The following is a 50599-nucleotide window of genomic DNA, read 5'->3' as shown; positions in this document are numbered from 1 at the left end:
GAATAGAAGTACGAGCGCGTTCTGCTAGTAGAAATACTGGCACTTCAGGTTGACGTGCTTGTAGTGCTGCTAACAAATCAACTTCTTCGTGAGAGTTAACGATTTGCTCTTCAGTTTTTTCAAGAGCTAATACAAGGCTATCGATTTGAGATGCCATGATAACCGCACGTGCATCTTCGTAAGAAGTGGCAGTAACGATTTCGATAGTACGGCTTTCTAATTCAGCGATTAATGATTTAGTTGCACGATCGGCAAAGCTGTTTGGAGTAATGTTTTGGTGCTCAATAACGAGAGCACGCATTTTATTAGTACTATTATTGTTGTTCATAATAACGCCTGAATAGAATGATTGATAGCAGGTGTGTTTTACCACGACATAATTAATATGAAGTAATTAAACGCCTTGCCTAATACTTTTAGAAGGGAATAAATAATACTGCTTATTAATGTTTATATTAATTTTCAGTGTATTTATTATTTATTCCCATTTCATTTCTAGCTGGTTATTAATAAATTTCTTTAGTATCGAATTTATTAAATCTTAATTAGTTTGCTTTAACTTCTGGTTTAGTATCACGTGCTGCGATGAAACCGTAGAAGATGTAACCGAATAGCGTCAAGATGGTACCGCCGAATACTGCTGTCGCACCACAAGCGTATACACCGTAGATGCTGTAGATAACAGCTAATGTACCCACAACAGCGCCTAGGCGGTATTGTTTTGGTGTAACCATGTTTTTGCGAAGTAGCACTTCCAAACCTGTCATAGATAGGATGTAAGGTACCATGTTAATAAATACGGCTAGGTTCAATAGCGCGTTGAACTGACTGATCAAGTTTGGAGAGATAGTCATCACTGCTAGAGTTAACTCAGCAACTAGCATGATAAGCATACCGGCAATTGGTGCACCTGCTTTGTTAGTCTTAGCAAAGATTTTAGGGAATAGACCTTCATCTGCCGCTGCTTTAGATACTTGAGCGTTAGTGAACTGCCAACCTAATAGTGAACCGATACATGCGATAACCGCTGCTAGTGTAACAATGTTACCTACTGTTGGGTTAAACATGTGGCTGAATACTAAGCCAAATGGTGCAGTAGATGCTGCTAGTTCTGCGTTAGGAATAATACCCTGGATAACACCAGTAGACGCAATGTAGATAACAGCAGCGAAACCTGTACCAAATAGTACTGCTAGTGGTACGTTACGCTCTGGATTTTCAACTGCATCAGAGTTAGCACCAGCAGATTCAATACCTAGGAACGCCCATAGAGTCAGTGCGATACCTGAAGATACAGAGTGCATTGTTGTGTCATGGTGTGGGTTCCATGCGCTCATGAATGTTTGTGGATCGAACCACCACCAACCGATAACAGATAGACCAAGTACAGGTAGAATAATACCCCAAACAGTGAATGCTGAGATTTGACCTGTGATCTTAGGACCACCAAAGTTAGCAACCATAGTAATGATAAGAATCGCACATACACCGAAGAAAGTGTGTACTGGCGTATCTAACCAAGGCATGAATGGCTTAATGTAACCAACAGCTGATACGGCAATTGCTACACAACTAATTACTAGACATACATAGTATGTGTAAGAAGAGATAAAGAAAGATGATTTGCCGTGTGCTTCTTCTGCGTAAGCTGACATACCGCCTGAACGTTTACAAAAAGCACCACATTTAGCAAACGTGTAAGCAATACACATTGCACCTAATGCTGTAACCACCCAAGATAACATTGAAATAGCACCAACTTGAGCCAAGCTCGCTGGTAGCATAATAATACCGGAACCCATCATGTTAACTGCAACAAGTACAGTTAAACCGACAAGGCCCATTTTTTTAGTGCCAGTATCTGATGACATATATTCACCTATGATTAGAAGGTAATAACTACTAAATAAGAAAGTAGTTATCGTTATATTTAATAAGACCCAATCCATGGCGAATTCATTAATAACATTAAGGTTATTATTTTATTTTTTAGTAGGGGGAACTAACTAAAAAATAACTCAGATATAAACCTTGGATATTAAGACTTATATATGAGAGTGAATTCGTTGTCCTTTCGATGAAGCGTATAATGCGACTGTTTTGCTTAAAAAAAAACGTTAATTTCGGAATGAAACGTTCCATTTTTAGTGTCAATAATGACAAACAGTATCGTTATTCGTTCAGTAACTATCGTGAATAACGTCAACTCATGAGTTGATGTTGTCAGGAAGGAGGTAAAAATAGCAATGAATAACAATGAGTTGTAAGTCTCGCAGGGTGAGATTTATCATATTAAATAGACTTTAAAAGTGAATAGTTGAAATATATTTATTCACTTTTCGTGCGATTTAATGCCATTTGTATGATGTTTATTTTTTTCTTATTCAGGGTTAATTTTTATTTAATGACAGTAAAAAGTACTTTTTTAGTGAGAAATCGACGTCACTTTGAGAGGTTTAGTAAAAACTTAAATGATACGTTCAGGATTCATTAATAATAAATGGAATATTAATAATATTTTTAATCGTTTTTTGTAATAAAAGACCGTCATTATTTTCAATAATACGCATTGATTTATTATGCCTTTAAATAATTTAGGTGTTGGCGGTGGATTAATGAAGCGTAAATTCGGTTTTACTCTTTTAGAGTTAGTCATCGTTATTGTTAGCTTAGAGAGTTTAGTTGTTGTTGCGATACCCCAACCTCGTAACCATCAATATCAAAGCGATGATTAGTGGGAAAGAAACAGCTTTATTGAGTACCGTTGATGCTATATCGATAGCAAATGATTACCCCACTGCAACGAAGAGGGGTATTGTTCAAGCGCTAGCCTCACCGAATACTTGATATCATTATCGAATGGATATGAAAACACTCACGTTAAGTGATCATTGTTGGAGTGGTTGGGCTGGCAGTATGCTGACAATAATAGATTTTAGATACGCATTATTATGTCATGTACGTTAATTTCGCAGAGGGAGCGGAAGGGGCTGGTCATACTCCTCCCTTTCATTTAGAACGCTATTTTAAGATCTGCTATCAAGCAACCGACAATACAGCTCATAACAATGAGCCTAATTTGTTAAATGCCCGATGATTACAGTCATTGATGATAAATGCTGAAGCAATATCTATTACGATCAAAGAAAAAGGCGCTAAATTAGCGCCTTTTGGGGTGTTTTTTAAGAAGAAATACTTAAGCTGGCGTGACGCGAGAAGTGCCATCGTCAGAGATGTTAATTTGAACGCGCTCACCGGCGTGGAACATGACGTTAGGGTTAACCTGCTGCACGATAGAAACGGTACGACCACTATCTAGCTTTATTGTTAGGTTTACACCATTACGCTTAGTGACTTCGTTACCTGCTTCGTTACCAAGGTAACCGCCTAATAGCGCACCACCAATTGCCGCAATTTGCGAGCCGGTACCACCGCCTACGCCTGAGCCTAAAATCCCACCAATAGCACCGCCAGCAAGTGTACCAATACCATTACCGTTACCATTTAGTGTTACCGCTTGGGTACGAGTTACGGTGCCGTAATATACTTCTTGCATCTGGCGTGCATCATTAACATTGTAAGCATTACCATAAGGATTGGTTGCACAGCCTGCGAGACCTAACGTCGATAAAATCACGGTTAAGACAAGTATCTTTGTTTTCATGTTGTTTCTTCAATAAAAATACAGTGTTTAAATATTGGGTGTAATTTGAGCTTATTCGATAAGAAAAGAAAGCACGAAAACTCATTTTACTAAAACAGTAAATATAAGGTATTGAATCTGTTAATACGTTCTCTTATGTCCACTTTTATCAGCATGAAAAGTGTTAATAAATGCCGAGAAGTATTGGTGTAATTGTGCTGCTTCTGTTGTGAATTGAAGTTGAGTCAGTAGCGCTATCCCTACTTCACAGGTACATAAATTACCGTCTTGCTGATTACGTCGTAAGGCGTAGTTTGATGTCTGTTGTGGCGTTAAAGCTAAACGCGGTAAGTCACTAAGCCAAGGGCTTTTACGTACCATTTTTTTTGCTTCTTGCCAGGTCGCATCAAGAATAATAAACAGGGGGATGGGTTGGTCAGTATCGGCTTGAGGTAGCTCAATAGGGGGATGTTGCTCATCGCTTGGGAAAACCAGATAGGCTTGGTAGTGAGGATCACGCAGTTGCGCGAGCAAGTGTGCTGGCGGCTCGGTACGTTGCCATACCTCAACGCGGCAATGAGGCAAACTGTTTACCAGCAACTTACCTGTGTTGGTATCTTTATTAAGCTCTCGAGGGTGAGTTAATAACACAAAGTGTGCGGGGCACTGAAGGTGTGGCTCAAGGTTGCAAATACAATTGTGCTGAAAGCCACAGCGAGGGCATGACATGGTTATTTCTCCTAACCTCAAATACCCTTGCAGTGTGGCATAAGTCGATGTCTTAAGTCACGACAGTGATAATGGCGTTTAGTCTTGTTTTGTCAGTACTAACCCATTATTGCCGATATGATATTTCTGACCGTTGACGGTTTCTTCTGTTGCGCTGAGCTGCTTCTTACTTGGATCAAAGGTATAAATACGTTCGCTATTGAGCCCATGATGTGAGGTCATCTTTACTTGCAGCTGAGTGTCGCTGATCGCTTGCCAATTCCCGTTTTCTTTTAGACTTGGATCGCCATTGGTGTATTGATATGTGGTTGTTGCAGAGTGATCGCTTTTAAGGCTCAGTAGAGTCGTTAATCCCATTTCTGGCTGACTTTTATACTCACCCACCCAATTACTATTACTGTCATCGCCACCAAAGCTACTTGGTAACCAACTTGCACAGCCAGTTAGCGTAGATGCGGTAAAGATAAGGGCGAGGGGTAACCGTGAAACTGTCATTTTATTCTCTCTATGGTAGGCTCAAATTCATGAGGAAGTTGGCAGTAATGGTAGAACAATATGGCCTATTGGTTATTTAAAACCGAACCAGATACATTTTCTATAGACACCCTAAAATCACAAAAAGTTTCACCTTGGGAAGGCGTCCGTAATTATCAGGCGCGTAATATGTTACGTGACGAGGTGAAATTAGGCGATCAAGTCTTCATTTATCATTCATCGTGTAAAGATGTCGGTGTAGTTGGGATCGCTACGGTGGTGAAAGCCTCGTATCCCGATCACTTCCAGTTTGATCCCGAGTGCCCGTATTTTGATCCGAAATCAGATCCAGAAAATCCACGCTGGTTTATGGTTGATATTGAATACCAACGTCACTTACGGTTAGTTAGCTTAAAGCGTATGAAAGCTAATCCAGCCTTGGCTGAGATGCCATTAGTAAAAAAAGGCAGTCGCTTAAGTGTGATGCCAGTTACTGACGCGCAATGGCAGGAAATTTTAACCATGACAGGGCAGTTCTAAACTGTTTTTCAAGGGGAAAAGAAAAAGGCTGTGTTTAACAGCCTTTCTATAGGGGGATTATGCGTGATTAAGGAGATACTTTTCTAAGTAGTGCGCTACCGCTTCATCAGCACTTGAACCGATAACCTCATTATCTGGCAGTGCTTGTTTCACTTTGTCATGAGAGGTGCCCATGATTAAGCCTTTACCTGCCATTGATAGCATTTCAACATCATTCATCCCATCACCAAAAGCAATACAATCGTCTAATGTCAGCTCGAGCGCTTTGGCGACAGCGGCTAAGGCATCGCCTTTAGAGACACCCGCATCCATTACTTCTAAGCACCAAGGTGTGGAAAATGCGATATTCGCTTTATCTTTAAACTCTTGATTAAAGGCTTGCTCCCACTTCACCATTTTCTCATGGTCAAGATCATCACGGGTGAAGAAAACTTTTAATACGTTATCTGTCGGCGGGTTCTCAACATCAAATAACTGATAGTTAAAGCTATCGTGGAAATCACGCAGTGCTTCATTTTCATGATTGAGTAGCCAATGGTCGCCTTGGTACAAGTGAATGTGTAAATCAGGATCGTGCTTTGCGAGTGCAATAACGCCACGGATCACTTCAGGGCTTAAACTTTGTTGGAACACAAGATTACCGTCGGCATCATGCACACTGGCGCCATTTGATGTGATCATGTAAGCCGGAATACCCAGTTTTTCACGCATTTCAGCGACATCTATATGGTGGCGACCTGTTGCAAATACAAAATGCTTATTGTGTTGATAAAGACGTTGTAAGACATCTTGAGTAAACGGGGCGATCTTATGCTCAGGAGTAAGCAAGGTGCCATCTAGATCTGAAGCAACAATTTTAAACATGTGAACTCTCGATAGTAAAACGGGCGGTAATGGTATGTAGCATGCCAATGAGAGATTAATTCTAGAACAAGTCAAAGAGGAAAAAAGAGGCTAAAGTTGGATAATTAGACTTCCGCTTTTCGTTCGCTTGATAAAAACGAAAGTCTGTTAGTGAAGATTAAGCAAAATGCGCCAAGAGTGCGGTAATCGCTTGGTTACGGAGCGGATCACTTTCAAATAAGATCTCATGGCGAGAACCTTCAATGATCTGAAAATCACAGTGTCCAGAGCCTTGGTTTAGCTGTTGATGAAATTGCTGCTGACAGGCGTTATCAACAATTTTATCTTCACTGCCTTGAAGTAAAAGAACAGGGATAGTGATGGTATTGGCTTGTTGAATCGCTCGACGTGCTGCTTTAATACTTTCCCATACCCAGTGATTACTTGCGCCACCAATGCGTAATTCAGGGCGGACATCATAAAGCTCGCGAAACCATTGGTAACGTGTTTGGCTGTGGGTAAGCAAGTTGCCATTGAACGGTTTTGCATAATAGGGCTTTTGACCAATAGCATAGTGAGGTTGACGACGAAATAATTCGGTGATGCCAATCAAGGCTTCGGCAAAGGGCTTTAAGTGAGGTTTAACATAGATGCCATGCATTGGCGCACTTAGTACGGCGCGATCAAAAAGAGTGGGATAACGAGCAAGTGCTAAACTGGTGATTGCCCCCCCCATCGAATGACCAAGGATGAAGTGCTGTTTATAACCTTGTGGTTTGACGATGTTTTGCATAAAAAGATGCAGGTCTTCAACGTAGTCATCAAAGTTTTCGACATACCCCAATTCATGATCGTCCACTAAGCGTTCTGACACGCCCTGACCACGATGGTCGAAGGAATAAACATGGTAGCCTTGTTTGACTAAATCATAGAACAGCTCTTGGTATTTCCAATAGGTTTCTACTCGTCCATTAACCACGATAATGACTTTATCACTGCACTTTGGGGTTAAACTGACCCATCCTAATTCACATTGTTTAACGCCTGTGAATTTTCCTTCGTGACGTTGTTGCCACATTTCACTTACCGCACTCGTCATTGTGTCTGTGAAATGTTCTTCTTGAGAAAAAGGGAGAAAAGTCGAAGGTTGACAAGTCATTAAAGCGCGTCCGAAATTTATCTGTTTAAAAATCATCACAGCAAATTATGGCGTGGCGATTACTGTGGATTAGTCAAAAATGGCATACTTAGTACAGTATACCTTATTTATCTAAGACAGAATAAGTGTATCCATATTGCTTTATTTGTTCTATTCAGGTTATAAACGCATTTTATAAATGTCATAAAAATTTCATTGAGATCACATGAGTATTGATGTTTGGTTAGCATATTTGCTCGCTGCAGTTATCTTTAGTTTTGCACCTGGCTCTGGGACCGTAAATTCAATCAGTAATGGGATGGTTTATGGCTGGCGTAAGTCATTAGCCTCTATTATCGGCTTGCAGTGTGGTATGGCTGCACACATCATTCTTGTTGGCGTAGGGCTAGGAACGATAGTCGCTGGCTCTGAGTTGGCTTTTACCATTATTAAATGGCTAGGCGCGGTGTATTTAGTGTGGCTCGGGATCCAAAAATGGCGCGAGAAGTCAGCATTAGCCTTAGATGAGCGTGATAGCTCCATATCGGCTACCACATTGTTTAAACGAGCAGTGTTTGTCAATTTAACCAATCCTAAAACGATTGTGTTCTTAGTTGCGTTATTTCCTCAGTTTATCAATCCAGTAGAACCTCAATTACCGCAGTTATTGGTACTTGGTATCACGACATTAGTCGTCGATGGTTGTGTAATGTTATTTTATGTACTGTTAGCGTCACGCTTTACCCGCTATATCCGTTCAACAACGGTGATGTCTCGTTTAAACCGTTTATTCGGATCTATGTTTATCGGATGTGGTGCTTTACTTGCTTTGGCTCGCGCGTAAATTTTGATGATAGATAAAGGAAAGGTTTGATGTATTCCTATGTTGCTCGTCAGCCAATTTTTAATCGTAAGCAACAAACGATTGGCTATGAATTATTATTTCGTGACGGAGAAAGTAATGCTTTTCCGAATATCGATGCGAGTGAAGCGACATGTCGCTTAGTTATGGAAAATTACATGGCGATTGGTGACAACCGCTCATACAAAGGTCAGCGAAATTTTATTAATTTTCCTGAGCATTGTTTGATTGAATTGATGCCATTATTACTGCCTAAAGATAAAGTTATTATTGAAATTCTTGAAAGTTGTCGTCCAAGTGATGAGCTTTTACAGGCAGTTAAACATCTCCACCAAAAAGGCTATCTCTTTGCGCTTGATGATTTTGATTGTCATCCTGAATGGCAGCGTTTCCTGCCGTATATATCCGTCATTAAGTTAGATTTACTGGCGCTAGGTCTCGATCAAGCCTGCCAATATGTCAAAGATAACCAGCACCTAAAAGCCAAGTTTTTAGCGGAAAAAGTCGAAACCTATGATGACTATTCGCAAGCATTAGCTGCGGGATTTCATTTATTCCAAGGTTATTTTTTCAGTAAACCTGAAATGCTAAAAAGCCGTAAAGTGGCACCATCAGAGCTTACAACGGTACAGCTACTGCATGAAATCTCCCATGATCCGGTCGATTTTTCGCGTATCGAAACCATTATTAGCAGTGATGTCTCTCTGTCCTATTTATTACTCCGTTACGTCAATACTGTGACCAAGCGCTTACGCTCACCGATCAGCTCATTTCGCCAAGCTTTAGTGTATTTAGGTGAAGATAACTTACGCTTATTTATTGGTGTGGTGGCGACCGCGCATGCTGCGCTTGATAAGCCGAAAGAGCTTTATGCTTTATCGTTATTACGCGCCAAAATGTGTGAGTTACTGGTGACAAAAGGCGGCATTGTGCTGCGCTCAGAACAAGCTTTTTTAGCTGGGATGTTCTCGTTATTGGATGCCTTGCTTGATAATTCATTAGAGAGCTTACTGGATATGATCCAGCTTCAACCTGAAATTAAATCCGCACTTTTACAACGTAATGGGCGATTGGGCTTAGTGTTGGATGTGGTTGATGCGTTTAGTACTGCAGATTGGACACGGGTACAGATTTGTTGTCAGGTGCTGGGGATAAAAGAAAAAGTGGTGCATGAAAGTTATTTAGCTGCGGTTGAGTGGGCAGATAAATGTACCGCAGTGAATTTAAAACGATGAAAAAATGGGGGCTATGTAGTCTCGCCCCCGAATGGGAATCATAATATTGCAGTTGGAGAGCCGAAGCGGGCCGCGCCGTTGATACAGCACATATAATATGGCCCAACTAAATTCATATCTGCTTGTTTATCTATTTTCTATTGGCGGTATGCATTTAACATCCATAGCAGTTTTTCTTGTTCACGGATGTAATCACCCATCAATGCTGCCGTACCTTCATCACCCGCATCACCTGCTTGCGCTAAAATTTGACGTTCTAAACGTAGCAAGACACTAAAACCATTTACTAAGCCTTCAACACAGTCTTTACCTTGTGTTGCATTGCGATGTTCTTTGATATCACTCACGGTGAGGTAACTGCTGAAGCTATGATCTGGCGTATGACCAAGGGTTAAAATCCGCTCTGCAAGTTCATCGATTTTTAGCTGAAGATCGGTGTAGATCTCTTCAAACTTCACATGAAGTTCAAAAAACTCTTGTCCTTTAATGTTCCAGTGATAGCCACGGGTATTCATGTATAACACTTGGTAATCAGCTAATAATTTATTGAGGTCTGTAGCCAGAGCTTGCGCTTTTTGGGTATTGAGACCGATTAAATTCATTTCGCTAGTCATGCTACTTTCCTCACTTATTCGATAAATTAGCTAAAAGGTGCTGACCTCTCAGAAGATGTATTCATTATAGGGCGAACCTCATGATAGATATAACTGTTAGGTTCTATTGTACCAATAGGTTTTAGCTATCTTTATTGGCTAGATAAGCGAAAGCCACCCGATGTGATTCGGTAAACATCGAGTGGCTTTCTAAAGAGAGTGATGACTATTTACGCTGAGATTAGATCACCGTGGCAGTTTTCACCATAGCAAGGGGTGATAGGAAAAACTTAACCTTTTTCTGCCTGTGTTGCGGTCACGCTTTGGCTCAGTACCTTAATACACTCAGAAAGGGCCGGGTTTAAGGTTTTACTGGCGGGATAGCACAGCCCTAAACGGCGGAACATCCGTGGTCCTTCTAACGGTACTGCCACCAATTGATTGGCACTTTCCAGTACCCCTGTAGGGAGAAACGAAATGCCAAGCCCAGCTTGAACCAAGTGCATGACTTGAGTTTTATGCTCAGCTTTTGCAACGAGATTAACGGATAGGCCATCACAGGCGAGTAAGCTGATGGTTTGCTGATGAGCTTCGCAAGGTGGGCACTCAATAAAATCATGCTGATGTAATTGTTCAGGCGAGACCGACGGTAAGTTTGCCAACGGGTGATCAGGCAACATGCAAAGCACGTAATCTTCATCCCATAGCGGCAAAAAGATCTCATCTTCTGCTTTGAACATATCAAGAGTTAAGCGCGCATCGGCAGGTTTTTCGTGATCAACCAGTTCGAGCGATAAATTGGCAATGTTGTGGTGTAAAGTTGCAAAGACTTTCGCCAGTTGGCTTTGGCTTAAATCAGGAAAATTTGCCAAGGTCAGTGGTAATCGCTCGGTGCGTTGCTGGAACAGTTGCGGTAGGGTATTTACATCATTAAGCAAACGGATCGCTAACGGATATAAGTAGTGAGCTTCATCGGTGACATCAACCCCTTTTTTATGACGTAAAAACAGTACAGTATTCAGCTCTTGCTCTAGTTGCTTAATACCGTTAGAGATCGACGGTTGAGAAACAAAGCAGCGCTCTGCGGCAAGGGTGATGTTTTTTTCTTCATAAACTGCAATGAAAAAGCGTAGTAGTCGTAAATCCATCGTAAGTTACCTGCATATGATGCTAAGTGAGCAGATTATCATAGGAATCGAATAAGCGGGAAAACAGGCACAAAAAAGCCGGACATGGTGCCCGGCTAAAGGAGGATTACAGGTTAACCTGCGATGTTGTAGTAAGTATTCGCACCTGGGCCGACTGGGATACCCAGTACGAACACCCAAACATAGAACATGATGCTCCAGCCAATCACGAATACAATCGAATAAGGCAGCATGGTTGCTATTAGCGTACCTAAACCAAGGTTCTTCTGGTAACGAGTGGCTACTGCTAGGATCATACCGAAGTAGCTCATCATAGGGGTGATGATGTTGGTAACAGAATCACCGATACGGTATGCCGCTTGAATGGTTTCAGGCGCATAACCTACCAGCATTAACATTGGAATAAAGATAGGTGCGGTTACCGCCCACTGCGCTGATGCCGAACCAATCATGAGGTTGATAAAACCACACATTAGGATGAAGGCGAAGAACAGCGCTGGGCCTGTTAGACCAATAGACTGTAGGAAATCTGCACCACCAACCGCGAACACTTGACCGAAGTTAGTCCACTTAAAGAACGCCACGAATTGAGCTGCGAAGAACACCAGTACAATGTACATACCCATTGATGACATTGACACAGACATCGCGTTGATCACATCACGGTCGTTCTTCATTGTACCTACTACTTTACCGTAGACAAAACCCGGGATGGCGAAGAACACGAAGATAAATGCCACGATACCTTTAAGGAACGGAGAGCCTGCCACTAAACCTGTTTGTGGGTTACGTAAAATACCGTCAGCAGGCACAATTGTCAGTGCGAGTAGTGCTGCAACAGCTAGCGCTGCAAGACCCGCGGCTTTCAAACCTCTCTTCTCAAGCGCAGTCAGTTTGCCCATTTTATCTTGGCTTAAATCATCACTGGCTTCAGAGGCATCGTATTTGCCTAGTTTCGGCTCAACGATTTTCTCTGTAACGAATGCACCCATGATGGTGATAGCAAAGGTTGAAGCAAACATGAAGTACCAGTTCACTTCTGGGCCAACAGTGTAATTAGGATCGATCATTTGTGCTGCAGTCTGGGTAATACCCGATAGCAGGGGATCAACCGTACCTAGTAGTAAGTTCGCACTGTAGCCACCAGATACACCAGCAAAAGCGGCTGCAAGACCTGCTAATGGGTGACGACCTAGCGAGTGGAATAGCATTGCCGCAAGTGGAATAAGTACCACGTAGCCAAGCTCTGAGGCGGTGTTAGAGATAATACCGGCAAATACCACAACCAGAGTTACCATGCGACGAGATGCGCCCATCACTAAACCACGCATCGCCGAAGAAAGTAGGCCTGAGTGTTCAGCAATCGCGACACCTAACATGGCAACCAGTACGGTACCTAGTGGTGCAAAGCCAGTGAAGTTTTTCACCAGGTTTGCCACGATAAGTTGCAAGCCTTCAGCATTTAATAGGCTGACCACGTGGATCATGCCGTCTGCAGCACGACCTGGTGCGCCTTCTGGTCGAGGATCGGCAACAGAAACACCGAAATAGCCTGCGATGCCAGAGGCAACTAAAATCGCGACACAGAAGATAGCGAAGAGTGTGATTGGGTGAGGTAATAAGTTACCTAACCATTCGACGGTATCAAGAAAACGGGTAAAAAGTGTTTTCTTAGGATGTGGTTGTTGTTGTGAAGCTGATGAATGCATCACTACCTCCAATATAGTTTTAATCCCATCAATGGGTACTGCTTTTGTGAATGAGATGTTATCTCGCAAAATGTTGTAAAATCAATGTTAAATTGTTTCTAATTGTAAACAGGTAATGAATAAGACTTTAAAACTTGTCTTTGGGTAGAATTTTAAACTGCTTTTACTGTTGTATTTCTTGTTGCATAAAAAGTTTCAGTTAGATAAGAAAAGCGAATAAAAAAATCTCTTATCCATAATTTTTTTTGATGATAAACCTAAGAAATTGATATTTTTCACTTCTCTCAATCCGACCTATAGTGAATGCATCAACAACATGTCGGCCTGTTGAATATTTTTCGAATTACCAGAGTAGGAAAGTCTTATGTCTAAATCTTTAGTTGTTATTACGGGTGCAAGTTCGGGTATTGGTGAAGCAACAGCGCGTCAATTGTCTGCAGAAGGTTATCCATTATTATTACTTGCGCGTCGTGTAGATCGTATGGAAGCAATGAACCTACCTAATACACTATGTCGAGCAGTCGATGTGACTGATGCGCAAGCCATCCAAGCGGCCGTTACTGAAGCGGAAGAAAAGTTTGGTCCTGTTGATTGTTTAATTAACAATGCTGGCATGATGTTACTTGGTTTAGCTGATGAACAAGATCCAGCAGAATGGCAGACGATGTTTAATGTTAATGTGATGGGTATGCTAAACGGTATTCACGTTGTATTGGCGGGCATGAAAGCACGTAAACACGGTACAGTGATCAACATTAGCTCTATTGCAGGACGTAAAACCTTCCCTAATCATGCGGCGTATTGCGGAACTAAATTTGCGGTTCACGCGATCACTGAAAATATCCGTGAAGAAGTCGCTGACGATAATGTTCGCTTTATTACCATTGCACCAGGTGCAGTTGAAACAGAATTATTGAGCCATACCAGTAGTGACGCGATTAAAGCAGGCTATGAAGAGTGGAAAGAAGGTATGGGTGGGGTGATTGCACCACAAGATATTGCGAATGCGATTAGCTACGCTTACAACCAACCGCAGAATTTATGTATTCGTGAAATTGTGCTTGCTGCAACGCGCCAACAACCATAATGCGTTGGTGTTGAAGGAAGGAATGTCAGCGTGTCGTGAGTAATGTGAATAAAGACGCGCTTATTCAATACATGTTATTGATCCCCTGTTATATTTAAAGAGATGTTATTGGTATCAGTGATATTAATAACATCTCTTTTTTGTAGCAGAGGGATAGGTGATGAGAGAAAAGGTTGGGTATTTTGATCTTCTGCGGGTGGTTGCGGCCATTGCGGTAGTCGTGATCCATGTTTTAGGGCCGTATCGAGAACAATTAGGGCAAATACCTAACTGGGAATGGATCACCGCGATTACTTTTAACAGTTTTAGTCGTTGGGCTGTACCTGTATTCATTATGATCACAGGGGCATTAATGCTCAGTGATGAACGCCCATTTGAAGGGCGCTATTATTTCAAGCGTCGTGTCGGTAAAGTGTTGATCCCATTTGTTGTTTGGTCTGCTTTCTACGCTTTCTTCTCGGCGTTTTCTGCCTCAGGTACAGACTTTTCGACCAGTTGGAAGCTACTGACAGACATGCCTTTTCATGAAACTTACTACCACCTAGGTTTCTTTTACTACTTTATTCCTTTGTATGTCATAGTCCCTTTTTATCAATGGGCGGTACAACGTATGGAGCCTGGACAAGTAAAAGGGGTGGTGATGGTATGGCTGGTGATCACAGGATCGTATTTGTATCACATTGATGGCCTATGGAGTGAAACTTACCTGCTATACAGTGGCTATTTAGTCTTAGGCTACTGTCTGTACAAATATCATTGGCCTGCGATGAAGTGGCTTATTCCTTTAGCAATTGTGGCCTTGTTGGTGACAGATTATATGGTGGTGAGCCATAGTTTAGTGGCTGGCGAATATAAAATTGGTCGCTGGTTATCATACAAAACCCTGAATACAGCAATAGCGGCCGCAGGTGTCTTTGTTTTGTGTCGTTACATGTTTGATAAATTTAGTGAGAGTGCGCGTTCTCGATTAGCAATGCTGAGCCGCTATAGTTTAGGCGTGTATTTGCTCCATCCTATTTTCTTGTGGCCATTGCGAAATTATGATTGGTATTTTGCGAACCCTCTGATTGCTATCCCTGTTTGGACAGTGATAGCGGGGGGGCTAGCGTTAGGAGCTAGTTGGTTATTAAGCCGTAGTCCGAAAACTGCTTGGTTAGTACCATAAAATAAAAAAGCCTGACAACGTCAGGCTTTTTTATTGCGTCCTATTGGCGGTTTAAATAGCGTTAATCACGCTGTAAGGCAAAGTGAATAAACTGCTGTCCACGATAGGTCATAGTGCCTTTATCTCCTGGGTTTAAAGCATGGTAATAGTGGATGCCCACCATAAATTCACGCTTTGGTCCTCCTGATATCGGCTCAACATAAATCCAATATTCTTCATCTTCTTCGCCCGCTTGAGCACCGATGATTTTATTGCTCTGTTTATCGAGGATCATTACGTCGAGTTTTTTCTCTGGCGCGCCAAGCCCCAGCGTATGTCGACGATAGCTAAAAATAAAATAGCCAAATGAGAAGATAAATAGAATGCAAATTGCCACGATGATCCCTGTTGGCATAACACTAACTCCTTGAACGATGAAAGACAGTTTCATGGCTATTATTCACAATCAGTGAAATATCACTAATCAATGGATAGAAAAGCGTGATCTATACGTGACAAAATGAAGCAAATTTTATGTTAGTTATATTGCATATTGGCACTTTAGTTGTAAGGTAAAGATATAGCATCAACAAGGAGTGGGCTCATGATTGATATTGAGCAAGTGATTGATCGTTCTCGCCGTATTGAAGATTTATTACGTCAGCATTATCACGCGAAAGGTTCTGAGCTTCAGCAATTAATTATCAGTTGTGAAGATCGCCTACCACATGATGTGCTAATTAAGCTGGATAAGATTGCTGAATTAAATAAACACTTCACTTCATCAGATACATTAGTTGATTCGAGTGATGAATTTATCAAGTTATGTAATTGGTGTGAAAAAGAGCTAGCCCCGCGAAGTAGTCGCTTGGTATGGGGAGTGGCTATTACATTATTGTGTGGCTTTACACTTGCGGCAATATGGTTTTATAGCGTGAATTGGCATCATATTAAGTTGTAAGCGTTAAATATTAGATTTTCTTATTTAGCCCGGTGCAGTAATGCGTCGGGTTTTCTTTTATTTAAAGATCAAAAATTGTAGGAATTTAATACGAATATTAACATTTTGTGACGTAGATAAAAAAATGGCGCCAATAGGCGCTATTTTTTGAAATTGATAATTCTTTTAGTAAAGAACGGGCAATGTCATTAGGCCTACAACAACTGCAATCATCATAAGTCCTTGTTTTTGTGAAGGCGTCATTATTCTTTCATCCTTTTTTAGTGGTTATTTTTTTCTTGACAAAAAGAATAACATTTTTTTAGCTGGTTTGGCAATTGAGGTTGGTGAAAAACTTAGATAAAAACATTTTAAAATCAAGATAAAGCTTTTAAATGGCAGAAAAAGAGAAGTTTATTGTTTTTTTACTATGGTGTTTTTTATGTTTTCTGTTTTGTTTTTATTTTATCTTTTTGATTTTATTGTTTTTATTGGTTTTTCGATGTGAGTGCGAATTGCTTAGTTATCAAAATAAGTGTTTATGTTATCTAGTCTTTTGTACTTTTATTTATTCTAACTTTTCTGTGGTGATGTTTGTTTTTTTATAACTAAATCAGTCGTTTTTTGTGTTTTTATTACCAAAACGCCTATTTGAATTGTGTTTTTATTTTTTTGGTGGTTTATTCACCAAGGTGATATGCGTAAAAAGTTACAGTGATAGCATGATTTTTTTTCTTATCTTAATGTTCTTATTGGTTTTTTTTAATTTGGTTTATAGTGTTCTTGAGGCTGCGATGTTTTTGGTGGATATAAAGTGGTAAAAAATTAATAAAATAGCTTTTTACGAGAGATAAACGGTTGCTTTTACAATCTATCAAAGGTGCATTGAGGGCTGTTATGAGGTGGTTGTACACCATTTCTGATTATTGAGATGGCAAACACCATGATATTTGCTCACCTTTACAAAGAGTGTATTTAACAGCGTAGTGAATGTCTGATTATGTGGTTATGTATTATATTTTTAGCGGTATTGCACATTACTGCTGCTTATCGAGGACCACGCTGGCTTTACTATGTCAGTAAACCGTTAACGGTTATGTTGATGGTAATACTATGTGTATGGAGCGGTGCCCCTAGTTTTTATTACTGGGCAATTGTTATAGGGCTTTGCTTTTCAATCATTGGTGATATTTACTTAATGTTGCCAGCAGATCGGTTTCTTGCTGGCCTGATGAGCTTTTTTCTTGCTCATATTGCTTTTACCGTCGCATTTGCCAGTCAATGGCAAGGAACAATAAGCTGGTGGCTACTTGCGCTTTGTCTTGCCATAGGTATTGTCGTTTTTTTACTGTTGTTACCCTCTCTAGCACCACTACAAACGCCAGTTGCTTTCTATATACTCATTATTATGGCGATGACCTTTGCTGCTGGGCAGTATTGGTTGTTGTCCCATAGCCAAGCCGCACTATTTACCATCGTTGGCGCTATTTTATTTGTGCTATCAGATCTTACCTTGGCTGTTAATCGTTTTAAGGGTGAGTTCAGTGCCGCAACGGCGATCATTATGTCGACGTACTTTATTGCCCAAGGTTTATTTGTTGGCTCGGTACTCGTTTTATAGCCTGTCATTTGAGGAGTTATCTATGTCAGAGCAATGGCAGTGTATCTATAGCGCTTGTAATAGCTTGGAAGCGCACAGCGTGAAAGGGTTATTAGAAAGTGAGGGAGTGAATGCACGGTTAACGGGTGAGGCGTTAGGTGCTGCGATGGGAGAGCTTCCAGCGAATGTTGTTGAAGTGAAAGTATGGGTTGAGCAATGGCAATGGCAACGCGCACAAGGGATTGTCAGTGATTATAAACGCACTGATTACCATGATTGGCATTGTTCGCAGTGCGGTGAAGTGAATCAAGGGCAATTTGAATTGTGTTGGAATTGCCAATGCGACCGCGATCAAGAGCCTTAATTGAGGTGAAAAGTAAGTATCAAATCAACGTGCAAATGATAAGAAAACCCAACCGTCTTTAACCCCATTCTTTAATGCGTATCCCTTCTTGATAGATGGTTATTCCGAATTATCTTTTTGCTGTCTAATTTCCTCGTCTTACCTATTCCGCTATTAAGTACTTCACGATACTCTCTTTGATTGTTACCTATCAGTAATAATCTTTTGTACTTTTATCGTATTGTTGTTTTTAGTGTAATTATTAATAATACACCCATCGAAACGCACAAGGCGTTCACAAACATAAAGACACAAGGTTTTATTACTCATGAAAACAGTTATTAAAGCAACTATCGCAGCCGCTATTATCGCTATGTCTTACAACGCTTCAGCTAAAGATGGTGCGTTCACAGGTAATGTTCAATTTCAAAAAGCAGCGGCTAGCACTATGAATGCGGCGCACTACCAAAAACAAGGTACTGCAGAGCGTTCACACTCAGGTGTGGTATTCACACAATCAGCATCACAACTTACTTTTGCTGAAAAGCTACTGTCTGCTGCTGATAAATAAGCCGCTGAGCGCTGTAAACAATACGCCCATTTCTATTATTACCCACACGTAATAGTAATTTACTTTTAACTCTATTGTTTATATTTCAGTAAATGAGAAGATGTCGGCATCGACACCAACAACAACCATAACGATTCGGTGCCGGTAACACTCACTTTGCTATTCACACTCTGTAAAAAATTCCGGCTTATGGCACATGCGATAAGCCAGCATAAATTTCTTAATATTATCGGAGCTTTATTATGAGCAATGTATTCTACATGCCACCTGTAACACTAATGGGTCCTAACGCTATTCAATCTTTAGGTGCTGAACTTGCGTCAAAAGAGCTGAAAAAAGCCCTAATCGTGACAGACAGTGTATTAGTTGAAGTGGGTTTAGTGAGCAAACTAACTGACGAGCTTACTGCGCACGGCCTTGATTACACTATTTACGATGGTGTGCAACCTAACCCAACTGAGAAAAACATTGAAGATGGCCTAGCGTTACTTGCAAGCAGCCATTCTGATTTTGTGATTTCATTCGGTGGTGGTTCATCACACGATACTGCTAAAGGTATCGCACTTGTGGCAGCGAACGGTGGTCATATTCGTGATTACTCGAAAGGTGTACACCTTTCTAAAAAGCCACAACTTCCATTGGTAACCGTGAACACAACTGCTGGTACCGCTTCGGAAATGACCGTATTTGCAATCATCACTAACCAGGAAGATGAAACCAAATATCCTGTGGTTGATAAGCACTTCACGCCAATTATTGCAGTAAACGATTCAGAGCTAATGGTCGCAATGCCTAAGTTCCTAACTGCTGCAACCGGTATGGATGCATTAACACACGCCGTTGAAGCCTATGTTTCAACAGCTGCAACACCCATCACTGATGCATCTGCCATTAAAGCGATTGAACTGATTGTAAATAACCTAGAAACCGCAGTGAATGACGGCCAAAACCGCGAAGCACGTGATGCAATGCAGTACGGCGAGTACCTTGCTGGGATGGCATTTTCAAATGCATCTTTAGGTTACGTTCACTCAATGGCGCACCAATTAGGTGGTGTTTACGACCTGGCTCACGGCCTATGTAACGCGATTCTATTGGCAGAAGTTTCACGCTTTAACGCCAAACAAGTACCAGAGCGTTTTGTTGATATCGCCAAAGCAATGGGTATCGACACAGCAGCAATGACCCAAGAGCAAGCAGTAAATGCAGCCCTTGAAGCGATTGATGCACTCTCTGAAAAAGTGGGTACTAAGCAACGCCTAGCTGATTTAGGTGTAACTGAAGACAAGCTAGCGTTCATGGCGCAAAACGCCCTAAACGATGCATGTTCTTTAACGAACCCACGCCAAGCGAGCCTAGAAGAAATCGTAGCGATCTTTAAAGCACGCATGTAATTACCCTGATTATCGGTAATGAGGTGATGCAACAAAAAAAGCGAACCCTATGGTTCGCTTTTTTATTATCTTTAACTTGGTTACATCATATGCTTACGGCGGATATCAAGTAGGGCGAAGATACCAAAAATTAAAATGGACCATTTTTCCCAACCGGACATGTTAATTTTGTCGCCAAATGCACCAATAAATATCAGCATTTGTAAGCCATGCATCATAAACAAGAACGCTGTCATGATATATAACGCCATAGCAGCAACGCCAGGGAATGGGTGAACGATATTAATCAGTAGTACCAGCCAAACAAAGGCAATGGCAAGTTTTGCGATAAGTATTAGCGCCTTCATGGTTCCTCTCTTGCAAATAAGCGGTAGCAAACCTGTCCTGCCGTTTTTTCACGGTGTAGGTGCCAATGGCTTGGCGTTATCAGGTTGCCCAATTCCTTTTCTGCTTCAATATAAATCATTGCATGGGGAGCAAGCCAGCCGTTGTTTTCTAATGCGGCGATTACGTCTTGAATAAGATCTTTTCTAAATGGGGGATCAATAAAGACTAAATCATGTGCACGTCCTTGTTGTGACAAAAACGTTAAGCTGTCACCATTAACCACAGTGGCATTTTTTGCCCCAACGGTTTTTAAGTTTTGCTCTAATTGATTCGCGGCTTTTTTGTCGAGTTCAAGCATCGTTACGCTTTCAGCACCACGAGAAAGAGCTTCAAAACTTAAACCGCCGCTACCAGCGAACAGATCAAGGCATTTAGATTGATAAATGTCTTGCGCTAACCAGTTGAAAAGTGTTTCTTTTACACGGTCAGTGGTCGGACGTAGTCCTTCGACATCATGAACGGGTAATTTGCGTCCACGCCATTGTCCGCTAATGATGCGAACGAACCCGCCAGGACGATTATTTTGTGGTTTGCGAGTTGTTTGTTGTCTACGCTGCGTCATAGATTTTTTTGACCGTTAAGAAAATGATAGTATACACCTGTTTTTAGGCTGCAAATTGTACCAATCAAGCGCTAGGATTCGCCAATGGCAGAAAAAAAGAAACGCGGTTTATTTTCATGGCTCGGATTTGGCTCTGAAGATAACGATGCTCAAAAGGAACAAACTACTGAACAATCAGTAGTGGATGGGGCTATTGATAGCCCTGAATCAACACATTCCTCTGACGAGGCGAAGACGAAAGTTGAGCATAATAATGATGTTCAAACTGACGAAAGCGCTGCGGCAGAGCAAGAAAAGATTGCTAAGACCGATGATGTCGAATTGGCAAAGACGTTGCAAGTAGATGACACTGAAAAAAGCAGTGTTATTGAAGAAACTGTAACGACAGAGCCTGAAGCTTCAAATGTTCTTGAGCCTTCTAATGCAATAGATAATGCTGAGATTGTCGAATCTATCACTTCAACAAGCGTTGAAACAGGTGAAACTGAATCAGCGACGGAAGAAGAGATAGCAAAACCCGTTGAACAAGAAAAACCAAAATCGGAAGGCTTCTTTGCCCGCTTAATGCGTGGTTTAAAGAAAACTAAAACCAACTTTGGTGCGGGTTTCTTTGGCTTATTTAGCGGTAAGAAAATCGATGATGAACTGTTTGAAGAGCTGGAAGAGCAGCTACTCATTGCAGATGTCGGCATGGATACCACGCTGAAAATTATCGAAAATCTGACCGATAAAGCATCAAAAAAGGAACTTAAAGACGGTGAAGCCCTCTATGGTTTACTAAAAGATGAACTCGCTGGCATGTTAGCTAAAGTCGAACAACCTTTGGTTATCGATACTAGCAAAAAGCCTTATGTCATCTTAATGGTCGGCGTAAATGGGGTGGGTAAAACGACCACTATCGGCAAGTTAGCGAAGCAATTCCAAGCGGAAGGTAAATCTGTGATGTTAGCAGCAGGTGATACATTCCGTGCTGCTGCCGTTGAACAGCTGCAAGTTTGGGGTGAACGAAACCACGTTCCTGTTGTTGCCCAGCATACGGGGGCTGATAGCGCATCAGTGATCTTTGATGCCATTGAATCGGCAAAAGCAAAAAATGTTGATGTGGTTATTGCTGATACTGCTGGCCGTTTGCAAAACAAAGGCAACTTAATGGAAGAGCTGCGTAAGATTGTACGTGTAATGAAAAAGGTGGACGTTGATGCCCCTCATGAAATTATGCTAACTGTCGATGCGGGCACCGGTCAAAATGCCATTAGCCAAGCTAAATTGTTCAGTGATGTTGCTCCTGTATCAGGAATTACGATCACTAAATTAGATGGTACAGCGAAAGGTGGTGTGATCTTTGCGGTGGCAGATCAGTTTAATATTCCGATTCGATACATAGGTGTCGGTGAAGGTATTGACGATCTCCGTCCATTTGCTGCAGAAGAATTTATTGAAGCATTATTTAGTGATGAGGAATAAAGTGTGATTCGATTTCAGCAGGTAAGTAAAGCTTATCGTGGCGGTAGGCAAGCCCTACAGAAAGTAGATTTTCATCTACGTCCAGCAGACATGGCTTTTTTAACTGGTCACTCTGGTGCAGGTAAAAGTACCCTGCTGAAATTAATTTGTGCTTTAGAACGACCAAGTGATGGCCAGATCTGGTTTAACGGTCATGACATCACGCGATTGCCAAATAAGCAGATCCCTTTTCTGCGCCGAAATATCGGTATTATTTTCCAAGATCATAAATTGTTAATGGATCGCAGTGTGTACGACAACGTCGCGTTACCACTGCGAGTGGAACAAGTCTCGGAAAATGAGATTAAGCGTCGTGTTTGTGCGGCACTTGATAAAGTTGGATTATTGGATAAAGCAAAATGTTTGCCGATCCAATTATCTGGCGGTGAACAACAGCGTGTGGGTATTGCCCGCGCTGTTGTTAACAAACCTATGTTACTGCTAGCTGATGAGCCTACCGGCAACCTAGATGCGGATTTATCACAACAAGTACTACGCTTGTTTGAAGAATTTAATCGTGTTGGAGTCAGCGTTTTAATGGCAACCCACGATACATCATTATTAGCGAGTCGAAATTATCGTCGCTTTGATTTACAAAAAGGAAATCTAAGGGAGCTTACTCATGGCGCGTAAATCTACGGGCTTTTTTGCGATCCATCGTCAGCAAGGAAGTGCCGCATTAAAGGATATGTTTCGTCGCCCACTAGGTAACTTTTTAACCTTAGCTGTACTCGCATTTGCGTTAACGCTACCGTGCACCTTCTACCTAATGGCTAAAAATATCACGGTAGTGGCAGATTCTTGGCAAAACCCTAGCCAAATTACGTTGTATTTGAATAACGATGTCAGTGACAGTGACGGTCAAGCTTTTGCTGATACTGTTAAAACTTGGCCTGAAGCAGAAAGTGTTCAATATATTTCAGCGGCCAAAGGATTAGAAGAATTCCGTCAACACGGTGGCTTTGAAAAAGCACTCAGTTTGTTTGATAGTAAAGATAATCCATTGCCAGCGGTGGTGATTGTTAAGCCTGCACCTGATTGGCAGGGCGATGTGCAAGCCCGTGCGCTAGCCGATAAATTAGGTAAAGAGCCACAAGTTAATGAAGTGCGTTTAGATAGTGATTGGTTACAACGTTTAGCTGCTATTCAAGATCTTGCTATAACGTTAGCGGCATTGATGTCAGGCTTAATGCTCTTTGCCGTGTTTTTAATTGTTGGCAATACATTACGTTTACAAGTGTTGAGCCATAAAGATGAAATCCAAGTGATGAAAATGGTGGGGGCAACTGACAGTTATATTTTGCGCCCTTATCTCTATGTTGGTGCTTGGTATGGTTTGATTGCGGCCGTGATTGCTTGGATCTTAGTGGCGATTGTGACATTACTGCTTGATGAAGCTGTGGCGAAACTTGCTAACCTCTATGGAAGCAATTTTAGAATGATAGGATTGAGCTGGGATGAAAGCTTAATTATGGTTATGCTTGCTACGTTTTTAGGCTTGTTGGCAGCACGACTTTCTGCTGGTCGACATCTAAAAGAGATCGAGCCTGTGTAACGTATTGTTTCTCAGCCCTGACATCATTTTATTTATTATTGATGCCTGTAATTCATATTCATTTGTACTTGAGCTTGCAATTGAACTATGTTTACAGGCATTATTGCATGTTCACGTAACGTTCGTTGTCGTTTATTTATCGTTACGATAGAACAAAAATAGCACAAACATACGAGGTCTTTGAATGTCACAAGAGATGTCTGCGATGGCTCTGGTATCAACGGAAAGTTTAGATAGTTATATCCAAACTGTTAATCGTTATCCAATGCTTACGCCTGAGCGTGAGAAAGAGTTAGCTGAACGTCTGCATTACGATGATGATATTAATTCTGCGAAAGCTTTAGTAATGTCGCATCTGCGCTTCGTTGTTCATATTGCTCGTGGTTACTCTGGTTATGGCCTACCAATTGCCGATCTTATTCAAGAGGGCAATATTGGTTTAATGAAGGCGGTGAAACGATTTAATCCCGAAGTTGGGGTACGACTCGTGTCGTTTGCTGTGCATTGGATTAAAGCAGAGATCCACGAATATGTACTGCGTAATTGGCGAATTGTGAAAGTTGCAACGACCAAGGCACAACGTAAATTATTCTTTAACCTACGTAAGTCGAAAAAGCGCTTGGGTTGGTTTAATAATGATGAAGTCAATATGGTCGCAGAGCAGCTTGGGGTTGAGCCTTCCGATGTACGTGAAATGGAATCACGCCTCGCAGCGCAAGATCCTACGTTTGAAATGCAAAATGACGATGATGAGCGTGATACCACACCGGTTGCTCCAGCTTACTATTTAGAAGATAAAAGCTCTGATGTCGCATTAACCTATGAAGAAAACAACTGGGAAAATCATGCTAACAATCGATTATCTCAGGCGTTAGCGAGCCTTGATGAACGTAGTCAGCATATCGTACGTTCACGTTGGTTAGATGATGAAAAATCAACATTGCAAGATTTAGCCGATAATTACGGTGTTTCTGCCGAGCGTATTCGCCAGTTAGAAAAAAATGCGATGAAAAAGTTAAAAGATGCAGTGGGCGATTTTTATTGATCCTTTGCCTCGTGAAGATGAGAAGCCGACCTAAGTGTCGGCTTTTTTGTGCCTGAGGATCCGTAATGACGCTGAGAAACAGAGTGATCTAACTTAGTTGATGGAGCAGAGTATCGTCTTGAATTTAATGAGATATACATCACAATTGTGGGTGTGATTGTGTACTAAATAGCATGTTATCCACAGCTTATGATCGGATCCTAACTATATGTAGTGGATCCTTTGTTTTTAAAACACATTATCAACGCAATTCACAGTTTTTTCCACAGGCGATTACTTTGTGTTCATGTTGTGGTTATGATCATCGACAAGCCCTTGTCTTCATTTGAAACTTCATTAGCCAAGAAGATACTTAGGTGTGGATAAACCCTGATTTTGGCATGGAATATATCCCTAAAAGCTGAGGTATACTGTGCTTAATAATGAGATATCGCAGTAAAACGTCAGGATCATGTGAAAAGGATCTTGTCTGGGTTTGGCGGATCATATTATTTAGCATATGTAGATCACGATGCGATGATAAAAATAACAAGTCAGGTAAAGGAAAATCATGGAACAGTTTCAACATATCTCAGTCGAGCAGGCTTATCAGTTATTACAACAAACGGATAGCCAGGCAGTTTTAGTCGATATTCGCGATCCTCAGTCATTTGCCCTAGCGCACCCAGAGCAAGCGTTTCATTTAACCAATGACACCATGGTTAGTTGGATGGATCAGGTGGACTTTGAGCAGCCGGTGATTGTGATGTGCTACCACGGTATCAGTAGTCAAGGCGCTGCACAGTATTTGATCAATCAAGGTTATGAAAATGTGTATAGCTTAGATGGTGGCTTTGAAGGTTGGCGTCGTGCGGCATTACCTGTGATTGAAGCATAAAGGCTTTACAGTGGTATCGAGCGCGCGATAATGATAGATCTTAAGTCAGATTCTATTTTTGAACAGAAAGGTCATCATTATGTATCGCTTAGCGGGATTTTATAACCCACGACAGGCACAAGCTTTTATCGATTATATGGCCTATCGAGGTATCGAAATATCGATGGCGCCAGAGCCTGAAGGTAAATTTGCATTATGGTTGGCAGATGAGCAATACCTCGTTGAAGCAGAAGCTGAGCTTAATGCATTTTTACTCGATCCAAATAATAACAAATATCAAGCGGCATCTTGGCAAGTCGCTGAAAGCCGAACCGCAAAGTTTAACTACAGTAATCCAAGTTTGATCAACATGGTTAAAGCTCAAGCTGGGCCTTTTACCTTATTGGTCATGGTCGCATCATTGGTGATTTATGGCTTATGGTTACTCGGGTTTGAACAGATCTTATTTGAATGGCTACATTTCCCGTTTATGAATGGCGATCAATGGGAGTTATGGCGTTATTTCTCTCATGCGTTACTGCATTTTTCTCCTCTTCATGTAATTTTTAACTGCCTATGGTGGTGGTTACTGGGCGGGCAAATTGAACGTCATAGTGGTTCTGCTAAATTAGTGCAGATTTTTTTACTGTCCTCATTAGTTTCAGGTTTTGGTCAGTTCTGGCTTGATGGGCCTAATTTTGGTGGTTTATCTGGTGTGGTATATGCGCTATTGGGCTACATCTGGTGGATGGGATGGCTGGCACCACAACGAGGTTTAGTGATTGCCCGCTCTTACGTTGTGTTTATGTTGGTATGGCTAGTGATCGGATTTGCAGAGCCGATGGGAATGTCGATTGCCAATATGGCGCACTTATTTGGCTTAATTTCAGGCTGTGTGATTGCGTTATTTGACGCTAAAGTGAATCCACTAAAGCAAGCTAAATAATTAAGAGAAAATATCGTTAAAGGGGCAGTTTGCTTTAACGATATTTCACCGCTTTTTCTTTTATTGATAAAGAAACTTAGTAAAGAGCAGTTCAGCAACGGGCTGTTGGCGCGTTTCTGCTAGCAGGAGTCGATTGACTTGATCTTGGCAAGCTCGGCGGATCTCTTCACGGCCAGCAAGCGATTTGATTTTTGCTTCTGGTTGTTTACTCACAATATCAATAATGGCATCACGGATAAGCGGGGTGTGGTGCTCAATATTGGTGAGGTTGGTTTGATTGTTTATCATCAAATCCACTTGGAGACGAATATAACCCAGCCGTTTACCTTGGGTAACATAGTTGGTTGTGATGTCAGGCTCTAACGTGTAGTAAGTGATTTGAGGGGGAGCTGCCACATCTTCATTAGATGCTATCGCCACTGGGCTTTGAAGCATGCTGACAAGCGTTAGCGCTGCCACAAAAACAGATAATTTTATCATTATACTTATGTTGTCCACTTAGTTTGTGAGAAACAGGTGTAATCTTTGCACGGTAACGATATTCGTACTGGTTACAGCTTGCTACAATAGCAGATCATTATGGTAATAAATTAACTGAATACAACCAAGTGTTATCGATCACGAGTTTGTTGATTAAGTAGTGAGAAAATGTCGGAATTCAAGCAGTTATATAGTCCGTTACTTGAAGGTGCTGTATGGTATCCAGCCTCTGAATGGGCATTAGAAGGAGGTTCCGTTGGTTCTTGGTTACTCGAGTCTGACTCTTTATCGCGCCGTTTAGCCGCGCATTGTCGTGTTTTTTCAGTCACAGTATTAGCACAAAACGTAATAAAAAATAGTGAGTTATCACTATCAGAACGTGCGTTATTAGGACACAGCGATTGCCTTGAACGCATTGTTATGCTCAATGGTGATCAACAGCCTTGGGTCTATGCTCGAACACTAATGCCGACCACTATATTATGTGGGGACGAAAGTGATTTAGCCGAATTAGGCGCAAATCCTTTAGGGTATCGTATTTTTAATGGCAACAATTCCCGTCGTGATGCTCTGGAAGTGGCAAGAATAGGCATGCCAGAACAATCGATTTGGGCTCGTCGTTCAAGATTATGGATTAATGAAAAAGCTATGCTGGTGGCAGAGTTGTTTTTACCTCGCTCACCTGTGTATGCAAGGAATAACAAATGTTAGAAATGACTAAGGCGAGAGCGTTTTGGCAATTAGCGCGTTTTGATCGTCCCATTGGTAGCTTATTATTATTATGGCCAACCTTGTGGGCACTTTTTCTTGCCGCAGATGGCATGCCAAATATCAATGTATTAATTGTTTTTGTCTTAGGTGTCATATTCATGCGTGCAGCAGGATGCGTGATTAATGACTTTGCTGATCGTAATTTTGATGGCCATGTTAAACGTACTAAAGATCGTCCAATGCCGTCGGGTAAGGTGTCTGAGCGCGAAGCGTTAGGCTTATTTTTCTTGTTAGTGCTGGTGTCGTTTTTACTGGTTTTAACCATGAATAGCTTAACTATTATGTTATCTGTGGTGGGAGTACTATTAGCGGCATGTTATCCGTTTATGAAGCGTTATACTCATTTACCTCAGTTGGTTTTAGGCGTTGCATTTGGCTGGTCTATTCCAATGGCATATGCAGCACAAGCAGGTGATTTATCGCTGAGTGCATGGTTATTATTTACTGCTAATATTTTGTGGACGATTGCGTATGACACCCAATATGCGATGGTAGATCGGGATGATGATTTAAAGGTTGGGATTAAGTCGACTGCCATCCTATTTGGACGTTTTGATAAGTTAATTATTGGCTTACTTCAGCTTGCCACGTTGAGCTTATTGATTGCTGTCGGTATGGTGCTGCAATTAGACCAAGTGTATTACTGGTCATTGTTACTAGCGTCAGGCTTATTTGTTTATCAACAGATGTTGCTTAAAGAGCGCCTACGTGAAAGCTGTTTTCGTGCGTTTTTAAATAATAACTACTTCGGCATGATTGTCTGTGTCGGTATTGTATTAAGTGTCTGCTTCTAGAAACATGATTTAACGCTGTATTTCGTGAGTTTAATTGTTGAGTGTTAAAGATATAAAAAAAGCGCCGTTATGGCGCTTTTTTTCGTTACGTATCTTTATTCTTGTTTGTCTTTAGCGTCATCTAAGTGCATCACCGCTTGGATGGTGAGGTTCACTTCCGGTGAGACTAACGCGGTGAGTAGATTCGCTAAGTTTTCTACTGGACGTGCTACCGCGTGGCACTCGTCATTGAGATAACCTTCGCTACGCAATGTTTTCACCAAAATACTAAATACACCTTTATCGAAAAACTCTGGTGCATTGATCCCGTGTAAACGACTTAGACGTTGAGCAAGCACTTGGCTGTGATGCTCTAAATCATTTTTCGCCATTTCAGGCTCTGCACGGAGTAAAGTTAGTGCAATCGCATAACGTTGTAATGTTTCAGATATCGTGCGAGCCAGTAGCTGAAGAGGGCCAATACGGGCATTATTGATAGAAATGTTAATCCCATCGTTAAGTAATAGACGTTGGCGTACAAGCTCATCAATGATCTTATCAATTTCAGTATTTAGCTGCTCATTATCAAAACGTAAGAACAATTCCGCTTTTAAGAATGGATACAGTAATTCAACTTGTTCATGAATTTCATCATTGGTTAAGCTTTGCTGCTGTACCACAATATGCGCAATCAACGACGGTAATGCGAATAAGTGAATGATGTTATTACGGTAGTAAGTCATCAAGATCGATTGTTGACGATCAAGCGAAATAATATCGCCTAAGGTGTCATGCTCAACCACGAACTTATCCATTGCAACCGCATGCTCAATCATTTGCTCAGCATTTTCTTTTGGCGTTGTACACTGGCTTGAATATGGCGTATTACGCAATAGTTCAAGGTAGCATTCAATTTGCTGCTCTAGTACTTCACGGCTTAATGCGCGTTGTCGTGATGCTAGTAATGCAAGGGCGCATAACGTCATTGCATTGGTTGCTGCAGCGTCGTTAATATGTGTCATCATCTTAACGGCTAAATCGTTCACGACAGGCGTTAACCAGCTTGGTTTTTGCGGCTCGATTGGGTTAATGTCTTTGTGCCACTCAGGTACATTGTCATTTAAATATTGGTTAAGCGGAATAGGCTCACCAAAGTTGACATAACCTTCGCCTAAATTACGCAACTTACGTAATGTTCGGATAACTTGGCCGACATTTTCTTTCTCTTTACGCTTACCTTGTAGCTCTTTTGCGTAAGTGCCCACTTCCATTACATGCTCATAGCCGATGTACACTGGTACTAATGTAACGGGACGGTTTAAACCACGCAGCATGGCTTGAATAGTCATTGAAAGCATGCCGGTTTTCGCTGGTAATAAGCGACCAGTACGCGAACGACCACCTTCACTGAAGTATTCAACTGAATACCCTTTAGTAAATAACTCAGATAAGTATTCACGGAATACTGTTGAGTACAGACGATCACCACGGAAACTTCGGCGAATAAAGAATGCACCACCACGACGGAAAATAGGACCGGCAGGGAAGAAGTTTAAGTTAATACCAGCGGCAATGTGTGGCGGTACTAAGCCTTCGTTATAAAGCACGTAAGAAAGCAATAAGTAATCCATGTGACTTCGGTGACAGGGCACATAGACTATTTCATGACCATCTTGTGCTAAACGGCGCACACGTTGGGCATTTTTGATATTCAAACCTTGGTAAAGTTTGGTCCATAGCCAGCGTAGGAAACGCTCACCGTTCTTGATCAGTGGGTAAGAGAAATCTGCCGCAATTTCTTCCATCATACCGATGGCTTCTTTACGTACTTTTTCAACCGGTACTTGGCGGCTGATCGCTTCTTCTTGTACCACTTTATCGATGGCTTTAGAGGCAAGTAGACGTTTAAACAACAGCTGACGATCAGGCAGGCGTGGGCCAGATGTCGCAATTTGCTGGCGTGAAAAATGGATTTTTGCCACGCGAGCTAATTTTTGTGCAATCGCATCATCGGTACCATGATGATCGGCCATATAACGCAGCGATACTGGCGTACTTAAACGCACTAAACAGTCACGGCCATGCGTTAAAATTGCCCAGAATTTTGCTGGACCATTTAACGGACGTAAGGTTGCTTTGCGTTGGGATTCTTTACCCGGTGCTCGTCCCCATAAAATAGAAGCGGGCACTAACTGAATGTTTAATGCTGGATCTTGTTTGTGTTGCTCAAGTAACTCGGTAAAGAGTTCAATCGAATCTTGAGGTAGAGCATTATTAGTGCCGAATACACTCGGGCCTTCAGCAACAAAGACAAAACGTGGAAAGCTACGGCCATTAATTTCTAACTTAGTTAATGGATCAGGTAGCCCTAATGCTTTAGCGCTGCTACGCAGTGTTAATAAATCAGTATTAGAGCAATACGGTAAAATGTAGGCGATTGGCCGCTCTAAATCTAACTCTAAATCAGCAACAGGATCAGATGGAATGGTTGCTGGTTTAACTAATAAAGAAAGCGGCAACTTTAATAATTGTTGATAAAATTTTTGCCAACGTGACATATTTATAACGAGCCTCAGAATCTTAATGCGCCGCAAGGATAGCAGAAAATGATTGATTTCATGCAGCTAAAATACAGTTGATAGCGGTTAAATTATCATTTTTTATGGTCTTTTATTGTTTCTTTTTGACCGATGAGTGGTTTAAAAAACAATCTGGCATGACCAGTGAGTTAAATCTAATTGATTCTACTGAAATTATTATCTTTGCGAGACGGCTGTCATTATTTTAGTACCTAAGCTCTGATAGGTTTGATTAACTGATCAAATTGGTGTTTTCGTAAACAATTGCCTTTTAATGTGGCTTAACACTGGATATACTCACAGTGAACTGTATAAAAAGACAGGTGACTCATGAAGCCGTTGACATTACGCCAACAAGAAGTCTTTGATTTAATCAAAGCAAAAATAGACGAAACAGGTATGCCACCGACACGTGCTGAAATTGCACGTGAATTAGGTTTTCGCTCTGCGAATGCGGCAGAAGAACATTTAAAAGCATTAGCACGTAAAGAAGTGTTGGAAATTATTCCAGGCGCATCGCGTGGTATTCGCTTACTTGTCAATCAAGAAGAGCCAGAAGAGCAGGGACTACCACTGATTGGTCGTGTCGCTGCTGGCGAACCGATTTTAGCGCAAGAACATGTTGAAGCGCATTATGAAGTCGATCCTATGTTATTTAAACCTCGTGCCGATTTTTTACTACGTGTAAATGGGATGAGTATGAAAAATATCGGGATTATGGATGGCGACTTGTTAGCTGTACATAAAACCCAAGATGTTCATAACGGTCAAGTTGTGGTTGCACGTGTTGATGACGATGTAACGGTTAAGCGTCTTGATAAGCAGGGAGCCAAAGTATTACTCCATGCTGAAAACGAAGAGTTTTCACCCATTGAAGTTGATCTTGAGCATCAAAGTTTAACCATTGAAGGCATTGCTGTTGGCGTGATCCGAAACGCTGATTGGATGTGATGGTTACTGAACGACGGATTGAGTGAAGCCAAAAAAGCGCAGTTAAAGCTGCGCTTTTTTATTGTCTTAAGAAAATGACGAGTAAGCTTTGCAAATCTAACTGATAATTATTATCATCCTTAATTCATAAGGAGATAATGATGACGAAAATAAAGCGCTACACCATTCCCTCTGACTTACTTCAACCGCTTTGGTATCGCAGCCGAGAAAGCTTAGCCGATGATGGTCTTATTTATGATCCGGTGGCTGCCGTAGCGTGTCGTCAATGTTATCTCGAACCTGATTGTGTCGGGCAACAAGTTCCTCAGCGTCAACTTTTACATGCCACTTTAACTTTGCAGTGCGATAAACAAGTGAAAGACTTCTTAACTCGCTATCCTTATGGGCAGGTTGTTAATCTTGGTGCAGGGCTTGATACCCGCTTTTACCGCGTAGATAACGGACGTTGTCGTTGGTTTGAGTTAGATACTGATGAAAATTTACTTTGGCGAGAGAAACTATTTCATCGCAGTGATCGTTATATGCTGAAAACGGGTTCAGTTACTGATCTCAGTTGGTTAAAGCGTCTACCGAAAAGTGCTCAAACACCGATACTTTTAATTTGCGATCAAGCACTATTAGCCTGTAATTCAGCGCAATTAGCGACATTTATCCAGCGTATGGGGTGTAGTTTTAGCCGCATGGAAATGTGTATCGTGGTTGCGGGCGATCTATGCCATGTCCCTATTGCGAAAAAAATGGGCTGCGGTGAGTATCATCATGGCTATCGTGATCCTGCGCAACAAATGATTAATTGGTTACCGTGGGCTGAGTTGATTGATTGTTTTAGCCCATTTGATAATCCCTGTCCGAGATGGCGAACATGGCAACGTTGGATTGCTAAAATGCCCAGTATGAAATATCGCTTAACGCCTGTTGTTGTTCATTTGAAATTATAGCGAGGTATGAATATTACTATCGTTAATCTAAATAACGATTCTCGTACTTGTTGTAACTTATTGATATTGTGATACATGATAGCGAGTAGTTTATTTGTATCTATATATCAAAGTGTTATCTACTTTTTTGTTAGTTATTTTATATCCATGATTCTTTGCGTATTCTGCGATTCCTGCCTACGTTAAATATATCGAGACATTTTTATGTGTTGGTATGTGCTGCTCAATAAATGCTTTAAATAATAAAAAATAAATAATGCCGATTTGATAGCTCAGCTGCATCGTTAGTCATAGAAGCATTCTGCCACATAAAATTCGTTCAATTGCATATTTGAATGACAGGGGAGGTCAGAGCGATGGTTCGTTCATTGATCGCAGGAATAGCGAGTGTACTTTTCTCAATGCCGCTGATGGCTGACACCATGCAGCTTAATATGACACCGGGTGTAACGGCGGTAAGTCAGAATGTATACAGTCTTCATATGACCATTCTCTACATTTGTATCGCGATTGGTGTGGCGGTATTCGGAGTTATGTTTTGGGCTATCTTTCACCACCGCAAGTCAAAAGGCGCAAAGCCTGCTTCATTCCATGAAAGTACTAAAGTAGAAATTATTTGGACGCTGATCCCGTTCATTATCTTAATAGGCATGGCTATTCCTGCAACTAAAACATTGATTGCAATGGAAGACACCTCAAAATCGGATGTAACTATCCTTGTGACAGGCTCGCAATGGAAGTGGCATTACAACTATTTCAACCAAGATGTTGAATATTACTCCCACCTTGCTACAAGTGCTGAACAAATCAGTAATCAACGGCAAAAGCGTGACAACTATTTATTAGAAGTTGATTACCCCTTAGTTCTTCCTGTCGGGCAAAAAGTACGCTTTTTGATCACCTCACAAGATGTGATCCACTCATGGTGGGTGCCCGCTTTTGCGGTGAAAAAAGATGCTAATCCTGGCTTTATTAATGAAGCGTGGACACAAATTGATAAGCCCGGTATTTACCGAGGTCAATGTGCCGAATTATGCGGTAAAGATCATGGCTTTATGCCGATTGTGGTGATAGCCAAACCACAAGCAGAATACGATGATTGGCTACAGAAAACCAAGATCACGCAACGTAAAGCGCGTGAAGAAGAGCAGCGTTTGTTGGACATGCAAATGTCATTAGATGAGCTTATGACGCTGGGTGAAAAGACCTATACCGCGCGTTGTGCCATGTGTCATCAAGCTAATGGGCAAGGTATTCCAGGAGCATTTCCAGCACTGGCTGGTGAAGGGGTTTCAGTTGATCCTAAACGTAAGTTAGAGCACATCAGCGTTGTTGTTCACGGTAAGGCAGGTACCGCGATGCAAGCGTTTGGTCCACAACTGAGTTTGAAAGAATTAGCCGCTGTTATTACCTATGAGCGTAATGCGTGGGGGAATAATACTGGAGAGTCTGTGCAAGCAGCGGAAGTACAAGCGATTAAAAACGGTCAGCAACTATAAAGGAGAGTAAGCATGACGGATATGATGCGCCAAGAAGCTGAAATTGATACTGCTGGCTGTACTGACACAGAACACGACCATCATTCGCATCCTGCGAAAGGGCTAAAGCGTTGGTTATTTACCACCAATCATAAAGATATCGGCACCCTATATTTGCTGTTTAGTTTAACCATGTTTTTTGTTGGCGGCGCAATGGCGATGGTTATTCGGGCTGAATTATTTCAACCGGGCTTACAGTTAGTGGAGCCCAACTTTTTTAATCAGATGACCACAGTTCATGGTTTGATTATGGTGTTTGGCGCCGTGATGCCCGCTTTTACGGGATTAGCGAACTGGATGATCCCAATGATGATTGGGGCACCAGATATGGCTTTGCCAAGGATGAATAACTGGAGCTTTTGGATCCTGCCTTTTGCATTTAGCTTGTTGTTAGCCTCTCTTTTTATGGAAGGGGGCGGGCCTAATTTTGGTTGGACATTCTATGCGCCACTTTCAACAACATATAGCCCACCGAGTACGGGATTGTTTGTGTTTGCCATTCATATAATGGGAATTAGCTCAATCATGGGAGCGATTAACGTTGTCGTGACCATCGTGAATATGCGCGCACCAGGCATGACGTATATGAAAATGCCACTCTTTGTTTGGACATGGTTGATCACCGCATTTTTACTTATCGCGGTTATGCCTGTTTTAGCAGGCGCAGTGACCATGGTATTAACCGATAAATATTTTGGTACGAGCTTTTTTGATGCGGCGGGTGGTGGTGATCCGGTGATGTTCCAGCATATTTTCTGGTTCTTTGGTCACCCTGAAGTTTATATTATGATTTTGCCGAGTTTCGGTATTATTTCTGCCATTATCCCTGCTTTTTCGCGCAAGAAACTCTTTGGTTATAGCTCTATGGTGTACGCCACGGCATCCATTGCTGGGTTAAGCTTTATCGTCTGGGCACACCACATGTTCACCACGGGGATGCCTGTCGCAGCAGAGCTATTTTTCATGTATTGCACCATGTTGATTTCAGTCCCTACGGGGGTGAAAGTCTTTAACTGGGTGGCAACGATGTGGCGAGGATCATTAACTTTTGAAGTGCCAATGTTGTTTGCTATTGCGTTTATTGTGCTCTTTACCATTGGCGGTTTTTCTGGATTGATGCTCGCTATTACGCCTGCTGATTTTCAATATCATGATACCTATTTTGTAGTTGCCCATTTCCATTATGTGTTAGTCACTGGCGCTATCTTTTCGATCATGGCTGCTGCCTATTATTGGTTACCAAAGTGGACGGGACACATGTTTGATGAGCGTTTGGCGCAATGGCACTTCTGGTGTTCGCTGATCTCGGTCAACATCTTATTTTTCCCAATGCATTTTTTAGGATTGGCGGGTATGCCACGTCGTATTCCTGACTATGCCCTGCAATTTGCAGATATTAATGCCGTGGTCAGTATTGGTGGTTTCTTGTTTGGGGTCTCTCAATTGATATTTATCGCGGTCTTGGTGAAATGTATTCGAGGGGGAGAAAAAGCACCTGCCAAACCATGGGAAGGTGCTGAAGGGTTGGAGTGGACAGTCGCATCACCTGCGCCATATCACACCTTTTCAACACCGCCCAAGATTGATCCTTAGGAGGCGTGATGGATGAGCCGAAAAAACAGCGATCATTGTGGGGGTTAATTGCCGCAGCAGTTGGGATGTTTGGCTTTGCTTTTGCGTTGGTTCCCCTTTATGACGTGTTTTGCGATATCACGGGGATCAATGGAAAAACAGCTACAACACCCACAGAAACCAGTGATCGAGTGGATACCAGCCGAGAAGTGACGGTTGAATTTGTTGCCTACATTAATCCAGGTGTGAGGTGGCAATTTACGCCTCAGGTAAAGCAAATCACGGTGCATCCTGGTGAAACAAAAATCATTAAATACGATGCGAAAAACTTAAATAAAGTCGCCACTATCGGACAAGCTGTGCCCTCGGTAACACCGGGCGTAGCGGCGAAGTATTTCAATAAAATCGAATGTTTTTGTTTTAATCATCAGCCTTTAGAGGGTGGTGAAAATGCAGAATTGCCGTTGGTGTTCTATATCGACCCTGACTTGCCGAAAGAGATAGAAACACTGACTTTAGCTTACACCCTATTCAACGTTGCAACGGACAAGGATAACCCTGTGATTGAGCAACACAGTGAGGTGGATAATGTCAAAGCCCTATAGTGAAACCGATAACTTACCGCCAACAACGAAATATTATGTCCCCGATGAAAGTGCATGGCCCATAGTGGGGGCAATTGCTTTATTTCTTATAGCGTTAGGTGCTGGCGCGACTGTCGGAGATCTGTTTGGCGGTCAAGGTCCTTGGATCTTATTGGTAGGTGTGGGGCTAATTTTATTAATGCTAGTGGGTTGGTTCCGTGATGTGATCCGAGAATCTATGGCGGGGCTTTATAGTGCGCAGATGGATCGCTCGTTTCGTCAGGGAATGAGCTGGTTTATTTTCTCAGAAGTGATGTTCTTCGCTGCTTTCTTTGGCGCGCTATTTTATGCCCGAATGATTGCTGTGCCATGGCTGGGTGGTGCAAGTAATAATGTCATGACCAATGCGGTGTTGTGGCCGGACTTTGTCGCCATGTGGCCATTGGAAAAAACGCCAGATGGCACCGAAACCCAAGCGATGGGGCCAATAGGTTTGCCGCTTTATAACACCATTTTATTACTGACATCATCGGTGACATTACATTTTGCTCATACTGCATTAGAGCAAAATAATCGTCCTCGATTGAAGTTGCTACTGTTGCTTACAGTATTACTAGGCGCGGTGTTTGTGTACTTACAAGGTGTTGAATATGTCCATGCTTATGAAGACATGAACCTACGATTAGATGCAGGGATTTATGGTAATACCTTCTTTATGTTAACTGGGTTTCATGGCGTTCATGTCACGCTTGGTGCGATTATCTTGTTTATTGTGTGGTGTCGAATTTTAAAAGGGCACTTTACGCCTGAACATCATTTTGCATTTCAAGCAGGCGCTTGGTATTGGCACTTTGTTGATGTGGTGTGGTTAGGTTTATTTCTGTTTGTTTATATTCTTTAGTGTTTATTTTGAAGATACAAGATTAATACGGGCGAGGGTTGGGGGTGATAACCCCAGTTAATAAAGCAATCACAATCAGGCTAAAAACAACGACAGATAAGCCAATACGCCAGCCTAAGTAATGCGACATTGGGCGTGATGATTGACCTTTTAACATGATTGGGAGGGCTTTAAAAAGATTGACGATGATCACCAGTAATAAGCCGATAAGCAGTATTTTTATCAACATCGAAAGCCTCTGATTGAATAGGGGTGATAACACATTAAGCGCTTATTTAAGGATAGCTGTTTTCAACCAATAGGGATGGAGGAAACATCGATGCGAAAAGTTGCTTTTGTTATTTTTACTTTCATCGTGGTGTGTATGTTAGGGCGATTAGGCTTTTGGCAATTAAGCCGAGCAGCTGAAAAGCTTCAATTACAGCAGCGAGTCGAAGAAACGATTCAGACCGAACCTATCTCTGATATTACGCAATTACCCAGTACGCCCGTTTGGCATAATGTGGCGCTTACTGGCGTGTTTGATAATCAGCATCCGATCTTACTTGATAACCAACTAAATAATGGTCAAGCAGGCTACCATTTTTATCTCCCTTTCCTTAGCCAAGGTCAATGGATATTGGTCAATCTGGGCTGGATTGCCGCGCCTCCTTATCGTGAGTTATATCCCGTGTTACCACAATTTAGTGGCGAAAAAGTCATTACCGGTCTAATTGCACCAACCACCTCATTATTACAACTCAAACCAGAATCATCTGCCGTGAGTTGGCCGTTACGGGTACAAAATATTGAACCGGCATGGCTGTCACAACAATTAAATCGCGCTCTACCGCAATGGGTGGTTCAAATTGCAGCTACGAATCCTCTCGCGCTTAAACAAAATTGGACCCCTATCGTGATGAAAGCAGATAAGCATTATGGCTACGCCACGCAGTGGTTTGTTTTAGCCTTTGCGGTATTAGGGATGGCTGGGTGGTGGCTATATAAGAGGGAATAAGGAATGAAAAAATATCAGGTTTTAATGTTATTAGGTGTGATGTTTTTACTGCCTATCATCCTAGCGAAATTAATCTTAACCCAACAGTGGTATAGCGGTGGTGTCACCAATAAAGGTCAATTATTAACTCCACCGTTGACGGCAAATTGGCTTGCGTCTGGAAAGTGGCAACTTATTTATTGGTTGCCTCAACAATGTGATAGCCGTTGTGAAGGTGCATTATTTCACTTAAAGCAAATGCCTCTTGCTGTTGGGGCTTATCAAGATCGGGTGAGAAGTGTTTTGCTGCTCGCCCCCGTTGAACCAACAACCGTCGTTCCCGTTGATGTTGAAAATCTGCAACGCTATCGCAGCAACACAGCAGAATATGAGCAATTTGCGCCATCTCAATATGGACTCAATGCAGTATACCTAGCCGATCCTCATGGCAATGTGATGATGGCCTATCCGCTAGAGGCTGAACCACAGGCCATTTTAGCACAAGGTAAAGACATCTTACGTGATTTAAAAAGGCTGCTAAAAGTATCAAAAATTGGCTAAATGTCATAAATAGTGGGGTTGATTATGCATAAAACGCAAAAAGATAAACCGTTCTACTTTTTAGTCACCGCTGCCTTTTTTCTCTCTTTGATTGTGGTTGGGATGGGGGCTTATACGCGGTTAACGGATGCGGGTTTAGGGTGTCCCGATTGGCCTGGCTGTTATGGGTTCATGTCAGTACCGCAAACGGAATCACAATTACAAGCAGCACAAACGATTTACCCTGACTCGCCCGTTGAACCAGTAAAAGCATGGAATGAAATGGTACATCGCTATATTGCAGGCTCGCTAGGTCTTTTGGTGGTAATGATTGCTGTTATGGCATGGAGCCGAAGTGGACGGCCTAAATTGTTACCCAGTTTGTTATTGGGTGTGGTTTCTTTTCAAGCGTTACTTGGAATGTGGACGGTTACCATGCAACTTATGCCTGTTGTGGTGATGGCGCATTTGTTAGGCGGTTTTACTATTGTATCGTTATTGTGGCTACTACGTTTGCGGATTCAACCTAACCCCCTTTTCTATCAAGAGGGTTTTAAACCCCATTTATCATTATCACATCGATATTTAACGGTACTCAAAAGCGCAGCAATTGCAGCTTTAGTTGTTGTGATAAGCCAAATTGCATTAGGAGGCTGGACAGCGGCTAATTATGCCGCTGTTGTATGCACACAATTACCGATATGCGAAGGGGATTGGCAGGGAATATTTGATCCTCGCGCGTTTGAATTGATTCAACCTCAACACAGTAGCTATGAATATGGCGTTTTAGATTATGCCCAAAGGGTCTCTATTCATGTTACTCATCGTATTGGTGCAATTATCACAGCGGTTTTGGTGTTGGTGTTGGCTGGGTTGCTGTGGCTTAAACCGCCCTTACGTCGCTATAGCATTGCGATGATAGGGGGATTAGCGATACAAATAATATTAGGCATTACCAATGTGCTTGCTAACTTGCCGTTACTGATTGCCGTTGCGCACAATGTAGTTGGATTAATCTTACTACTTACCGTTGTCACCACCTGTTATCGCCTGATATGCAATTGCCGCTCCCCATTAGAGGTAGAGTCTTTTGCATCGGAGAGCGCTACGCATGGATAAATCACAACGGCTTCATTCCAGTCGAGTTCGTTCGCCAGCGATAGCGGTTTGGCGTGATTACCTTACGATGACGAAACCAAAAGTCGTCGCCATGTTATTACTGACCGCATTAGTGGGCATTTATTGGCTTTATTTGTAGTACTTCTTACCTATCATTGGTGACTACCTTGGTATGGTTAGTCTCTCCGATGAACGACAGATCTTATACGCTTTAATCAATAAGACTTTTGTCGCCATAATCAACTGGTTAAACTGCTCTGCTATATAACAAAAATTATCGCGGCAGAGGTAGTACGTGCTAGCAGCATTAAAAGACAAATCATTACATTATCAGGTGTTTGCATTAGCCCTGCCAATGGTACTTTCAAACATTACAGTACCGTTACTCGGGCTGGTGGATGCTGCTGTGATCGGACACCTTGATAAGTCGTGGTATCTCGGTGGCGTCGCGGTTGGCGGTACCATGATCAACGTTACATTCTGGTTGTTGGGTTTCTTACGCATGGCAACCACAGGGATTACGGCGCAAGCTTTTGGCCGAGAAGATAAACATGGGCAAGCGGCTATTTTTGTTCAAGGTATCGCGTTGGCATGGTTACTCGCGTTTATTCTTATTGCCTTACACCAACCTGTCAGCAGTGCTATTTTCCATTTCAGTGATGCTAGTAATGAAGTGAAAGTTTACGCAGAGCAATACTTTTCAATCCGTATTTGGGGAGCGCCTGCCGCTTTAGCAAACTTTGTCATCATGGGCTGGTTACTTGGGGCGCAAAATGCCAAGTTGCCAATGTGGCTTTTGATCATCACTAACCTTGTTAATATTCTTTTGGATGTTCTGTTTGTATTAGGCTTTGGCTGGAAAGTTCAAGGTGCTGCTTCTGCGTCGGTACTAGCTGATTATAGTGGTATGTTATTAGGGTTATGGTTTGTTTCTCGTCAATGGTTAGCGTTAGGTTTGCCGCCGTTAAAAGAAAAAATTATGGCTGCGCGACATGGTATGGGGCGACTACTTAAATTAAACCGAGATATCTTTTTACGGAGCTTGTGCTTACAAGCGACGTTTACCTTTATGACTTTCCAAGGTGCAACACTAGGCGATAATGTAGTCGCGGCAAACGCTGTGTTAATGAGCTTTTTAATGTTGGTGTCTTATGCCATGGACGGTTTTGCTTATGCGATGGAAGCATTAGTAGGAAAAGCCGTTGGTGCGAACAATCGTGATCAGTTAGGACGTTATTTAATTAACACTACATTTTGGAGTTTTATAATATCTGTTGCGCTTACATTGGCATTTTCTTTAGGTGGTGAGCGCATAGTAAGTTTGATCTCCGATCTTCCCGCGGTTCAAGCTGAAGCTGATATTTATTTGCCTTGGCTTGCTGCAGTACCATTAGTCGCTATGTGGTGTTTTTTACTGGATGGCGTCTTTGTTGGCGCGACGCAAGGGCGAGTTATGCGCAACAGTATGTTTGTTGCAACCAGTGGCTTTTTTGCCATTTGGTGGTTAATGGATAGCTATGGCAACCATGCATTATGGGCGGCGATGTTAGGTTTTATGGCATTACGTGGTGTGACATTAGCGGTTATTTTCGGTTACCAGTGGAAAAAAAATATTTTCTTATCTCCTGCATTAAAACAGTAAGTTAGATTTAAAATATACATTTTGTATTAATTTTGAGCAAAAAAAGCTATCAAACCTGATGTTCTTTTGGTTAAAATGCGAGCACTTTTTAGCCGGGTGTTGGATATGAAAAAGAATATTCTTGCTTATTTCTTACTGACTATTGCATTGGTGTTTAGCGTAAATAGCTTTGCTACTACCCATAAAAAAATGCATGTGACAGCGACAGCGTATAATTCTGTTAGGGCGCAGACAAGCTCACACCCTAACATTGCTGCATGGGGAGATAGGTTAAAACCAGGGATGAAAGTAATTGCCGTTTCACGGGATTTGTTGAAAAAAGGATTAAAACGAGGTGTAAAGGTTAAAATATCAGGTTTGCCCGGTGAATATGTTGTGCTGGATAAAATGAATCCCCGTTGGCGTAATAAGATTGATATTTACATGGGGAAAGACATTCGTGCCGCAAAACGCTGGGGACGAAAGAGAGTCACTCTCACCGTATTATAACGAGCATCTTGGTTTCAAAACGAAAAAGCCGCATCTTATATGCGGCTTTTTGATTTTCCGTTCATACTAAAAATTAGTAGTATGAATGCTCACCACGTGCGTGATCGGTAATATCACGAACGCCAGTTAGCTCACCTTCAAACTGTGCGAGTAGCTCTTTTTCGATGCCTTCTTTCAGTGTGACATCAACCATTGAACAACCATTACAGCCACCACCGAACTGTAAGATAGCAACGCCATCTTCAGTGATTTCTGATAAAGAAACGTGACCACCATGACCGGCAAGTTGTGGGTTAACTTGGGTTTGGATAACGTAATCAACACGCTCCATCAATGGTGCATCATCAGACACTTTACGCACTTTTGCATTCGGTGCTTTAAGTGTAAGTTGTGAGCCCATTTTGTCAGTAACAAAATCAATTTCAGCATCTTCTAAAAATGGCAGGCTTAGCTCATCAAGAAAAGCAGAAAATAGCTCTAGTTTGATTTCGGTGTCGCTTGCTTCAACCGCTTCAGGTGGGCAGTAGGATACACCACACTCAGCACTTTGAGTGCCTGGGTTAACAACAAAAACACGGATATTAGTACCCTCAGGCTGCTGGGCAAGAAGCTTGCCGAAGTGCTGCTGAGCGCTTTCAGTAATAGTGATCATTGACACGACGTAATACCTGACCTATTTAGTGAGTTTTCTCTATTCTACTCTTAGAGAGACGTTCTATCATCCCTAATATTAGCATTTTTAATTTCACCACGTTTTACATCATAATGCGCGACTTTTTTGTTATAAGTGATGACTATACGGGTTTTTCGGTATGACAAATCGTAATTATATCAACGCGCTTTACGCCTTGCTGGTGGAGTCTTTTGGTTAATAATGCCACGGTTGTTCCAGTTGTAACGACATCATCAACCAAGGCCACATGCTGCGGAAGCGCACAGTCTTTAATAGCAAAGGCATTGGCTAAATTAGTTTTACGTTGTTTTTTTGTCAGGGATTTTTGTGCTTGAGTATGGCGAGTCCTCACCAATACATTGTGATCAACTTGGGTACTAAGTTCACGAGCTAAGGCTAACGCTAAGTAATGACTTTGGTTAAATCCTCGTTGCCAATAACGCCAGCGGTGCAACGGAACAGGAAGCAATAAAGGGGCGGGGTCGGTAATTTGTTTTGCTAATTGTTTGGCTAATGGTTTTGCAAGCCAGAACTTTTTCCCAAATTTAAATTGGCTAACTAATTGCTGTAGAGGCGGTTGGTACTCACCTAAACGATACAATCGTTGCCAAGGTGGCGGAGTCGTCAAACACTGCCCACAATATTGTTCAGCGTTTAAAGTCGTTGTACCACATCGTTGGCAGTAAGGCGGGGATGGAAATTGAGAAAGACAATAATGACACCAATAATCATCATTGGGTTCGAGTGGTAACTGACATAAGCTACAGTGGCGAAATAATAGTTTACGGCAGGTGTGAGATAGCCAAGCCGTTGTGTTTTTTGGCATCATAAACAAAACCTCAAAAAACCGAATAAGGAAGTGTAATGGCGGTAATGCTTGATTGGCACAGTAAAGGTCAAGGCTCGGATCTGGTTCTCATTCATGGCTGGGGAATGAATGGTGCGGTATGGCAAGATGTGATCCCAGCCCTCGCTGAGCATTTTACTGTGCATTGGTGTGATTTACCGGGTTACGGTTATAGCGGTGATGTTACTGCGGAGTCCTTGGTCGAGATCACGCAAGCGGTATTAGCGCGCGCCCCTCAGAAAGCAGCGTGGTTAGGCTGGTCACTGGGTGGTCTAGTGGCAACGCAAGCGGCATTACTTGCACCTGAGCGTGTAACACAATTAATGACTTTAGCCAGTTCGCCAAGTTTTATGGCGCGAGAAAAATGGCGAGGGATCAAACCGGATGTACTCAGGAATTTTCAATCACAGCTCGCCTCTGATTTTAACTTAACGGTAGAGCGATTCTTAGCGTTACAAGCGATGGGCAGCCCGACAGCCCGACAGGATATAAAGAATTTAAAGCAAGCCGTACTTGAACGGCCGACGCCACAACCCTCAGCCTTGGCGCTGGGGTTAATGTTACTTGAAACCGTTGATCAGCGAGCAGAACTGTCATTGCTCACTCAACCTTGGCTACGAATGTATGGCCGCTTAGATGGCTTGGTACCCGTTAAAACAGAAGCCGCGATTAGCAAGCTCTGCCCACAGTCATTGAGTTATGTTTTTCAGTCTGCATCTCATGCACCGTTTATTTCACATCCTGATGAATTTATCGCTGCAGTGCGGCAGTTTATTGCTGAAGATGCTGTTGTATCTTAAAAATTACCGTTATGATTAAATAGTAACCACTTGGGTTTGTTTACTTTGCACATGGTGAATTTGTTTTCGGTATGAATATTTCTCCTCTACAAGCTGGTGGTGTGCCATTAGCCACAACGGTCAATCCGCCAACCGATCAAGTTGCGCGAGATAACCGAGTGCGAGAAAAAATTGTCCCGTTAACTGCAAGTAGTGCGGCGGCAGATGAAAAGCCAATAACCAGTGAAGAGAAACAGCTAAAAAAACCAAGTTGGGATCCGAGTGAACATCCGGATTATGATAAGCAAGATGATGAAATTTTAAAAGGTTATCAAGAGGATATTGCCCGTCTTGTTGATCTGCTATCTGCCAGTAATTATCTTGAGAAAGACAGTGCACTGGGTTACAGCATGCACATTAAATTACCGCGAGAATTACTTGAGCAATTAGATAAAATTAATCAAAACGAGCGGACTAAAGGGGTGGTGGCATTTAAGTATGCACAAGCCAGTGTGCCAAACCCGCCAACAGAATATCTACAAGTGATTTGATTTCTAGTAGATAAAAGAAAGCCAGACATCTCGTCTGGCTTTTTGTTTAACCTAATAAGACGTTAGCTTATTTTTTCTTGGCATTAGCAAAGGCTGCTGCAAACGCACCACCCATTGCGGCATTACCGTTATCACGTTGACGAGGTTGACTTCGTGCAGGACGTGCTGAATTATCGCGAGGTTGACGAGTCGGCTTCTCTTGTCCTGGCTCATCAGACAGACGCATCGACATACCAATACGCTTACGCTGTAAATCCACTTCCATCACTTTCACTTTGACGATATCACCGGCTTTTACCACTTCGCGCGGATCTGAAACGAACTTATCAGACAGGGCGGAGATATGGACTAAACCATCTTGGTGTACGCCGACATCAACAAAAGCACCGAAGTTAGTCACGTTAGTGATCACGCCTTCTAATACCATGCCAGGGATCAGATCTTTTACTTCATTAACGCCTTCGGCAAAGGTGGCTGTTTTAAACTCAGGACGAGGATCTCGACCAGGTTTATCCAGCTCGCTAATGATGTCGGTTACCGTTGGTAAGCCGAAATCAGCATCGGTGTAATCAGCGGCTTTTAAGCTACGTAGGAAATCGGTGTTACCTATGATCGCATCAACCGGTTTATTATTAGCAGCCGAAATAGCTTTAACTACCGCATAAGATTCTGGGTGAACTGCAGAGCTATCAAGTGGGTTTTTACCGTTCATTATCCGTAAGAATCCAGCGCACTGCTCAAAGGCTTTTGGCCCTAAACGGCCGACTTTTTTCAGGGCTGTACGCGCATCAAAGCGACCATTTTCATCACGGTAGTTCACGATGTTTTGTGCGATGGTGGCGTTCAAACCTGCCACGCGTGTCAGTAGTGCAGCAGATGCAGTATTGACATCCACACCCACGGCGTTTACACAGTCTTCTACGACAGCATCGAGGCGTTTCGCTAACATGTTTTGGCTAACATCGTGTTGGTATTGACCTACACCGATAGATTTCGGATCAATTTTTACTAACTCTGCTAATGGGTCTTGCAGGCGACGACCAATAGACACCGCGCCACGGATAGAAACATCTAGGTTTGGGAATTCATTTGCAGCAAGCTCTGATGCAGAGTATACCGATGCACCGGCTTCACTCACCATTACGCTTTGTACTTTTAGATTATTATCTTTAAGTAGTTTGGCAACAAACGCATCTGTTTCACGTGAAGCAGTACCATTACCAATCGCAATTAAGTTAACGTTATGCTTGTTGATTAAGGCTAAAACAACTTTGCTTGATTCTGCAATTTTGTTGTGGGGTTGGTGCGGGTAGATGGTGGCAGTATCGAGTAACTTGCCGGTTTCATCAACCACTGCAATCTTACTCCCTGTTCGTAAACCAGGATCGAGTGCTAGTGTGACGCGAGGACCGGCAGGGGCAGCCATTAGCAAATCTTTCAGGTTGTCGGCGAACACTTGCATCGCGCCATCTTCGGCTTTTTCACGCAGTGCGCTCATCAGTTCGGTTTCCATGTGCATTAAAATCTTAATGCGCCATGCCCAACTTATCACTTGCTTACGCCATGCATCAGCTGGTGCCGAGCCCAGTTTTACGCCGTAGTGATCGGCAATAATCACTTCACAGTAAGAGCCTCGCACGCCTTCATCTTGGTTGGGATCAGCATTCAATGCTAATTGTAGGAAGCCTTCATTACGCCCACGAAATAGCGCGAGTGCGCGGTGAGATGGAATGGTTTTTAATGGCTCGTTATATTCAAAGTAATCTTTAAATTTCGCACCATCGTGCTCTTTGCCATCGACAAGACGTGAAGTCAGTTCTGCTTGACCGTTTAACTGGCGACGGATTTTATCAAGCAAGGTTGCATCTTCAGCAAAGCGCTCCATTAAGATTGCGCGAGCGCCATCCAGTACTGCTTTGGTATCAGCAAAGCCTTGCTCTGGATTCAAAAATTGTTCAGCTGCTTGCTCAGGAGTGTTGTCTGGTTGGCTCCAAAGCAGATCAGCTAAAGGCTCAATACCGGCTTCAATGGCAATTTGACCTTTAGTGCGGCGCTTAGGCTTGTAAGGCAAGTAAAGATCTTCAAGACGGGTCTTACTGTCTGCTGTCTTGATTTCAGCCTCTAGCGCAGGGGTCAATTTACCTTGCTCAGTAATCGATTTTAAAATGACCTGACGACGATCATCGAGCTCACGTAAGTAGCCTAAACGTGATTCTAAATTACGAAGTTGGGTATCATCCAAGCCGCCAGTGACTTCTTTACGGTAACGGGCAATAAAAGGCACGGTGTTACCATCATCGAGCAGTGTGACTGCTGCATTGATTTGTTCATTTCGAACATTCAGTTCGCTGGCAATCAGCTGATTGATAGAGTTGCTCATCCGTAGGTATCTCTTGTTTATCGTTAAGCTTACATTCTACGTCTCCCGATGAGAGTGGCAAGTTTACCGATGTTAAGAGTGTGTCAGTGAGCAGAAAAAAGATCGGAAAAGAAGCCGTGTACATAACGAACGGCTTCTATCGTATGCAGTAATGATGATTTAATTACTCAATGTCGGTGTCGTAGCGAATTTCATTGATAAACCATTCTTTCTTGCCAAGCGGAGTGGTAACGACAATATCATCATCGACTTCTTTGCTGAGTAGTGCCCGCGCCATGGGAGAATCAATTGAGATATAGTCGTTTCTGCCATAAATTTCGTCAGGACCAACGATGCGAAAGGTCTTTGTTTCTCCCGCTTCATTTTCAATTTCCACCCAAGCACCAAAGAAGACTTTGCCATCTTGTTGCGGGGAGTAATCAATCACCTTTAATACATCTAAGCGTTTACGTAGAAAGCGGACGCGACGGTCAATTTCACGCAAGCGTTTTTTATTGTATTGGTAGTCGGCATTTTCAGATCTATCACCCAGACTGGCAGCCCAAGTGACTTTCTTGGTCACTTCAGGGCGATCTTCACGCCATAGGAAATCAAGTTCTTTTTTTAATTTATTGTAACCTTCACGCGTCACCAGGTTGGTTCTCATAGCTATCCTTATAACATGACGTGAACGAGGAATGGGGCGATGATCTAACGCTTAGACGGATGGGTCAATAAGCGCAATAATAAATTGTCGCGGTAAGTTTCAAATTATGTAGAAATTAAAGATGAGATATAACAGAGAGCAGGTGTCTTTTCACTAAGATAAAACAGAGTGCAACCCTAGTTTTCACTTCATTTTAGCTTTTTTATAATTACTTAATTGACTCAGGCGCTTATCTGGCGCATAAAACGAATATACATACTCTGTTACATATTTGCCTGAAAAAAACGCAGGAAATTCTGAGTCTGTTTAGTGAGCTGACGTACACTACGGCAAAAGCTCAAGACCTCGACCGCTGAAGGTGGATTATGCAAGAAAATTACAAAATTCTGGTTGTTGATGATGACATGCGCTTACGCGCGCTATTAGAACGTTATTTATCTGAGCAAGGATTTCAGGTTCGAAGTGTGGCAAATGGCGAGCAAATGGATCGTCTATTAGCCCGCGAAACGTTTCATCTAATGGTGTTAGATTTAATGCTACCAGGTGAAGATGGCTTATCAATTTGTCGTCGCTTACGTAATGCCAATAACATGTTACCTATTTTGATGCTAACAGCAAAAGGTGATGAGGTTGATCGCATTGTTGGTCTTGAAGTGGGCGCTGATGATTATCTGCCTAAACCGTTTAACCCACGAGAGCTGTTAGCGCGTATTCGTGCGGTACTACGTCGTCAAACAATTGAAGCACCGGGCGCACCTAGTGTTGATAGTAAGATGATTGAATTTGGCGAATTCCGTTTAAACTTAGGTACCCGTGAAATGTTCCGTGGCGATGTTCCTATGCCATTAACGTCTGGTGAGTTTGCGGTATTAAAAGCATTGGTTACTAATGCCCGTGAGCCGATGTCACGTGATAAGTTGATGAATATGGCGCGTGGTCGTGAGTATTCTGCAATGGAGCGTTCTATCGACGTACAAATCTCACGTTTACGTCGTATGGTTGAAGAAGATCCAAGCCGTCCACGTTATATCCAAACAGTGTGGGGTTTAGGTTACGTCTTCGTTCCTGATGGTCGCGAGGCGTAAGCCATGCGTTTATCGCCAAAAAGCACATTTGGTCGAACGTTAATCCTATTAGCTGGCTTGCTTATCGCAAGCCAGATTTTTTCGTATCTGACCATAGTTAATTACGCCTTATTACCCAGTATTCAGCAATTCAACCGCATTTTATCTTATGAAGTAAAATTGATGCTTAACGATGAATTGGTGATGCCGGATGATCAATGTGTACACCTTGACCGTCCTCTTCGTCGTAAACTATTAGAAGAGTTAGGTCTCACCTTAGTCGCGCCTGGTAGTGAAGCGGCCAAACCTTTCCATGATGCGATGCATATCGGTTATCTCAGTGAGCAGATGACCAAAGATCTTGGTTCGCCAACCGATGTGCGTTTATTGCTCGGTGCTGACAGTTATGTGCTGTGGCTAAAAACCGATGCGATGCCAAATTTCTTAATGCGGGTCCCGTTATCCGAGCTGCAAGAAGAAGACTTTGCGCCGCTATTTCGCTATAGCCTGATCATTGCCTTTCTTGTGATTGCTGGCGGCTGGTTATTCATTCGGATCCAAAACCGTCCATTAATGGAATTGGAACAGGCTGCACTTATGGTGGGACGTGGTGAAACGCCGCCACAACTTCCTGAGCAAGGTGCCTCTGAAATTCGCTCAGTCACCAAAGCCTTCAATCAGATGTCACAGGGCATTAAACAGCTAGAAGACGATCGCGCACTGTTAATGGCAGGCGTCAGCCACGACTTACGTACACCATTAACCCGTATTCGTCTGGCTACAGAAATGATGTCACCTGAAGATAGTTATTTAGCGGAATCGATGATCACTGATACCGAAGAGTGTAACGCGATCATTAGTCAGTTTATGGATTATCTAAAATCGACCAAGAAGCAGGAAGAAGAAGATATCGACCTGAATACCTTGTTGATTGATGTTGCGCATACTGAAGGCAGTTA

Annotated in this window: 54 protein-coding genes and 1 pseudogene (1 of these 55 running past the window's edge); 35 read left to right on the top strand and 20 right to left on the bottom strand. The window is 42.3% G+C overall.

From position 1 onward, the window contains the following. Window positions 1-328: Orn/Lys/Arg decarboxylase N-terminal domain-containing protein (locus tag C9J41_RS13495; RefSeq protein ID WP_304589912.1), on the bottom strand; the 328-nt coding region annotated here is incomplete at its 3' end. Between the two features lie 217 nt (window positions 329-545). Next, window positions 546-1871 carry a putrescine-ornithine antiporter gene (potE, locus tag C9J41_RS13490; RefSeq protein WP_107260558.1) on the bottom strand — a complete coding sequence of 442 codons (1326 nt, stop codon included), beginning with the start codon at window positions 1869-1871 and terminating at the stop codon, window positions 546-548. Between the two features lie 708 nt (window positions 1872-2579). Here potE and C9J41_RS21745 point away from each other — a divergent pair. Then, window positions 2580-2735, top strand: coding sequence for a prepilin-type N-terminal cleavage/methylation domain-containing protein (locus C9J41_RS21745; RefSeq protein WP_146144321.1), 156 nt, complete (start codon window positions 2580-2582; stop codon window positions 2733-2735). Between the two features lie 461 nt (window positions 2736-3196). Here the strand turns inward: C9J41_RS21745 and C9J41_RS13480 are convergent, their stop codons facing one another. From C9J41_RS13480 to C9J41_RS13470, 3 genes are all read right to left on the bottom strand, one after another. After that, the gene (locus C9J41_RS13480; RefSeq protein ID WP_107208681.1) at window positions 3197-3664 is read right to left on the bottom strand and encodes a glycine zipper 2TM domain-containing protein; all 468 of its coding nucleotides are present in this window, start codon (window positions 3662-3664) and stop codon (window positions 3197-3199) included. A gap of 120 nt (window positions 3665-3784) precedes the next feature. Next, window positions 3785-4372, bottom strand: coding sequence for a tRNA-uridine aminocarboxypropyltransferase (locus C9J41_RS13475; protein ID WP_107208680.1), 588 nt, complete (start codon window positions 4370-4372; stop codon window positions 3785-3787). Between the two features lie 78 nt (window positions 4373-4450). Beyond that, the gene (locus tag C9J41_RS13470; RefSeq protein WP_107208679.1) at window positions 4451-4867 is read right to left on the bottom strand and encodes a hypothetical protein; all 417 of its coding nucleotides are present in this window, start codon (window positions 4865-4867) and stop codon (window positions 4451-4453) included. A 60-nt stretch (window positions 4868-4927) separates the two neighbouring features. Between C9J41_RS13470 and C9J41_RS13465 the strand changes: the two genes are divergently transcribed. Continuing rightward, window positions 4928-5386 carry an EVE domain-containing protein gene (locus C9J41_RS13465; protein ID WP_107208678.1) on the top strand — a complete coding sequence of 153 codons (459 nt, stop codon included), beginning with the start codon at window positions 4928-4930 and terminating at the stop codon, window positions 5384-5386. Window positions 5387-5443: 57 nt separating this feature from the next. Here the strand turns inward: C9J41_RS13465 and C9J41_RS13460 are convergent, their stop codons facing one another. Next, on the bottom strand, window positions 5444-6250 hold the full coding sequence (locus tag C9J41_RS13460) for a Cof-type HAD-IIB family hydrolase (protein ID WP_107208677.1): 807 nt from the start codon (window positions 6248-6250) through the stop codon (window positions 5444-5446). Between the two features lie 157 nt (window positions 6251-6407). After that, window positions 6408-7328, bottom strand: coding sequence for an alpha/beta fold hydrolase (locus tag C9J41_RS13455; protein ID WP_107290860.1), 921 nt, complete (start codon window positions 7326-7328; stop codon window positions 6408-6410). 265 nt (window positions 7329-7593) lie between these two features. On the opposite strand from C9J41_RS13455, the gene rhtB reads away from it, so the two are divergent. Next, window positions 7594-8211, top strand: coding sequence for a homoserine/homoserine lactone efflux protein (gene rhtB, locus C9J41_RS13450; protein WP_107247029.1), 618 nt, complete (start codon window positions 7594-7596; stop codon window positions 8209-8211). Between the two features lie 29 nt (window positions 8212-8240). Next, the gene (locus tag C9J41_RS13445; RefSeq protein ID WP_107208675.1) at window positions 8241-9464 is read left to right on the top strand and encodes an EAL and HDOD domain-containing protein; all 1224 of its coding nucleotides are present in this window, start codon (window positions 8241-8243) and stop codon (window positions 9462-9464) included. Window positions 9465-9601: 137 nt separating this feature from the next. On the opposite strand, the gene C9J41_RS13440 is transcribed toward C9J41_RS13445, so the two are convergent. The 3 genes from C9J41_RS13440 to C9J41_RS13430 form a co-directional block, all read right to left on the bottom strand. Next, a complete protein-coding gene (locus tag C9J41_RS13440) occupies window positions 9602-10078 on the bottom strand; it encodes a Dps family protein (RefSeq protein ID WP_107208674.1) in 477 nt (158 codons plus the stop codon). Between the two features lie 269 nt (window positions 10079-10347). Then, window positions 10348-11205: a LysR family transcriptional regulator gene (locus C9J41_RS13435; RefSeq protein ID WP_107208673.1), complete on the bottom strand. Its 858-nt coding sequence runs from the start codon at window positions 11203-11205 to the stop codon at window positions 10348-10350. A 113-nt stretch (window positions 11206-11318) separates the two neighbouring features. Then, window positions 11319-12914 carry an AbgT family transporter gene (locus C9J41_RS13430; protein WP_107208672.1) on the bottom strand — a complete coding sequence of 532 codons (1596 nt, stop codon included), beginning with the start codon at window positions 12912-12914 and terminating at the stop codon, window positions 11319-11321. Window positions 12915-13278: 364 nt separating this feature from the next. Between C9J41_RS13430 and C9J41_RS13425 the strand changes: the two genes are divergently transcribed. Both C9J41_RS13425 and C9J41_RS13420 read left to right on the top strand, forming a co-directional pair. Next, window positions 13279-14001, top strand: a complete 723-nt coding sequence (locus C9J41_RS13425; protein WP_107208671.1) for an SDR family oxidoreductase — start codon at window positions 13279-13281, stop codon at window positions 13999-14001. A gap of 160 nt (window positions 14002-14161) precedes the next feature. After that, entirely contained in the window at window positions 14162-15166 is a 1005-nt protein-coding gene (locus C9J41_RS13420) for an acyltransferase (protein ID WP_107208670.1), read from the top strand. Window positions 15167-15227: 61 nt separating this feature from the next. Here the strand turns inward: C9J41_RS13420 and C9J41_RS13415 are convergent, their stop codons facing one another. Then, entirely contained in the window at window positions 15228-15560 is a 333-nt protein-coding gene (locus tag C9J41_RS13415; RefSeq protein WP_005372057.1) for a DUF2500 domain-containing protein, read from the bottom strand. Window positions 15561-15749: 189 nt separating this feature from the next. Here C9J41_RS13415 and C9J41_RS13410 point away from each other — a divergent pair, with 189 nt between their 5' ends. The 5 genes from C9J41_RS13410 to C9J41_RS13385 all read left to right on the top strand — a co-directional run bounded on the left by C9J41_RS13410 (window position 15750) and on the right by C9J41_RS13385 (window position 19993). Continuing rightward, complete coding sequence (locus tag C9J41_RS13410; RefSeq protein WP_107208669.1) at window positions 15750-16106, top strand: DUF4145 domain-containing protein; 357 nt, start codon at window positions 15750-15752, stop codon at window positions 16104-16106. A gap of 979 nt (window positions 16107-17085) precedes the next feature. Then, complete coding sequence (locus C9J41_RS13400; RefSeq protein WP_107247033.1) at window positions 17086-17706, top strand: lysoplasmalogenase; 621 nt, start codon at window positions 17086-17088, stop codon at window positions 17704-17706. Between the two features lie 22 nt (window positions 17707-17728). Then, a complete protein-coding gene (locus C9J41_RS13395; RefSeq protein ID WP_005372049.1) occupies window positions 17729-18049 on the top strand; it encodes a DUF2007 domain-containing protein in 321 nt (106 codons plus the stop codon). A 307-nt stretch (window positions 18050-18356) separates the two neighbouring features. Next, complete coding sequence (locus C9J41_RS13390; RefSeq protein WP_045085049.1) at window positions 18357-18599, top strand: hypothetical protein; 243 nt, start codon at window positions 18357-18359, stop codon at window positions 18597-18599. Between the two features lie 242 nt (window positions 18600-18841). After that, complete coding sequence (locus C9J41_RS13385) at window positions 18842-19993, top strand: iron-containing alcohol dehydrogenase (RefSeq protein ID WP_107294688.1); 1152 nt, start codon at window positions 18842-18844, stop codon at window positions 19991-19993. An 80-nt stretch (window positions 19994-20073) separates the two neighbouring features. Here the strand turns inward: C9J41_RS13385 and C9J41_RS13380 are convergent, their stop codons facing one another. Together C9J41_RS13380 and rsmD are read right to left on the bottom strand one after the other, a co-directional pair. After that, the gene (locus C9J41_RS13380; protein ID WP_005372036.1) at window positions 20074-20340 is read right to left on the bottom strand and encodes a DUF1145 domain-containing protein; all 267 of its coding nucleotides are present in this window, start codon (window positions 20338-20340) and stop codon (window positions 20074-20076) included. Beyond that, on the bottom strand, window positions 20337-20942 hold the full coding sequence (rsmD, locus tag C9J41_RS13375) for a 16S rRNA (guanine(966)-N(2))-methyltransferase RsmD (RefSeq protein WP_005372034.1): 606 nt from the start codon (window positions 20940-20942) through the stop codon (window positions 20337-20339). The genes C9J41_RS13380 and rsmD overlap by 4 nt, the downstream gene beginning before the upstream one ends. Before the next feature lie 84 nt (window positions 20943-21026). On the opposite strand from rsmD, the gene ftsY reads away from it, so the two are divergent. The 6 genes from ftsY to glpG all read left to right on the top strand — a co-directional run bounded on the left by ftsY (window position 21027) and on the right by glpG (window position 26847). Next, window positions 21027-22406, top strand: coding sequence for a signal recognition particle-docking protein FtsY (ftsY, locus tag C9J41_RS13370; protein WP_107208666.1), 1380 nt, complete (start codon window positions 21027-21029; stop codon window positions 22404-22406). Window positions 22407-22409: 3 nt separating this feature from the next. Next, window positions 22410-23078, top strand: a complete 669-nt coding sequence (gene ftsE / locus C9J41_RS13365) for a cell division ATP-binding protein FtsE (RefSeq protein ID WP_006647648.1) — start codon at window positions 22410-22412, stop codon at window positions 23076-23078. Continuing rightward, window positions 23068-24000 (top strand): permease-like cell division protein FtsX, encoded by a 933-nt coding sequence (ftsX, locus tag C9J41_RS13360; protein WP_107208665.1) that lies wholly within the window; start codon window positions 23068-23070, stop codon window positions 23998-24000. The genes ftsE and ftsX overlap by 11 nt, the downstream gene beginning before the upstream one ends. 184 nt (window positions 24001-24184) lie before the next feature. Then, window positions 24185-25045: an RNA polymerase sigma factor RpoH gene (gene rpoH, locus C9J41_RS13355; RefSeq protein ID WP_105061179.1), complete on the top strand. Its 861-nt coding sequence runs from the start codon at window positions 24185-24187 to the stop codon at window positions 25043-25045. A 550-nt stretch (window positions 25046-25595) separates the two neighbouring features. Continuing rightward, window positions 25596-25922 carry a thiosulfate sulfurtransferase GlpE gene (gene glpE, locus C9J41_RS13350; RefSeq protein WP_105061178.1) on the top strand — a complete coding sequence of 109 codons (327 nt, stop codon included), beginning with the start codon at window positions 25596-25598 and terminating at the stop codon, window positions 25920-25922. A gap of 79 nt (window positions 25923-26001) precedes the next feature. Then, entirely contained in the window at window positions 26002-26847 is an 846-nt protein-coding gene (gene glpG, locus C9J41_RS13345) for a rhomboid family intramembrane serine protease GlpG (RefSeq protein WP_107208664.1), read from the top strand. 60 nt (window positions 26848-26907) lie between these two features. On the opposite strand, the gene C9J41_RS13340 is transcribed toward glpG, so the two are convergent. Next, the gene (locus tag C9J41_RS13340; protein WP_107208663.1) at window positions 26908-27327 is read right to left on the bottom strand and encodes a flagellar basal body-associated protein FliL; all 420 of its coding nucleotides are present in this window, start codon (window positions 27325-27327) and stop codon (window positions 26908-26910) included. A 168-nt stretch (window positions 27328-27495) separates the two neighbouring features. On the opposite strand from C9J41_RS13340, the gene C9J41_RS13335 reads away from it, so the two are divergent. Then, window positions 27496-28038 (top strand): chorismate lyase, encoded by a 543-nt coding sequence (locus C9J41_RS13335; RefSeq protein ID WP_107208662.1) that lies wholly within the window; start codon window positions 27496-27498, stop codon window positions 28036-28038. Next, window positions 28032-28892 (top strand): 4-hydroxybenzoate octaprenyltransferase, encoded by an 861-nt coding sequence (gene ubiA, locus C9J41_RS13330; RefSeq protein WP_107208661.1) that lies wholly within the window; start codon window positions 28032-28034, stop codon window positions 28890-28892. The genes C9J41_RS13335 and ubiA overlap by 7 nt, the downstream gene beginning before the upstream one ends. Before the next feature lie 95 nt (window positions 28893-28987). Here ubiA and plsB read toward each other — a convergent pair whose 3' ends face one another. Next, window positions 28988-31429 carry a glycerol-3-phosphate 1-O-acyltransferase PlsB gene (plsB, locus tag C9J41_RS13325; RefSeq protein WP_107292465.1) on the bottom strand — a complete coding sequence of 814 codons (2442 nt, stop codon included), beginning with the start codon at window positions 31427-31429 and terminating at the stop codon, window positions 28988-28990. Between the two features lie 351 nt (window positions 31430-31780). On the opposite strand from plsB, the gene lexA reads away from it, so the two are divergent. The 6 genes from lexA to C9J41_RS13290 all read left to right on the top strand — a co-directional run bounded on the left by lexA (window position 31781) and on the right by C9J41_RS13290 (window position 37934). After that, window positions 31781-32401, top strand: coding sequence for a transcriptional repressor LexA (gene lexA, locus C9J41_RS13315; protein ID WP_005372006.1), 621 nt, complete (start codon window positions 31781-31783; stop codon window positions 32399-32401). 140 nt (window positions 32402-32541) lie between these two features. Continuing rightward, window positions 32542-33339, top strand: a complete 798-nt coding sequence (locus C9J41_RS13310; RefSeq protein WP_107208659.1) for a class I SAM-dependent methyltransferase — start codon at window positions 32542-32544, stop codon at window positions 33337-33339. A 356-nt stretch (window positions 33340-33695) separates the two neighbouring features. Beyond that, on the top strand, window positions 33696-34838 hold the full coding sequence (coxB, locus tag C9J41_RS13305; protein WP_107260566.1) for a cytochrome c oxidase subunit II: 1143 nt from the start codon (window positions 33696-33698) through the stop codon (window positions 34836-34838). A 12-nt stretch (window positions 34839-34850) separates the two neighbouring features. Then, window positions 34851-36470 carry a cytochrome c oxidase subunit I gene (gene ctaD / locus C9J41_RS13300; protein WP_107208657.1) on the top strand — a complete coding sequence of 540 codons (1620 nt, stop codon included), beginning with the start codon at window positions 34851-34853 and terminating at the stop codon, window positions 36468-36470. An 8-nt stretch (window positions 36471-36478) separates the two neighbouring features. Beyond that, window positions 36479-37054: a cytochrome c oxidase assembly protein gene (locus tag C9J41_RS13295; protein ID WP_107208656.1), complete on the top strand. Its 576-nt coding sequence runs from the start codon at window positions 36479-36481 to the stop codon at window positions 37052-37054. Beyond that, window positions 37038-37934 carry a cytochrome c oxidase subunit 3 gene (locus tag C9J41_RS13290; protein WP_107208655.1) on the top strand — a complete coding sequence of 299 codons (897 nt, stop codon included), beginning with the start codon at window positions 37038-37040 and terminating at the stop codon, window positions 37932-37934. Before C9J41_RS13295 ends, C9J41_RS13290 begins: the two co-directional genes overlap by 17 nt. Before the next feature lie 22 nt (window positions 37935-37956). On the opposite strand, the gene C9J41_RS13285 is transcribed toward C9J41_RS13290, so the two are convergent. Further along, window positions 37957-38163, bottom strand: a complete 207-nt coding sequence (locus C9J41_RS13285; protein ID WP_105061168.1) for a DUF2909 domain-containing protein — start codon at window positions 38161-38163, stop codon at window positions 37957-37959. Window positions 38164-38253: 90 nt separating this feature from the next. Between C9J41_RS13285 and C9J41_RS13280 the strand changes: the two genes are divergently transcribed. The 6 genes and pseudogenes from C9J41_RS13280 (at window position 38254) to C9J41_RS13255 (ending at window position 42700) form a co-directional block, all read left to right on the top strand. Further along, window positions 38254-38931, top strand: a complete 678-nt coding sequence (locus C9J41_RS13280) for an SURF1 family protein (protein WP_107208654.1) — start codon at window positions 38254-38256, stop codon at window positions 38929-38931. A 3-nt stretch (window positions 38932-38934) separates the two neighbouring features. Next, window positions 38935-39471, top strand: a complete 537-nt coding sequence (locus C9J41_RS13275) for a cytochrome oxidase (RefSeq protein WP_107208653.1) — start codon at window positions 38935-38937, stop codon at window positions 39469-39471. A gap of 24 nt (window positions 39472-39495) precedes the next feature. After that, entirely contained in the window at window positions 39496-40569 is a 1074-nt protein-coding gene (locus C9J41_RS13270) for a heme A synthase (protein ID WP_107247042.1), read from the top strand. Continuing rightward, window positions 40562-40690, top strand: a pseudogene (locus C9J41_RS13265) (protoheme IX farnesyltransferase); the annotation flags it as partial. The gene C9J41_RS13270 and the pseudogene C9J41_RS13265, both read left to right, overlap by 8 nt. Window positions 40691-40864: 174 nt before the next feature. Further along, window positions 40865-42211, top strand: a complete 1347-nt coding sequence (dinF, locus tag C9J41_RS13260) for an MATE family efflux transporter DinF (protein WP_107208651.1) — start codon at window positions 40865-40867, stop codon at window positions 42209-42211. A 105-nt stretch (window positions 42212-42316) separates the two neighbouring features. Beyond that, on the top strand, window positions 42317-42700 hold the full coding sequence (locus tag C9J41_RS13255) for a 3D domain-containing protein (protein WP_107208650.1): 384 nt from the start codon (window positions 42317-42319) through the stop codon (window positions 42698-42700). Window positions 42701-42773: 73 nt separating this feature from the next. Here the strand turns inward: C9J41_RS13255 and nfuA are convergent, their stop codons facing one another. Both nfuA and C9J41_RS13245 read right to left on the bottom strand, forming a co-directional pair. Further along, the gene (gene nfuA / locus C9J41_RS13250; protein ID WP_005371977.1) at window positions 42774-43352 is read right to left on the bottom strand and encodes a Fe-S biogenesis protein NfuA; all 579 of its coding nucleotides are present in this window, start codon (window positions 43350-43352) and stop codon (window positions 42774-42776) included. Window positions 43353-43494: 142 nt separating this feature from the next. Further along, window positions 43495-44202 carry a ComF family protein gene (locus C9J41_RS13245; RefSeq protein ID WP_107208649.1) on the bottom strand — a complete coding sequence of 236 codons (708 nt, stop codon included), beginning with the start codon at window positions 44200-44202 and terminating at the stop codon, window positions 43495-43497. A 35-nt stretch (window positions 44203-44237) separates the two neighbouring features. Here C9J41_RS13245 and bioH point away from each other — a divergent pair, with 35 nt between their 5' ends. Together bioH and C9J41_RS13235 are read left to right on the top strand one after the other, a co-directional pair. Continuing rightward, window positions 44238-45020: a pimeloyl-ACP methyl ester esterase BioH gene (gene bioH, locus C9J41_RS13240; RefSeq protein ID WP_107247044.1), complete on the top strand. Its 783-nt coding sequence runs from the start codon at window positions 44238-44240 to the stop codon at window positions 45018-45020. Window positions 45021-45091: 71 nt separating this feature from the next. Then, window positions 45092-45550: an ATP-dependent Lon protease gene (locus C9J41_RS13235; protein WP_105061159.1), complete on the top strand. Its 459-nt coding sequence runs from the start codon at window positions 45092-45094 to the stop codon at window positions 45548-45550. A gap of 67 nt (window positions 45551-45617) precedes the next feature. Here C9J41_RS13235 and C9J41_RS13230 read toward each other — a convergent pair whose 3' ends face one another. Together C9J41_RS13230 and greB are read right to left on the bottom strand one after the other, a co-directional pair. Then, window positions 45618-47930, bottom strand: coding sequence for a Tex family protein (locus C9J41_RS13230; protein WP_107294687.1), 2313 nt, complete (start codon window positions 47928-47930; stop codon window positions 45618-45620). A gap of 163 nt (window positions 47931-48093) precedes the next feature. Further along, entirely contained in the window at window positions 48094-48576 is a 483-nt protein-coding gene (gene greB, locus C9J41_RS13225; RefSeq protein ID WP_105061157.1) for a transcription elongation factor GreB, read from the bottom strand. A gap of 365 nt (window positions 48577-48941) precedes the next feature. Between greB and ompR the strand changes: the two genes are divergently transcribed. Then, entirely contained in the window at window positions 48942-49661 is a 720-nt protein-coding gene (gene ompR / locus C9J41_RS13220) for a two-component system response regulator OmpR (protein ID WP_005371969.1), read from the top strand. A gap of 3 nt (window positions 49662-49664) precedes the next feature. Next, on the top strand, window positions 49665-50599 hold the 5' portion of the coding sequence (gene envZ / locus C9J41_RS13215) for a two-component system sensor histidine kinase EnvZ (RefSeq protein WP_107247047.1). It continues 397 nt past the right edge of the window; 935 of the gene's 1332 nt are visible here — the first part of the coding sequence; its start codon is at window positions 49665-49667; its stop codon lies beyond the right edge, outside the window.

Source organism: Photobacterium sp. GB-50 (assembly GCF_003026755.1).
In the GTDB taxonomy this organism is placed as follows: Bacteria; Pseudomonadota; Gammaproteobacteria; order Enterobacterales; family Vibrionaceae; genus Photobacterium.
This window is presented reverse-complemented; position numbering and strand designations above follow the sequence as displayed.

Bases quoted from the DNA above. Each gene is read 5' to 3' on its own strand.
- C9J41_RS13410 (WP_107208669.1), top strand. From the start codon at position 15,750: ATGATTGATATTGAGCAAGTGATTGATCGTTCTCGCCGTATTGAAGAT.
- C9J41_RS13415 (WP_005372057.1), bottom strand. From the start codon at position 15,560: ATGCCAACAGGGATCATCGTGGCAATTTGCATTCTATTTATCTTCTCA.
- ompR (WP_005371969.1), top strand. From the start codon at position 48,942: ATGCAAGAAAATTACAAAATTCTGGTTGTTGATGATGACATGCGCTTA.
- ctaD (WP_107208657.1), top strand. From the start codon at position 34,851: ATGACGGATATGATGCGCCAAGAAGCTGAAATTGATACTGCTGGCTGT.
- C9J41_RS13340 (WP_107208663.1), bottom strand. From the start codon at position 27,327: ATGATAAAATTATCTGTTTTTGTGGCAGCGCTAACGCTTGTCAGCATG.
- C9J41_RS13420 (WP_107208670.1), top strand. From the start codon at position 14,162: ATGAGAGAAAAGGTTGGGTATTTTGATCTTCTGCGGGTGGTTGCGGCC.
- C9J41_RS13295 (WP_107208656.1), top strand. From the start codon at position 36,479: ATGGATGAGCCGAAAAAACAGCGATCATTGTGGGGGTTAATTGCCGCA.
- C9J41_RS13430 (WP_107208672.1), bottom strand. From the start codon at position 12,914: ATGCATTCATCAGCTTCACAACAACAACCACATCCTAAGAAAACACTT.
- C9J41_RS13480 (WP_107208681.1), bottom strand. From the start codon at position 3,664: ATGAAAACAAAGATACTTGTCTTAACCGTGATTTTATCGACGTTAGGT.
- C9J41_RS13270 (WP_107247042.1), top strand. From the start codon at position 39,496: ATGCATAAAACGCAAAAAGATAAACCGTTCTACTTTTTAGTCACCGCT.
- C9J41_RS13275 (WP_107208653.1), top strand. From the start codon at position 38,935: ATGAAAAAATATCAGGTTTTAATGTTATTAGGTGTGATGTTTTTACTG.
- lexA (WP_005372006.1), top strand. From the start codon at position 31,781: ATGAAGCCGTTGACATTACGCCAACAAGAAGTCTTTGATTTAATCAAA.
- rsmD (WP_005372034.1), bottom strand. From the start codon at position 20,942: ATGACGCAGCGTAGACAACAAACAACTCGCAAACCACAAAATAATCGT.
- C9J41_RS13435 (WP_107208673.1), bottom strand. From the start codon at position 11,205: ATGGATTTACGACTACTACGCTTTTTCATTGCAGTTTATGAAGAAAAA.
- nfuA (WP_005371977.1), bottom strand. From the start codon at position 43,352: ATGATCACTATTACTGAAAGCGCTCAGCAGCACTTCGGCAAGCTTCTT.
- C9J41_RS13425 (WP_107208671.1), top strand. From the start codon at position 13,279: ATGTCTAAATCTTTAGTTGTTATTACGGGTGCAAGTTCGGGTATTGGT.
- C9J41_RS13285 (WP_105061168.1), bottom strand. From the start codon at position 38,163: ATGTTGATAAAAATACTGCTTATCGGCTTATTACTGGTGATCATCGTC.
- C9J41_RS13385 (WP_107294688.1), top strand. From the start codon at position 18,842: ATGAGCAATGTATTCTACATGCCACCTGTAACACTAATGGGTCCTAAC.
- C9J41_RS13470 (WP_107208679.1), bottom strand. From the start codon at position 4,867: ATGACAGTTTCACGGTTACCCCTCGCCCTTATCTTTACCGCATCTACG.
- C9J41_RS13390 (WP_045085049.1), top strand. From the start codon at position 18,357: ATGAAAACAGTTATTAAAGCAACTATCGCAGCCGCTATTATCGCTATG.
- coxB (WP_107260566.1), top strand. From the start codon at position 33,696: ATGGTTCGTTCATTGATCGCAGGAATAGCGAGTGTACTTTTCTCAATG.
- C9J41_RS13280 (WP_107208654.1), top strand. From the start codon at position 38,254: ATGCGAAAAGTTGCTTTTGTTATTTTTACTTTCATCGTGGTGTGTATG.
- ubiA (WP_107208661.1), top strand. From the start codon at position 28,032: ATGTTAGAAATGACTAAGGCGAGAGCGTTTTGGCAATTAGCGCGTTTT.
- C9J41_RS13400 (WP_107247033.1), top strand. From the start codon at position 17,086: ATGTGGTTATGTATTATATTTTTAGCGGTATTGCACATTACTGCTGCT.
- C9J41_RS13440 (WP_107208674.1), bottom strand. From the start codon at position 10,078: ATGACTAGCGAAATGAATTTAATCGGTCTCAATACCCAAAAAGCGCAA.
- C9J41_RS13230 (WP_107294687.1), bottom strand. From the start codon at position 47,930: ATGAGCAACTCTATCAATCAGCTGATTGCCAGCGAACTGAATGTTCGA.
- C9J41_RS13395 (WP_005372049.1), top strand. From the start codon at position 17,729: ATGTCAGAGCAATGGCAGTGTATCTATAGCGCTTGTAATAGCTTGGAA.
- potE (WP_107260558.1), bottom strand. From the start codon at position 1,871: ATGTCATCAGATACTGGCACTAAAAAAATGGGCCTTGTCGGTTTAACT.
- glpG (WP_107208664.1), top strand. From the start codon at position 26,002: ATGTATCGCTTAGCGGGATTTTATAACCCACGACAGGCACAAGCTTTT.
- C9J41_RS13310 (WP_107208659.1), top strand. From the start codon at position 32,542: ATGACGAAAATAAAGCGCTACACCATTCCCTCTGACTTACTTCAACCG.
- rpoH (WP_105061179.1), top strand. From the start codon at position 24,185: ATGTCACAAGAGATGTCTGCGATGGCTCTGGTATCAACGGAAAGTTTA.
- C9J41_RS13455 (WP_107290860.1), bottom strand. From the start codon at position 7,328: ATGACGAGTGCGGTAAGTGAAATGTGGCAACAACGTCACGAAGGAAAA.
- ftsX (WP_107208665.1), top strand. From the start codon at position 23,068: ATGGCGCGTAAATCTACGGGCTTTTTTGCGATCCATCGTCAGCAAGGA.
- greB (WP_105061157.1), bottom strand. From the start codon at position 48,576: ATGAGAACCAACCTGGTGACGCGTGAAGGTTACAATAAATTAAAAAAA.
- bioH (WP_107247044.1), top strand. From the start codon at position 44,238: ATGGCGGTAATGCTTGATTGGCACAGTAAAGGTCAAGGCTCGGATCTG.
- C9J41_RS13445 (WP_107208675.1), top strand. From the start codon at position 8,241: ATGTATTCCTATGTTGCTCGTCAGCCAATTTTTAATCGTAAGCAACAA.
- C9J41_RS13475 (WP_107208680.1), bottom strand. From the start codon at position 4,372: ATGTCATGCCCTCGCTGTGGCTTTCAGCACAATTGTATTTGCAACCTT.
- C9J41_RS13290 (WP_107208655.1), top strand. From the start codon at position 37,038: ATGTCAAAGCCCTATAGTGAAACCGATAACTTACCGCCAACAACGAAA.
- C9J41_RS13255 (WP_107208650.1), top strand. From the start codon at position 42,317: ATGAAAAAGAATATTCTTGCTTATTTCTTACTGACTATTGCATTGGTG.
- rhtB (WP_107247029.1), top strand. From the start codon at position 7,594: ATGAGTATTGATGTTTGGTTAGCATATTTGCTCGCTGCAGTTATCTTT.
- C9J41_RS13465 (WP_107208678.1), top strand. From the start codon at position 4,928: ATGGCCTATTGGTTATTTAAAACCGAACCAGATACATTTTCTATAGAC.
- C9J41_RS21745 (WP_146144321.1), top strand. From the start codon at position 2,580: ATGCCTTTAAATAATTTAGGTGTTGGCGGTGGATTAATGAAGCGTAAA.
- C9J41_RS13245 (WP_107208649.1), bottom strand. From the start codon at position 44,202: ATGATGCCAAAAAACACAACGGCTTGGCTATCTCACACCTGCCGTAAA.
- C9J41_RS13235 (WP_105061159.1), top strand. From the start codon at position 45,092: ATGAATATTTCTCCTCTACAAGCTGGTGGTGTGCCATTAGCCACAACG.
- C9J41_RS13380 (WP_005372036.1), bottom strand. From the start codon at position 20,340: ATGAAGGCGCTAATACTTATCGCAAAACTTGCCATTGCCTTTGTTTGG.
- ftsY (WP_107208666.1), top strand. From the start codon at position 21,027: ATGGCAGAAAAAAAGAAACGCGGTTTATTTTCATGGCTCGGATTTGGC.
- glpE (WP_105061178.1), top strand. From the start codon at position 25,596: ATGGAACAGTTTCAACATATCTCAGTCGAGCAGGCTTATCAGTTATTA.
- plsB (WP_107292465.1), bottom strand. From the start codon at position 31,429: ATGTCACGTTGGCAAAAATTTTATCAACAATTATTAAAGTTGCCGCTT.
- C9J41_RS13460 (WP_107208677.1), bottom strand. From the start codon at position 6,250: ATGTTTAAAATTGTTGCTTCAGATCTAGATGGCACCTTGCTTACTCCT.
- C9J41_RS13335 (WP_107208662.1), top strand. From the start codon at position 27,496: ATGTCGGAATTCAAGCAGTTATATAGTCCGTTACTTGAAGGTGCTGTA.